At 65.9% G+C, this 56,582-nt stretch carries 50 protein-coding genes and 3 riboswitches (1 of these 53 running past the window's edge); of the genes, 13 read left to right on the top strand and 37 right to left on the bottom strand.

What is annotated here, in order from left to right; all coding sequences use genetic code 11:
- The 4 genes in view from AC0L3C_RS09275 to hydA are tightly spaced (at most 16 nt apart) and all read right to left on the bottom strand, a layout consistent with a single transcriptional unit that may run on beyond the window.
- A protein-coding gene (locus AC0L3C_RS09275) for an NAD(P)-binding domain-containing protein (protein WP_473407759.1) crosses the window boundary here: on the bottom strand, positions 1–743 show its 5' portion. The gene continues 694 nt to the left of window position 1, outside the view; only the first 743 of its 1,437 coding nucleotides appear in the window; its start codon is at positions 741–743; the stop codon falls past the left edge of the window.
- The gene (locus AC0L3C_RS09270; protein ID WP_473407758.1) at positions 740–1,489 is read right to left on the bottom strand and encodes an SDR family oxidoreductase; all 750 of its coding nucleotides are present in this window, start codon (positions 1,487–1,489) and stop codon (positions 740–742) included. Before AC0L3C_RS09270 ends, AC0L3C_RS09275 begins: the two co-directional genes overlap by 4 nt.
- Before the next feature lies 1 nt (position 1,490).
- Entirely contained in the window at positions 1,491–2,465 is a 975-nt protein-coding gene (locus tag AC0L3C_RS09265) for an NAD-dependent epimerase/dehydratase family protein (protein ID WP_473407757.1), read from the bottom strand.
- Positions 2,466–2,481: 16 nt separating this feature from the next.
- A complete protein-coding gene (hydA, locus tag AC0L3C_RS09260; protein WP_473407756.1) occupies positions 2,482–3,951 on the bottom strand; it encodes a dihydropyrimidinase in 1,470 nt (489 codons plus the stop codon).
- A gap of 56 nt (positions 3,952–4,007) precedes the next feature.
- Between hydA and AC0L3C_RS09255 the strand changes: the two genes are divergently transcribed.
- Positions 4,008–4,670, top strand: a complete 663-nt coding sequence (locus AC0L3C_RS09255) for an aspartate/glutamate racemase family protein (RefSeq protein ID WP_473407755.1) — start codon at positions 4,008–4,010, stop codon at positions 4,668–4,670.
- Here the strand turns inward: AC0L3C_RS09255 and AC0L3C_RS09250 are convergent.
- The 7 genes from AC0L3C_RS09250 to AC0L3C_RS09220 all read right to left on the bottom strand — a co-directional run bounded on the left by AC0L3C_RS09250 (position 4,667) and on the right by AC0L3C_RS09220 (position 15,565).
- Positions 4,667–5,335, bottom strand: a complete 669-nt coding sequence (locus AC0L3C_RS09250; RefSeq protein ID WP_473407754.1) for a flavin reductase family protein — start codon at positions 5,333–5,335, stop codon at positions 4,667–4,669. The two genes, AC0L3C_RS09255 and AC0L3C_RS09250, sit on opposite strands and share 4 nt — an antisense overlap.
- A gap of 5 nt (positions 5,336–5,340) precedes the next feature.
- Positions 5,341–6,273 carry an N-carbamoyl-D-amino-acid hydrolase gene (locus AC0L3C_RS09245; RefSeq protein ID WP_473407753.1) on the bottom strand — a complete coding sequence of 311 codons (933 nt, stop codon included), beginning with the start codon at positions 6,271–6,273 and terminating at the stop codon, positions 5,341–5,343.
- 135 nt (positions 6,274–6,408) lie between these two features.
- Positions 6,409–7,704, bottom strand: coding sequence for an aminotransferase class III-fold pyridoxal phosphate-dependent enzyme (locus tag AC0L3C_RS09240; RefSeq protein ID WP_473407752.1), 1,296 nt, complete (start codon positions 7,702–7,704; stop codon positions 6,409–6,411).
- Positions 7,705–7,714: 10 nt separating this feature from the next.
- Positions 7,715–9,295: a hydantoinase B/oxoprolinase family protein gene (locus AC0L3C_RS09235; RefSeq protein ID WP_473407751.1), complete on the bottom strand. Its 1,581-nt coding sequence runs from the start codon at positions 9,293–9,295 to the stop codon at positions 7,715–7,717.
- A complete protein-coding gene (locus AC0L3C_RS09230; RefSeq protein WP_473407750.1) occupies positions 9,292–11,301 on the bottom strand; it encodes a hydantoinase/oxoprolinase family protein in 2,010 nt (669 codons plus the stop codon). The genes AC0L3C_RS09235 and AC0L3C_RS09230 overlap by 4 nt, the downstream gene beginning before the upstream one ends.
- Before the next feature lie 470 nt (positions 11,302–11,771).
- Entirely contained in the window at positions 11,772–13,205 is a 1,434-nt protein-coding gene (locus tag AC0L3C_RS09225) for a PepSY domain-containing protein (protein ID WP_473407749.1), read from the bottom strand.
- 11 nt (positions 13,206–13,216) lie between these two features.
- A complete protein-coding gene (locus tag AC0L3C_RS09220) occupies positions 13,217–15,565 on the bottom strand; it encodes a TonB-dependent receptor (RefSeq protein ID WP_473407748.1) in 2,349 nt (782 codons plus the stop codon).
- Positions 15,566–15,682: 117 nt separating this feature from the next.
- Positions 15,683–15,884, bottom strand: a riboswitch (cobalamin riboswitch).
- 72 nt (positions 15,885–15,956) lie between these two features.
- Between AC0L3C_RS09220 and AC0L3C_RS09215 the strand changes: the two genes are divergently transcribed.
- Positions 15,957–16,529: a histidine phosphatase family protein gene (locus AC0L3C_RS09215; protein WP_473407747.1), complete on the top strand. Its 573-nt coding sequence runs from the start codon at positions 15,957–15,959 to the stop codon at positions 16,527–16,529.
- On the opposite strand, the gene cobT is transcribed toward AC0L3C_RS09215, so the two are convergent.
- From cobT to cbiE, 8 genes are all read right to left on the bottom strand, one after another.
- Positions 16,530–17,582, bottom strand: coding sequence for a nicotinate-nucleotide--dimethylbenzimidazole phosphoribosyltransferase (gene cobT, locus AC0L3C_RS09210; RefSeq protein WP_473407746.1), 1,053 nt, complete (start codon positions 17,580–17,582; stop codon positions 16,530–16,532). It abuts the gene before it with no gap.
- Between the two features lie 15 nt (positions 17,583–17,597).
- Positions 17,598–18,347 (bottom strand): precorrin-6A synthase (deacetylating), encoded by a 750-nt coding sequence (cobF, locus tag AC0L3C_RS09205; protein ID WP_473407745.1) that lies wholly within the window; start codon positions 18,345–18,347, stop codon positions 17,598–17,600.
- Between the two features lie 45 nt (positions 18,348–18,392).
- Positions 18,393–19,070, bottom strand: a complete 678-nt coding sequence (locus tag AC0L3C_RS09200) for an energy-coupling factor ABC transporter permease (protein WP_473407744.1) — start codon at positions 19,068–19,070, stop codon at positions 18,393–18,395.
- 37 nt (positions 19,071–19,107) lie between these two features.
- Positions 19,108–19,327: riboswitch (cobalamin riboswitch) on the bottom strand.
- A gap of 45 nt (positions 19,328–19,372) precedes the next feature.
- Entirely contained in the window at positions 19,373–20,104 is a 732-nt protein-coding gene (gene cobA, locus AC0L3C_RS09195) for a uroporphyrinogen-III C-methyltransferase (protein WP_473277837.1), read from the bottom strand.
- Positions 20,101–21,411, bottom strand: coding sequence for a cobyrinate a,c-diamide synthase (locus AC0L3C_RS09190; RefSeq protein ID WP_473407743.1), 1,311 nt, complete (start codon positions 21,409–21,411; stop codon positions 20,101–20,103). The genes cobA and AC0L3C_RS09190 overlap by 4 nt, the downstream gene beginning before the upstream one ends.
- A complete protein-coding gene (gene cobM, locus AC0L3C_RS09185) occupies positions 21,411–22,193 on the bottom strand; it encodes a precorrin-4 C(11)-methyltransferase (protein WP_473407742.1) in 783 nt (260 codons plus the stop codon). Before cobM ends, AC0L3C_RS09190 begins: the two co-directional genes overlap by 1 nt.
- Positions 22,190–22,558 (bottom strand): cobalamin biosynthesis protein, encoded by a 369-nt coding sequence (locus AC0L3C_RS09180; RefSeq protein WP_473258230.1) that lies wholly within the window; start codon positions 22,556–22,558, stop codon positions 22,190–22,192. Before AC0L3C_RS09180 ends, cobM begins: the two co-directional genes overlap by 4 nt.
- Positions 22,555–23,736 carry a precorrin-6y C5,15-methyltransferase (decarboxylating) subunit CbiE gene (gene cbiE, locus AC0L3C_RS09175; protein WP_473407741.1) on the bottom strand — a complete coding sequence of 394 codons (1,182 nt, stop codon included), beginning with the start codon at positions 23,734–23,736 and terminating at the stop codon, positions 22,555–22,557. Before cbiE ends, AC0L3C_RS09180 begins: the two co-directional genes overlap by 4 nt.
- Here cbiE and AC0L3C_RS09170 point away from each other — a divergent pair.
- On the top strand, positions 23,735–24,481 hold the full coding sequence (locus AC0L3C_RS09170; RefSeq protein WP_473407740.1) for a cobalt-precorrin-6A reductase: 747 nt from the start codon (positions 23,735–23,737) through the stop codon (positions 24,479–24,481). The two genes, cbiE and AC0L3C_RS09170, sit on opposite strands and share 2 nt — an antisense overlap.
- On the opposite strand, the gene cobJ is transcribed toward AC0L3C_RS09170, so the two are convergent.
- The 7 genes from cobJ to AC0L3C_RS09135 are packed head-to-tail and all read right to left on the bottom strand — an operon-like array spanning position 24,457 to position 32,376.
- Entirely contained in the window at positions 24,457–25,191 is a 735-nt protein-coding gene (gene cobJ, locus AC0L3C_RS09165) for a precorrin-3B C(17)-methyltransferase (RefSeq protein WP_473407739.1), read from the bottom strand. The two genes, AC0L3C_RS09170 and cobJ, sit on opposite strands and share 25 nt — an antisense overlap.
- On the bottom strand, positions 25,188–25,919 hold the full coding sequence (locus AC0L3C_RS09160) for a precorrin-2 C(20)-methyltransferase (protein ID WP_473277830.1): 732 nt from the start codon (positions 25,917–25,919) through the stop codon (positions 25,188–25,190). The genes cobJ and AC0L3C_RS09160 overlap by 4 nt, the downstream gene beginning before the upstream one ends.
- A 2-nt stretch (positions 25,920–25,921) precedes the next feature.
- A complete protein-coding gene (locus AC0L3C_RS09155) occupies positions 25,922–26,554 on the bottom strand; it encodes a precorrin-8X methylmutase (RefSeq protein ID WP_473407738.1) in 633 nt (210 codons plus the stop codon).
- Entirely contained in the window at positions 26,554–27,717 is a 1,164-nt protein-coding gene (gene cobG / locus AC0L3C_RS09150; protein ID WP_473407737.1) for a precorrin-3B synthase, read from the bottom strand. Before cobG ends, AC0L3C_RS09155 begins: the two co-directional genes overlap by 1 nt.
- Positions 27,714–30,962, bottom strand: a complete 3,249-nt coding sequence (cobN, locus tag AC0L3C_RS09145; protein ID WP_473407736.1) for a cobaltochelatase subunit CobN — start codon at positions 30,960–30,962, stop codon at positions 27,714–27,716. Before cobN ends, cobG begins: the two co-directional genes overlap by 4 nt.
- Entirely contained in the window at positions 30,962–31,996 is a 1,035-nt protein-coding gene (gene cobW, locus AC0L3C_RS09140) for a cobalamin biosynthesis protein CobW (RefSeq protein ID WP_473407735.1), read from the bottom strand. The genes cobN and cobW overlap by 1 nt, the downstream gene beginning before the upstream one ends.
- Positions 31,993–32,376, bottom strand: a complete 384-nt coding sequence (locus tag AC0L3C_RS09135; RefSeq protein ID WP_473277825.1) for a DUF1636 family protein — start codon at positions 32,374–32,376, stop codon at positions 31,993–31,995. The genes cobW and AC0L3C_RS09135 overlap by 4 nt, the downstream gene beginning before the upstream one ends.
- A gap of 95 nt (positions 32,377–32,471) precedes the next feature.
- A riboswitch (cobalamin riboswitch) is annotated at positions 32,472–32,689 on the bottom strand.
- Between the two features lie 40 nt (positions 32,690–32,729).
- Here AC0L3C_RS09135 and cobO point away from each other — a divergent pair.
- Positions 32,730–33,365, top strand: coding sequence for a cob(I)yrinic acid a,c-diamide adenosyltransferase (gene cobO, locus AC0L3C_RS09130; RefSeq protein ID WP_473407734.1), 636 nt, complete (start codon positions 32,730–32,732; stop codon positions 33,363–33,365).
- A gap of 9 nt (positions 33,366–33,374) precedes the next feature.
- Positions 33,375–34,823 carry a cobyric acid synthase gene (locus tag AC0L3C_RS09125; protein WP_473407733.1) on the top strand — a complete coding sequence of 483 codons (1,449 nt, stop codon included), beginning with the start codon at positions 33,375–33,377 and terminating at the stop codon, positions 34,821–34,823.
- Here the strand turns inward: AC0L3C_RS09125 and cobD are convergent.
- The gene (gene cobD / locus AC0L3C_RS09120) at positions 34,812–35,774 is read right to left on the bottom strand and encodes a threonine-phosphate decarboxylase CobD (RefSeq protein ID WP_473407732.1); all 963 of its coding nucleotides are present in this window, start codon (positions 35,772–35,774) and stop codon (positions 34,812–34,814) included. The two genes, AC0L3C_RS09125 and cobD, sit on opposite strands and share 12 nt — an antisense overlap.
- Before the next feature lie 11 nt (positions 35,775–35,785).
- On the bottom strand, positions 35,786–36,727 hold the full coding sequence (cbiB, locus tag AC0L3C_RS09115; protein ID WP_473407731.1) for an adenosylcobinamide-phosphate synthase CbiB: 942 nt from the start codon (positions 36,725–36,727) through the stop codon (positions 35,786–35,788).
- A gap of 121 nt (positions 36,728–36,848) precedes the next feature.
- On the opposite strand from cbiB, the gene cobU reads away from it, so the two are divergent.
- The 5 genes from cobU to AC0L3C_RS09090 all read left to right on the top strand — a co-directional run bounded on the left by cobU (position 36,849) and on the right by AC0L3C_RS09090 (position 42,664).
- Positions 36,849–37,352 (top strand): bifunctional adenosylcobinamide kinase/adenosylcobinamide-phosphate guanylyltransferase, encoded by a 504-nt coding sequence (cobU, locus tag AC0L3C_RS09110; protein WP_473258268.1) that lies wholly within the window; start codon positions 36,849–36,851, stop codon positions 37,350–37,352.
- The gene (gene cobS / locus AC0L3C_RS09105) at positions 37,349–38,131 is read left to right on the top strand and encodes an adenosylcobinamide-GDP ribazoletransferase (RefSeq protein ID WP_473407730.1); all 783 of its coding nucleotides are present in this window, start codon (positions 37,349–37,351) and stop codon (positions 38,129–38,131) included. Before cobU ends, cobS begins: the two co-directional genes overlap by 4 nt.
- 4 nt (positions 38,132–38,135) lie before the next feature.
- A complete protein-coding gene (gene bluB, locus AC0L3C_RS09100; RefSeq protein ID WP_473407729.1) occupies positions 38,136–38,768 on the top strand; it encodes a 5,6-dimethylbenzimidazole synthase in 633 nt (210 codons plus the stop codon).
- 174 nt (positions 38,769–38,942) lie between these two features.
- Complete coding sequence (locus AC0L3C_RS09095; RefSeq protein WP_473277818.1) at positions 38,943–39,974, top strand: ABC transporter substrate-binding protein; 1,032 nt, start codon at positions 38,943–38,945, stop codon at positions 39,972–39,974.
- Entirely contained in the window at positions 39,971–42,664 is a 2,694-nt protein-coding gene (locus AC0L3C_RS09090) for a hybrid sensor histidine kinase/response regulator (RefSeq protein WP_473258281.1), read from the top strand. Before AC0L3C_RS09095 ends, AC0L3C_RS09090 begins: the two co-directional genes overlap by 4 nt.
- 79 nt (positions 42,665–42,743) lie before the next feature.
- On the opposite strand, the gene AC0L3C_RS09085 is transcribed toward AC0L3C_RS09090, so the two are convergent.
- Together AC0L3C_RS09085 and AC0L3C_RS09080 are read right to left on the bottom strand one after the other, a co-directional pair.
- Positions 42,744–44,312, bottom strand: a complete 1,569-nt coding sequence (locus AC0L3C_RS09085) for a hypothetical protein (protein WP_473407728.1) — start codon at positions 44,310–44,312, stop codon at positions 42,744–42,746.
- A 174-nt stretch (positions 44,313–44,486) separates the two neighbouring features.
- On the bottom strand, positions 44,487–45,416 hold the full coding sequence (locus AC0L3C_RS09080) for a LysR family transcriptional regulator (RefSeq protein ID WP_473258288.1): 930 nt from the start codon (positions 45,414–45,416) through the stop codon (positions 44,487–44,489).
- 129 nt (positions 45,417–45,545) lie between these two features.
- Between AC0L3C_RS09080 and AC0L3C_RS09075 the strand changes: the two genes are divergently transcribed.
- Together AC0L3C_RS09075 and AC0L3C_RS09070 are read left to right on the top strand one after the other, a co-directional pair.
- Positions 45,546–46,484 (top strand): ring-cleaving dioxygenase, encoded by a 939-nt coding sequence (locus AC0L3C_RS09075; RefSeq protein WP_473277815.1) that lies wholly within the window; start codon positions 45,546–45,548, stop codon positions 46,482–46,484.
- Positions 46,481–47,107: an alpha/beta hydrolase gene (locus tag AC0L3C_RS09070; RefSeq protein WP_473407727.1), complete on the top strand. Its 627-nt coding sequence runs from the start codon at positions 46,481–46,483 to the stop codon at positions 47,105–47,107. Before AC0L3C_RS09075 ends, AC0L3C_RS09070 begins: the two co-directional genes overlap by 4 nt.
- A 39-nt stretch (positions 47,108–47,146) precedes the next feature.
- On the opposite strand, the gene AC0L3C_RS09065 is transcribed toward AC0L3C_RS09070, so the two are convergent.
- From AC0L3C_RS09065 to AC0L3C_RS09035, 7 genes are all read right to left on the bottom strand, one after another.
- Complete coding sequence (locus AC0L3C_RS09065) at positions 47,147–48,121, bottom strand: magnesium transporter CorA family protein (protein ID WP_473407726.1); 975 nt, start codon at positions 48,119–48,121, stop codon at positions 47,147–47,149.
- A 354-nt stretch (positions 48,122–48,475) separates the two neighbouring features.
- On the bottom strand, positions 48,476–49,972 hold the full coding sequence (locus tag AC0L3C_RS09060; RefSeq protein ID WP_473407725.1) for an ABC transporter substrate-binding protein: 1,497 nt from the start codon (positions 49,970–49,972) through the stop codon (positions 48,476–48,478).
- A 55-nt stretch (positions 49,973–50,027) separates the two neighbouring features.
- Entirely contained in the window at positions 50,028–51,032 is a 1,005-nt protein-coding gene (locus AC0L3C_RS09055) for an ABC transporter ATP-binding protein (protein ID WP_473407724.1), read from the bottom strand.
- Positions 51,029–52,042: an ABC transporter ATP-binding protein gene (locus AC0L3C_RS09050; protein WP_473407723.1), complete on the bottom strand. Its 1,014-nt coding sequence runs from the start codon at positions 52,040–52,042 to the stop codon at positions 51,029–51,031. The genes AC0L3C_RS09055 and AC0L3C_RS09050 overlap by 4 nt, the downstream gene beginning before the upstream one ends.
- Before the next feature lie 2 nt (positions 52,043–52,044).
- The gene (locus AC0L3C_RS09045; protein ID WP_473258305.1) at positions 52,045–52,938 is read right to left on the bottom strand and encodes an ABC transporter permease; all 894 of its coding nucleotides are present in this window, start codon (positions 52,936–52,938) and stop codon (positions 52,045–52,047) included.
- Positions 52,935–53,885 (bottom strand): ABC transporter permease, encoded by a 951-nt coding sequence (locus tag AC0L3C_RS09040; RefSeq protein ID WP_473258311.1) that lies wholly within the window; start codon positions 53,883–53,885, stop codon positions 52,935–52,937. The genes AC0L3C_RS09045 and AC0L3C_RS09040 overlap by 4 nt, the downstream gene beginning before the upstream one ends.
- Before the next feature lie 97 nt (positions 53,886–53,982).
- Positions 53,983–55,404 (bottom strand): amidase, encoded by a 1,422-nt coding sequence (locus AC0L3C_RS09035; RefSeq protein WP_473407722.1) that lies wholly within the window; start codon positions 55,402–55,404, stop codon positions 53,983–53,985.
- Between the two features lie 120 nt (positions 55,405–55,524).
- On the opposite strand from AC0L3C_RS09035, the gene AC0L3C_RS09030 reads away from it, so the two are divergent.
- On the top strand, positions 55,525–56,412 hold the full coding sequence (locus tag AC0L3C_RS09030; protein WP_473258316.1) for a LysR family transcriptional regulator: 888 nt from the start codon (positions 55,525–55,527) through the stop codon (positions 56,410–56,412).
- The last annotated feature ends 170 nt before the right edge of the window (positions 56,413–56,582 follow it).

Here is a 56,582-nt window from a genome sequence, read left to right as displayed (position 1 = left end):
TGCACTTCCGCTGCGCCCGCTTCCAGCGCGGTTGCCGCATTGTCGAAGGCAGATGCGCCGGCGCCGATCACGGCGACGCGCTTGCCGCGAAGATTTTCGAAATCGATGTCGTCGGCGACGGTTGCGACCGAGCTCACGGGCAGATGGCTCAGCGGCTCGGGGATCATCCAGTTCCCCATCCCCTCCTGTCCCGTCGCCAGCACGATCTTGCGGGCATGGAGCGTCTCGACTCCATCGCCACGTTTCACGCGTGCGGCGAGCAAACCATCTGCCGCGGGCCGGATTTCCAAGAGCTCGCAGCCGTTGCGCACGGGCAGGCCGATCGTGCGCCGCAGCCAAAGCAGATACTCGGCCCAGTGTCCGCGCGGGATCAGGTCGAGTGTCTGCCAGCTCTCCTTGCCGACACGGGCCTCATGCCAGGACTGATAGGTCAGGCTGGGGATGTCGAGGTCAGGTCCCGTATAGTCCTTCGGGCTGCGCAGCGTCGGCATGCGAGCATAGGTGAGCCACGGGCCTTCCCTCCCCGCCTCGGCCTTGTCCAGCAGCAGGATGTTGCTGACGCGGGAGCGCATCAGGCCGAAGCCGATGGCGACGCCGGATTGGCCGGCGCCGATCACGAGCACGTCCAGCGCCGGTTCGCCGTCCGGGCCCGCCTTCGGTTCGAGCCAGGCGGCACCGGGATGCGCGATCCGCGCGAGATCGGCACGAACGTTCACTTCGAGCTCTGTGAGCGTATTGCTCATGCCGCGAGCCAGCCGCCGTCGACCACCATCACGGTGCCGGTCGTGAACGAGGACGCATCGCTGGCGAGGTGCAGCGCGGCCTGCGCGATCTCCTCGGCCTGGCCGAACCGTTTCATGGCATGGCGGTTGCGGGAGGTTTCCCGCACCTCGTCCGCATTGGCATGTCGGGCAAAGCTGCGGCGAAGCATCGGCGTGTCGATCGCACCGGGCGCGATCGCGTTGACGCGAATGCCATCGGTTGCAAAATCCACCGCCATCGTCCGCGTCAGGCTGACGATCGCGCCCTTGGCCGCGATATAGGCGCTGTTGCCCTTGCCGCCGGCAATCGCAAGCTGCGATGCAAGCGCAATGATCGAACCGCTTTTCTGCCGTTGCATCTGCGGCACGGCGGCGCGCGCCCATAGCCAGGTGCCGCCGACATTGGTGCGGAACACCGCGTCCCAATCGGCAGGGTCCGTCGTCAACACGGTGCCGCCGCAGGAGAAGCCGGCCGCGGTCATGAGAATGTCGAGCCGGCCGTGCCGTGCCACGACGTCGTTTGCAACGGCCTCGGCGAAATCGGCATCGCCGACATCGCCAACATGCGTCATGGCATCGCCAACCAGGCTCAACGTTTCCTGAAGTCCCGCGGCATCGCGATCCACCAGAGCGAGATGCGCGCCCTCCTCCGCGAACAGCTTCGCGCTGGCACGGCCGATGCCGGAGCCGGCTCCAGTGATGATGGCCGTGCGCCCCTGCAGCCGCATCTCAGATCCACTCCTTATGCTGCGTCAACCAGGCGCTCATCGCGGCCGCCGACTCGGCGCAGCCGAACCGCGCCCGCCAGCCAAATTCATCCGCCATCCGCGTCACCGACAGCGGCGCGCGATAGGGTCCATGCAGCTTGATGACGGTTTTCTCCCCAGGCGCCGCGAGCCGGCATTGCAGGCCGGGATGCAACGCCGCAAAGGCCTCGCCCCATTGCAGCGCAGGCCGTAGCCCACCGCTGGAGATGTTGTAGAGCCGGTGGCGCGGCCGCTCGGATTCGATGAGCAGTGCGACGGCCTCGGCCGCATCCGGCGCGTAGATCCAGTCCCTCATGCCCGCTTCGGGCATGATCGCCGGCTCGCCGCGGGCGAACGCGGCCAAGATCTGGAACTGGAGGCTTGGCGTGTCGCGCACCGAGCTCGGTCGCTCCCACGGTCCGAACAGGGCGCTCAGCCGTACGCTCAGGAAATCGCCGCCGAAGAGCTCGGCATGACGCGCAACCGATCGCTCCGATGTGAACTTGCTGATGGCGTAGAACGAGACTGGATCGCAGGGCGTTTCCTCGTCGAGAATCTCGACCCGCGCGCCCGCGGCGCCGTAGGCCGATGCCGACGAGAGATTGACGACCCGGCGCACGCCATGACGGATCGCGGCGAGCAGGATCGGGATCTGCGCCATCACATTGATCTCGAGAACGCGCGCGGTCGATGCTCTCTCCAGTTCATCACCGGCTGTGATCGCCGCGCCGAGCACGATCGCATCAACGCCTTCGGCGATCAGGGCATCGATGGCATCTGCGTCGGTGATATCGCCCTGCACGGCTTTGAGCCGTGCGCCGTAGTCGGCAAGAGATCGCCGCCCGGATGGCGGCAACTCTGCACGGTCATACAGCGTCACGTCATGCCCGCGCGCGAGCAGCGCCTCCGCAACATTGAGGCCGACAAAGCCGGTGCCGCCGAAGATGACGATCTTCATCGCGCGCGATCCGCCGTCACAGTAGCTTCGCTCCGAAATTCCGCTCCGGATCCATGTCGGCGACTAGCCGCCCCGTCGGCCTGGCCGCCTCGCCGCCGCTGCGTGCCAGGAACTGGCCGCTGCCGGCGCTCGCGAGGCACTTGTTGCCGTCGATGATCACCCGGCCACGCGACAGCACCGACACCGGCCAGCCCTTCAGTTTGCGTCCCGCAAACGGCGTATAGCCGGCGAGGTCGTGCATCATCTCGTCGGCGATCACGGTCTCGCGATTGGGATCCCAGATCGCGATATCGGCATCGGCGCCGACCGCGATCGAACCCTTGCGCGGATGCAGATTGTAGATCTTGGCTGGCGCGGTCGAAGTCAGCTCGACGAATTTTTCCAGGCCCAGCCGACCCTTCGATACCATCGCATCGAACAGCAGCGGCAAGCGCAGCTCCAGTCCCGGCAGGCCATTGGCGACCTGCTTGAAGTTCGGATTTGGCCCGGCACGCAGCTTGCCGGTCTCGTCGTAACGATACGGCGCGTGATCCGACGAGATGGTCTGGAGATCGCCGAGCGACAGCGCCTGCCACAGCGCCTCCTGGTCGGCCTGCGTGCGCGGCGGCGGGCTGCACATCCACTTGGCGCCCTCGGCACCCGGCTTGTCGAGATCGGCTGCGGTCAGGAACAGATATTGCGGACAGGTCTCGGCAAACACCTTCAACCCCTGCCCCCGCGCGTCGCGGATGACCTTGGCGCCCTCGGCGGTCGAGACGTGGAAGATCATGATGGGCTGGTCGATCAGCGCCGCCATGCCGATCAGCCGGGTAAAGGCTTCCGCCTCCGACACGCGGGCGTGGCTGACGGCGTGGTATTTCGGCATGGTGTAGCCGCGCGCGAGCAGACGCTTCACCATCCAGGCGATGATGCCGTGGTTTTCGGCGTGGGCGCACAACATCGCGCCGGACTGGCGCGCGGCAAGAAGGATGTCCAGCAGCGGCTCGTCGTCGACCTTGAGCCGGTCGTAGGTCATGAAAATCTTGATCGACGCGTGCCCCTGCTTCACCAGCGCCGGAATGTGCTCCTCGACCGTCTCCTTGGTCGCATCCGCAATGATCATGTGAAAGGCGTAGTCGATCACGGCGCCCTTCTTGGCGAGCGCATGATAATCCTCCACCACCTGCGGCAGCTTCATGCCGACATGCTGGGCGGCAAACGGGATCACCGTGGTCGTACCGCCAAAAGCGGCCGAGACGGTCGCGCTCTCGAAGGTGTCGGCGTTCATGATGCCGGCAGCGGACAATTGCTCGATATGGGCGTGGCTGTCGACGCCGCCGGGCAGAATGAGCTTCCCGCGCGCGTCGATCTCGCGCTTCGCCGCCGGAAGCCCACGCCCGATCGCGGCGATGGTCTCGCCGGAGATGGCGACATCGGCTTCAAAGACGTCGGTCGTCGTCGCGACGCGCCCACCGCGAATGATCAGGTCGTAAGCGGGTTCAGTCATGAGGCACTCCATGATAGGCTCAAGCCAAGTGATCGCAATTTTGCAGGAAGACCAGCATGTCCCGACCGCGCATCCTCGTCATCAATCCAAATTCCAACCCTGCGGTCACGCAAGGGCTGGAGGACGCGCTGAAGCCGCTCGGTTTCGAGGGCGGGCCGGAGCTGGTCTGCCAATCGCTGGCCGAGGGTCCGTTCGGGATTGAAAGCCAGGCCGATGTCGATGGCGTCGCCATGCCGCTGCGCCGGCTGGTCGAGGGCGACAACAGCTCGGCTGCCTTTGTCATCGCCTGCTACAGCGATCCCGGGCTTCAGGTCTGCCGCGAAGGCACCGACCGGCCCGTGTTCGGCATTGCCGAGTGCGGGGTGCTGACCGCGCTGGCCCGTGCGGAAACGTTTGGCGTCATCGCGATCGCCCAGCGCTCGATCCCACGTCACATGCGCTATCTCAGGCAGATGGGACTGACCGAACGTCTCGCCGGCGAGCGGCCGCTCAACATGAGCGTCGCGGAAACTGCCTCGGGGGAAGGCACGCTCGCCAGGATGATTGAGGTCGGCCGCGCGCTGCGCGACGAGGACGGCGCCCGCGCCATCGTGATGGGCTGCGCCGGCATGGCGCGCCATCGCCATCCCCTCGAAGACGCGCTCGGCATTGCCGTGATTGACCCGACACAGGCGGCCGTCACGATGGCGCTGGGTACGGTGCAGTTCTCGAACCACTAGGCGTCCTTCAGCTCTTTGGCGTCCTGCCGCGCGAGCCATTGCGCGTGGCTCTCGCGGACAAGCGCAAACGTATCCCGCTGCGTCGTGTAGAGATTGCCGAACATGCGGCCGATCGGCCGGTAGGCGTCGAGATCGACATACATGTTGGCCTCGTCGACGAGGCCCTCGCGGGCGTGAATCCGGAGCACTTCGCCGACCAGCAGTTCGCGATCGGGCGAGAAGCTCAGCGCGACATGACGCCGGCATTCAAGCGCAAAGGGTGCCGCGGCCAGGCGCGGCACCTTCACGTCGATTGAGGGAAGGGTCGCGAGCCCTGCCGCAGCGACCTCGCTGTCACCGGACGGAAAATCGACCGCGCAGTCGTTCATCGCTACCGACAGCGCCTCGTCCACCATGTGAACGACGAACTCGCCGTCGCGATGGATGTTGCGAGTGGTGTCCTTTGGGCTGTGATCCGGCTTGTGCTGGAGACCGAGTACGATCAGCGCCGGACTCTCCGAGAACACGTTGAAGAAGCTGAATGGCGCGGCATTGACCGCCCCGTTGGCATCGAGCGTCGTCACCAGCGCAATCGGCCGCGGCACCACCACGCCGCAGAGCAGCTTGTAGCGGTCGCGTGGATCGAGCTCGCGCAGGGGAATACCTGATGTGCCCTTGTCCGCCATCGACGTCACTTCTCCGGCGGCGGCACTGCGCCCGTTCGGCTGGTGATCAGGCCGTAATGCTCGATGCGGCGATGCTGCGCGAAATTGAAGATCGTGGTCTTGCCGAAGGTGGTGGCATCGAGGTCGCAAGCGTGGACCAGCAGTTCGTCCTCCTCCGTCTTCGCCTCGGCGACGATCTCGCCATTGGGATCGACGATCAGGCTGCCGCCAAACAGCGGGTGTCCGTCCTCGTTGCCGGCCTTGGCCACCGCGACGACCCAGGTCGCGTTCTGATAGGCGCCGGCCTGCGCGGAGAGGCGGTTGTGGAACAGGCGTTTCTCGACGCCCTCATCGCTCCTCTCCGCATTCACCGACGGCGTGTTGTAGCCGATCAGCACCATCTCGACGCCCTGCAAGCCCATGACGCGATAGGTCTCCGGCCAGCGCCGGTCGTTGCAGATGGCCATGCCAATGATGCCGCCGAGCTCGCGCCAGACGTTGAAGCCGAGATCGCCCGGCTCGAAATACCGTTTCTCCAGATGCTGGTGCGAACGCTTGGTGTCGTATTCCACATGACCGGGCAAATGGATCTTGCGATATTTGCCGACGATCTTGCCGGATTTGTCGGTGAGAACAGCAGTGTTGAAATGATGCCCATCCGGCGTCAGCTCCGCATAGCCGAAATTCATCGCCATCTGGTGCTGCGTCGCGCGCTCGAACAACGGCCGGGTCGCCGCATTCGGCATCTCGCGCTCAAACCAATTGTCGAACTCGGCCCGGTCCTCCACGTACCAGCGCGGGAAGAAGGTCGTGAGCGCCAGTTCCGGATAGACGATCAGGTCGGCGCCCTTGCTCTTGGCCTCGTCCATCAGCGCAATCATGCGCTTGACCACGGCCTCGCGGCTGTCGGCTTTCTGAATCGGACCCATCTGGGCGGCGGCAACATTGACGATACGCATCGGCGATTTCCTGGTGATGTCTCGAGCTAAGCTACAGTTCAATCACGTGCCGGCGCGCGCAGCATAACGCAGCATCGCCCGGACTTTCCAGCCGGTGGCTGCCGATCGGCACAGTGTGCGTTGCGCGATGCACCATCATGTCTGCTCTTCATCCGCAACATCGAGACCGTGGTCCAGCGCGTCCAGAAGCAGCCCGGCCTCATGCTCGGAGATCACGAGCGGCGGTGCGAGGAACAGCGAGGTCTGCTCGCCGCTGGTGCCGATCACGGCGCCTGCCTCCAGGGCCCGCTCCGCGACGCGCGAGGCGATCGGCACCTCGGTAGTGTCAGCGTGCCAGGAGCGCCAGTCCGGCCCGTGCAGCTCCACGGTCCAGTGCAGCCCCTGCCCCGCCACGCGCTGCACGCTCGGATGTTTCTGCGCGATGGCGAGCAGGCGGCGGGTGAACAGCTTTTCGAGGCCCCTCACGTGCTCCAAAATCCTGTCTTCGCTGACGACCTTCAGATAGGCGCTAACGGCGGCCATGCTGATGGGATGCCCGCGCAGCGTGCCGTAATTCTGCCAGCTCGTGCCCTTGAGCCGTTCGAGGATGTCTTTCGACACCACGACCGCGGCAACCGCCGCCGCGCCGCCACCGAGAGATTTTCCGAGCGTCACGATCTCAGGACGACTTTCGGCACCCTGGAACGCGAACCAGCGCCCGGCGCGGCCCGCACCGGTCACCACTTCGTCGGCGATCCAGTAGGAGCCAGCCTGCCGCGCGCACCGCGCCACCTCGTCCTGGTAGGCGCCGTCGTAATAGATGCCGCCTTGCGTGTAGTCGATGATCGTCGCTGCGGTATCCGAAAGCAGGCGCGTGGCATCGGCCAGATATTCGCTGGGGGGAACATTGTTGGCCGGCGCGCCATAGATAGCGCCCTGTGGCGCCGGCAATATCCGCACCGGCGCCATCGGCGCCGGCAGCTTCGAGCCGCCTGAGTGCACAGCGAGGCCACCATGCCATTGCGGCTGCACCGTCATGCTGCGCGACAGGCCCGTAATGCCGTGATAGGCGCGTTCCCGCGTTGCCAGCGCAGACCGCTGCGTCAACGCCTGACACAGCGACAGCGCCATGTCGTTGGCCTCGCTGCCGCTGATGCAGAAGCGCACCGCACCGACCCAATCCTCTTCGCCCTTGAAGGCGGTGGCCATCAAATCGTCAGCCGCCTGCTCGCGGCCGACCCAGGTCCACCCCTCGTTCACGACGGGCGTATCCGCGGCGCGGCGGATCGCCTCCACCATTGCGGGATGACGATGTCCGAGGCCGCCGCCGGTGTTGCTGCCGTCGATGAGCTTGCGACCATCCGACAGATGAAAATAGACGCCCTCGCCCCCGACCACGGCCATGGGCGCGCTGTCGCCGGCATTCAGCCCGGTTCGCAACAATTTGCTCATTGCGATCCCTTCATTCCGCAGCCTCGGCGCCGTAGCCACCGCCGCCGCACGTCTCGATCGTGACGAGATCGCCTTGCTGCAGCACCAGGTTCGACTTGCCGTCGATCGCGACGTTCGCGCCCTGCCTGATCAGCGAGATCCGGCAGGCCTTGCCGGGTTCGCCGCCCTGCATGCCGAACGGCGCTATCACCATGCGCTCGATGCAGGTGGTCAGATGCATCGACGGCGCCAGGATACGATAGCTACGGATGACGCCGTCCCCGCCGCGATGGGCGCCCGGGCCGCCGGACTGCCGGCGAATGGCCTGCTGCTCGACTTGGATCGCGTAATTCGCCTCGATCACCTCGACCGGGGTGTTCGAGGTGTTGGACAGGTGCACCCGCGTCGCCGATATGCCGTCTCGATCGTGCCGCGCGCCCTCGCCACCGCCGTGGACCTCGTAGAGCATCTTCCACGAACCGTTCTGTCGCGGTTCGGCGAAGAAGAGGACGCCCGCCGTGGTCGCCCCGCCGGCCGACAGACGCTCCGGAATGGTGTGCTGCATGGCGCGGAAGATCGCATCGACGATGCGCATCGAGGTCTCGTGGTTGCCGGCCGCGACTGAGGCATTCCACCCCGGCTCCAGGATCGAGCCAGGGCGGGTGACGATGGTCAGCGGCCGCAGCGCGCCCGCGTTCTGGTTCATGTCGCGCCCGCTCATGATGCGCGCGGCATAGGCCACCGCGGAGCGTGCCATGAACGGGGTCGTGTTGCAGAAATTCGAGACGCGGTCGCAACTTTCCGAAAGATCGAAGGCCGCTTCGTCGCCGGCGATGGTGATCTTGACATGAATGCGCGCAGGCGCGTTGTTGACGCCGCCGTCGTCCAGATAATCCTCGCCCTCGTAGACGCCATCAGGCAGATCGCGCAACGCCTCGCGCATCTCGATTTCAGAGAGATCGTGCAGGCGCGACTGTGCCGCCGTGAAGACCGCCTTGCCGTGCTCGCGGCAAAGCTCGACGATGCGCTTCTCGCCGGCTTTTGTTGCGGCGATCTGGGCGAGAAGATCGCCCTCGCAGGAGTCGGGATCGCGAACATTGGCCTTGAGCAGCTGCACGATCGGCGTATTGACGCCCGCTGCCGTGGCGATCAGCACCGGCGGAATGCGCATCGCCTCCTGGAAGGTATCGATGGCTTTCGCAAAATAGCTTCCGGGCCAGGTGCCGCCGATATCGGGCCAGTGCGCAAGGCTGACCGCGAACGCCACGATCTCGCCGTCGACGAAGACGGGGCGCACGACCTTGACGTCGTTGAGATGATTGCCGCCGAGCGGGCCGACATTGTAGATCAGTGCGTCGCCGTCGTTCAGGCTGTCGCGCGGCACCACCTTCAGCAATTCGAGCACCGTATAGGCCATTGCGCCGAGATGGATCGGGATGTCGCGCCCCTGCCCGACCAGGTCGCCGCGGCCGTCCGTGATCGCCGACGAAAGATCGCCGGCCTCGCGCAGCAGCGGCGAGCGCGCCGAGCGCGTCATCACCAGGCTCATCTCCTCGGCCGCGGCCGAGAGCCCGTGCCTGATGACCTCGACGACGAACGGATCGAGCTTCATGCGGCCACCCGCGTCAGGAACAGATTGCCTGAAACATCCGGCCTCGCCTGCCAGCCGGGCGGGACCACCACGGTCGACCATGCGTCTTCAATGATGGCCGGGCCGCTGACGATTTCGTTCAGCGAGGCACGGTCGATGATGCGTGTGGCGACGTCGTGAAAGCCGTCGAACGAGCAGATGCGCTCGCCTTTGAAGACCGCTCTGACCACAACGGCCGGCCGGCTCACGACGGTCGTCGATGGACGGCGTGCCTGCACCCGCACGGATTCGATGACGCAGCTCTCGCCCGTCGCGTAGCCGAACAGCTCGTGGTGCCGTGCCAGAAAGTCCTTCTTCAGCGCGATGACGTCGAGCGGCCGCGCGAACGGCACCGGAATAGCGTCGTTCTGCGCCGCGTAGCGCATCAAGGCCACCAGCTCGACCCGAATCTCGGTCTCGGCAACGCCATTGGCGATGAGCGGCGCCGAAGCATCCTCAATCAGCACCCCGATCCGCTCGGATACACGGGTGATGTCGATGCGGTCGAGCGCAGCGCGCAGGGTTTGCTGCTGGAGAAAGCTGAAATCGGCGGTGAGACAGCCCAGCGCCGAAAACGCACTCGACGCGGTGGGAACGACGATCTCGGCAATCCCGTAGAGATCGGCAAGGCTCGCGGCATGCATCGGGCCACCACCGCCAAAGGCGAGCAGCGTGCAGTCGCGTCCGTCGATGCCGCGCTCGACGGTGACGCGGCGGAGCGCACGCGCCATTGTCGCATTCGCGACCTTGATGATGCCGAGCGCGGTTTCGGTCGGGCTCAGCCTCAGAGTGCGCGCGATCGGCGCGATGACATCGCTGGCTGCCTTGATGTCGATTCCGATCCGGTCACCAAGCCTGGTTTCGGGATTGAGATAACCGAGCACGGCGTTGGCGTCGGTGATGGTCGGCTCGGTACCGCCGCGGCCGTAGCAGGCCGGTCCCGGCTCGGAGCCGGCGCTTTCCGGCCCGACCGTCAGGCCGCCGGGGCCGTTGCGCACGATCGATCCACCGCCCGCCCCGATCGAGTGAACCGCGAGCATCGGCTGGCGCAGCGGCTTGTCGCCGAGCATGCGGCCGTCTGTCATCTCGGCCTGGCCGTCGACGATCAGGCACACGTCGGTCGTGGTGCCGCCCATGTCGAACGTCAGCATCCGCGACGTGCCGAGCTGACGCGCGATGCTGACGGATGCGGAGACGCCGGCCGCGGGGCCCGACATCGCCATCACCAGCGGCCGCCGCTTCACGGCCGCGATCGGGACCATGGCACCGGCCGAATGAAACACCTGCAGGCCCGGGCCGATCGGCAGCCGCTGCTCCAGCTCGCTGAGATATTCCACCGCGATCGGCATGGCGGCCGCGTTGAACACGGTCGCCGAAGTCCGCTCGTATTCGCGCGCCTCGGGATTGACCTCGTGGGACAGCGAGACGTGGGCAACGACGCCCTTGAGCCGCTCGCCGAGCATTTTCTCGTGGACCGGATTGGCATAGGCATGCAGCAGCGCGACGGCGACGCTCTGTACGCCCGTCATTTTCAGCCAGGCCACCAGACGCTCGATCTCCGATTCCTCCAGCACCTTCAGCACCCGGCCCTCATGATCGAGGCGCTCGGCGACGCCAAAACATCGTTCCGGCGGCACCAGCGGCGGCGATTTCGGCGGGATGTCGAGACGGTAGAGATCGCGGCGGCGATAGCGCGCGATCTCCAGCACGTCGGCAAAGCCTGCGGTCGCGACCAGCGCCACTTTCGGCAGCCGTCCTTCGACGATGGCGTTGGTCACGCGCGTGGTGCCGTGGACGAAGCGCCTGACCTCGCTCTTGCGCAGGCCCACCGCCTCGATCGCCTCCAGCATCGCCTGAACCGGAGCCTGCGGCCGCGATGGCACTTTCGCGATCCGTGCCTCCGCGGGGGAGTGTCGGATCGCGATGATGTCGGTGAAGGTGCCGCCGATATCGGTGCCGACTTCCCAGTGATTTTCGTCAGCGCTCATGTGTGGGTCAGCTGCGGACGACATTCGAACCGAACGCCGGGTGGTTCCGGTCCGTCGCGAAGTACAATCCCAAGCCGAGAGCGCTCATCGTCATCCCCTGTCATGCCACCGCTTGCGAGCGTGCGACAGAGCGATGGGCTCGGGATAGGGTCAGAGTTGTCGCAACGCACTGGAGCAGAACGCAACCGGCGCAGCCCGCCGAGGCACATTTTAGTGCAGCGCTGCCTGCATGGAGAGCAGGTCCGCGTGGATCGTTCCACGCGAGATAAGTGCAGCGCACCACGAGTTTTCCCGGACGAAACCCCACATCCGCTGCACCGCAATCCATGCGCCGCGCACGGACTGTCTAATTTGCAGGCGATCAACGGGTGCTACCGGCCATGCGATTGCTTATGAGCTATGCATGGCAGTCGGCTCAGCCTCTCTTTATTGTACGATCAGTAAGCGGCGGTTTGACCTCGCTCCGGCTCTCAGGCTGCGAAGGAAGGACGCAGGCGGCGCCAGCAGATGACGACGCCCGTAATAGAGAACAGAAAGCCGAGGGTGCAGAGCCCGACGACCAAGCCGTCGCGCAGCAGCGGACGCGCGACGAGGACCGGAAAATCCAGCGTGTGCAGCGCGCCGTAGAACCAGCGATAAGCCCGCCGCGACGAATCAAGCCTTTGCAGCAAATTGCCATCGGCACCGTCGATGTCGAACCAGACGTCGCCGCAGTAGGAGCGGTAGACCGGGGCCCCCGGGACGGTGGATTGCGCGGGATAGTCGTCGTTGGCGGCAAGTACGGACGGACCGCTGCAGCCGGCCGCGAGGCGCGCGGTCAGCCCCTGGACCTCGTGCACATCCAGAGATCCCGTTGGTCCATCGCGGGGCGCATCCCCTGCCTCGATCAATGTCTGACCGGCAAGGGCCGTGCGATCCCGCCGATAGAGATTGCCGTTGAAGGCAAACCATTCGATCTCGCGGGTCGACGGCGATACAGGCTGCCGATCGAGCGATGCAGCCGCCGCCCAGTTCGGTGAAGCGTTCATCACGCTGGATTCAGTGGAGTCCAATTGCCCACGTGAGAACAGCCGCCCATGATCCATGGAGAGCCAGCCACTGAAAATCCAGCTCAGCACGAACACCGCCGCCGCGAGGCCGATGAGATGATGCAGCGCATGCCAGCCGCGATAGGGTGAACCGATCAGGCCGCTTTGAGGTTTGATCCGCGCAAGTCCGAGCACAGCGCCTAGCAAAGCCGCGATCAGGGCCAGCAGCGACAAGGTCCAGACCACCCGATCCCACAACGACCAGTTGCTTCGCAGGACTGTTGGATAGATCCAGTGCAGCACACTTCCGGCGAGATTCCATCCGCGCTCGCTGCGCGTCGTATCCAGGACGATCTCGCCAGTGAGCAAGGAGACATAGACCTCCGTTCCCGCGGAGTCGCCCAGGGCAGCCCGAAACAAGGGCCGGTGGCGGTCAAAGCCGTTCGGCACGCTCCATTGATCGTAGTCCGAACGCGCAACGATCGCGGCCCGCGCGGCATCAAGCCCACGGCTGCGTGCGTGATCTCGCGCGATGGCTAGCGCGACGTCGAATGATTTGACCGACGCGTCGGCCCCATCGGAGGCGCGGACTGCGCCCGCGCGCGACGGCCCCGAGACGACATAGACCTGTCCGTCGCTGCGCTGGATCAGGCGAACGCGTGTCGCATCCGCGATCCCGCTCGCAGCCACCGCGTCGGCGACCGTGATCTTCATCTGCGCGCTAGCCAGCGGCACGAGCCCGGCAAAGCGTTCAGATTCCGTCAACGACGGAAACGGAACGAAGTGCATCACGATTCCCGTCGCGAACCACATCGCGAACAGCAGGCAGAACGCGACCCCGAGCCATCGATGCAGCAGGACGATCGCGCGCATCATCGATCAGCGTCCTACCATTTGAACGCGGCCGAGATTTCATAGGTGCGCGGCGCGCCCAGCAGGATCTGGTCGGGATAGAACGGATCGCCCCAGATCGCGTAACGCTTGTCGGCGATGTTGCGCACCCGGAAGGTCAGGCGGGCCTGATCGACCGCATTGAACACGGTCTTGGGGATGTCGACGAAAGCATAGACGTCCGCGACGGTGTAGGCCTTCAACGTCACGGTGTTGGCATCGGTGTTGTAGCGGTCGCCGACATGGCGGCCGGTGATGCCGAGCTCGACCGCCCAGGGCGTGAAGAACCGGTACGACGCGCCGGCGTTGGCGACGACGCGCGGCACGTTCGGCGGCGTGTTGCCGGAGAACGAGCCGCCGACAAAATCGTAGTCGGCGTAGCGCGCATCGACATAGGCGATGTTGCCCCAGAGACGCAGAGGCTCGATCGGACGCACGGACGCGGCAAGCTCGACGCCCTTCGATTCCTGCCGTCCGGCAAGATTGAGCTGCATGCCGCCGGCCGCGGCATAGACGTTCTTGCGCAGGATGTCGTAGGCCGAGAACGACCACTCCGCCCGGTTGTCCCAGAACAGATGCTTGACGCCGGTCTCATAGGTGCGCGCGGTGGTCAGGTTGAGCGGATCGGTCGGATTGAGCAGGAAGATGTTGTTGGCTGCGATGTCGGCGCCGGTCGCATATTGGCTGAAGAAGGTCAGGCCCGGAACGGCTTCCCACGTATAGCCGATACGGCCGGTGGTCGGGGCCCACGATTGCGAGAACGGGAAGTTCGCCTTCTCCAGACCGAACTTGTCGGTCGAATTGCGGTCGAGCCCGATATGCTCGACGCGCAGGCCGCCGACTAGCGAAAAGCTGCGCGTGAGCTTCAGCCGGTCCTCGAATGACAGCGCCTCATTATCGATGCGCGCAGTCTGCTGCTGAATGGTGAGCAGGCCGTAATAGCCGCGAGGCGGATCGACCAGTGGAACGGAATCGCCGGGGAAATTCGCGGCGCCCGGCCTCACGAAATCAAGATAGCTTGAGGACAGCGTCGTGACCAAGCGGTTGTCAAAGCCGGCGATATTCGCATCCCAGATCAAGTCGGTGATGTTGCCGACCAGGCGTTGGCTGTGCGCGACATAGAAGCGCTCACGGTCCACCAGGTTCGTACCGGAATTGAACGCCTCGATCTCATTGTTGAACCAGGTGCGCTCTGCGCCGTAACCATAGGCCTGGCTTTTCAGCGTCAGGTCGGGCGCCAGCTTCAGCTCGAAACCGCCGCGCAGCCAGACCTCCTTCGCTACGTTCTTGTTGTCGAGCACGTTGTAGTTGGTGTTGAAGGTGCGGTCGTCGATCGTGACGGCCCCAAGATCAGTCTTGTTGAAATAACTGCCGGACACGATGCCCGTCGTCGCATGCGAGCCGCTGAAGGCGATCGGCACCAGCGGCACGCCCCAATAGGCTTTCGAGCGATCCTCGCGGTACTCGATGGCGCCCCAGACCTTGAGGCTGTCGGAGATGCGGTAGTTGAGCTGGCCCGACACGTCGAGCGTCTTGGTGTTGGTGTCGTCGGCAAAGCCGTTGAGCGAGGAACGGCTGACGTCAAAGCGATAATCGAGCCCCTGCACATTGGTGCTGCCGCCCGAGCCGTAATGCGCCCGGAACGAGTTCAGTGAGTCCCAGGAGAAATCCGCCTCGTTCCGGATCGGACCGGTGTGCGGCTGCTTGGTGACGAAGTTGATCGCGCCGCCGGCGGCGCCCTCGCCTGACATCAGCGACGCCGGACCCTTCAGGAATTCGACGGCCTCCAGATTGGCCGTGTCGGTGATCCGCGAGGTCATGTTCTGCGGACCGATCTTGATGCCGTTGTAGAGCGTGTTGATCTGGCTGTTGGTGAAGCCGCGCATGGAGAAAGCCGAAGGCTCGGCCGGATTGTCGCCGGATGTGACGCCCACCGCGCCCTGCGCGACGTCGGACACGGTGCGGTAGCCCTGCTCGCGCATGGTTGCGGCCGAGATCACCTCCACGGTCGCGGGCGTTTCGCGCACGGTCAGGCCAAGGCGCGAGGCGCTTTCCGCAACGGCATTGGTGTTGAGCGGCGTCTGTGCTGCCGCGGTCGGCACGACAAGCTTAGGCGTTACAGATGCGACCGTTGGCCTGCGCGCAGCCGCGCGGCGCGGGCCCTGCGCCTCCCGCGCGGCGGGCTTGGCCGGCTTGCGGGATTGGGCGGGCGTTACCTCGACCGGCGGCAGAGGTTCGCGGGCCTGCTGCGCCAGCGCGGCGGGCGGATCAAGCACGGCAAAGGATGTCAGCACGGCGGATGCGAGCAGGAACGCGCGCGGTCGTACAATACGAACAGGAGACACGGTCTTGGACCTCGGTATGACGTCAGTGGCACGTCACAGCGAACCAAGGTCCCATCTTCGGGCTTATAAGCCTTCCGATGAAGCCGAATGTCTGTACTCCCCGACCGACATCTTCGCGTGTGACCACGGCTGACGGCAGGTCTCCTGGCTCGCGGGTCAGTACCTTGCGTCGCCTTCCCGGGACCGAGACACCCAGTGGCACGTGACGCAAGATTCGCCGCTTACAGTTGCGGGGGCAGCCACGGCATTGGGGACAATGTCCCCGCACCGCATTCCCTTTTCATCCCCTCTCGGGGAAACCGTCGCGAGCATCTAGGATTACGATCCAGACAGAGTCAATGTATCAGTTGCCGCGTTAGTGCCACGGCGACCAATTTCCCTGGAGATAAGCATGGAAGGCGAGACCTTCCTCTGGCTGATACGACACGCGCCCGTCGATGGCGTCACGGGGACGATCCATGCGGCGGACGCGCCGGCCGATCTCGGCGATCGCGCGCAGCTGGAGGCGCTGCGGCAGCGCCTGCCGCGGGACGCCGCGAGCTATGCGAGCCCGTCGCGGCGCACGATCGAGACGACCCGCGCGCTGGGGCTCGAGCCGCTGCAGCTGGACGAATTCAGCGAGCAGAACTTTGGCGACTGGACCGGCCGTCGGCATGACGAACTCGCCGCGACCGGTGGCGAGGCCTATGCACGGTTCTGGAACGATCCGGCGCGCGGACGGCCCCCGGGCGGCGAAAGCTTTGAGGATCAGGTCGCGCGGGTCCGGCTGGGTCTGTCGAAGATCGGCGCCGGGGCTGCAACGCTCGTCGTGCATTCCGGCACGATCCGCGCGGCGCTGTGCATCGCGCTGGATCTGACGCCTCAAGCGGCGCTCCGCTTCGTGATCGATCCGCTGTCGCTGACCCGGATCGACCGGCTCGCGACCGGCTGGCGCGTCGTCTGTGTCAATCAGCAGACGACTTGATCAGGCCGGTCGGTCAGGCACATTGGCCTGCGCAAAGGTCGCCATGCCGTTGTGGAGCGCACAGGCCGACCGCACCAGCGGCAGCGCGATGGCCGCGCCCGATCCTTCGCCGAGCCTGAGATCGAGGCTGATCAGCGGTTGCACGTTGAGCGCGCGAAGCACCAGCCGATGCCCCTGCTCGGCGGACTGATGCGAGGCCAGCAGGAACGGCTGGCACGACGGGTTGAGCCGCGCCGCCGCCAGCGCCGCGACCGACACGATAAAGCCGTCGATCAACACGGGGATGCGGCGCTGTGCAGCCGCGATAATAGCACCGCAGATAGCCGCGATCTCGAGACCGCCGACGGCGCACAGGATCTTTTCGGGCGAAGCGCCTGCAATGCCATGGCGCGCGATCGCAGCGTCGATCACCCGCGCCTTGTGCGCACGGCCAGCCGCGTCGATGCCGGTGCCGCTGCCCGCGATCTCCTCCGCGCTCACGCCGAGCAAGCCGGCCGCGATCGCCGCCGAAGTCGTGGTGTTGCCGATGCCCATTTCGCCGAAGATCAAAAGATCGGGCTGGCCGGCCTGCGCGCGGGTCACTGCACGTCGGCCGGCTTCGAACGCAAATGCCAGCTCCGTGGGGGTGAGCGCAGCTTCGACGCTGAAATCGCGCGTGCCGTTGCGCGGCTTGTCGGTCACGATTCCAGCCATCTCCTCCTGCGCCAGCGTGCCGGCGTCGATAACCTGAAGGCTGGAGCCTAGCTCACGCGCGAGCACCGAGATCGCGGCACCGCCGGAGGCGAAATTCGCCAGCATCGCGATGGTCACTTCTTTCGGATAGGCCGAGACGCCCTGCGCGACGACGCCGTGATCGCCGGCGAAGATGATGATCGGCACCCGCGCCGCGCGCGGTTGCTCGGTCGCTTGCAGGCCTGCAAGCTCGATCGCGAGCTGCTCGAGCCGGCCGAGCGCGCCGGCCGGTTTGGTCAGTTGCGCCTGCCGCGCCACCGCCGCCTCGCGATGCACTGCGGAGATATCGGGGCATCGTTGGGAGAGCCATTCGGGGAGCATGCTGCCTCGCTTGCCTCACGGCCTGCGCTTGAGGATGTAACTGTCCATGATCCAGCCGTGCCGCTCGCGCGCCTCTTGCCGGACGGCGACGATCCGCGCACCGATCTCGGCCAGCGCGCCGGACATGATAATCTGATCGGGCATGCCGAGATAGGCGCCCCACCAGATGTGCAGGCCTTCCGGATCGAGCGACTGGAACGCCGTGCCGCCGTCGAGCATCACCACCACGGTGTGGACACCCGCCGGCCAGCCGCCATCGCGAAAGCGGCGTCCCGTCGTGACCAGAAACGGCTCGCCGATGTCGTTGAGCGGCAGCGCATGCGCCGCGCACAGCGCCTGGATCGAGGTGATGCCGGGCACGACCTCGATCTCGGGCAACGGATTGAGCCGCCGCGCAATGCGCAGCGAGGAGTCGTAAAGCGAGGGATCGCCCCAGATCAGCAGCGCGACCTTGCCCTCGCCTTCGAGATGATCTGCGATCGTCTGCGACCAGGCAGCGGCGACGGCATCGTGCCAATCGTCCACGCCCTTGCGATAGTCCGCTTCAGCGGCGTCGCGGACGGGCAGATCGAACTCGGCAATATGGGTCGTGTCGCTGGTGAGCACATCCGCGCAGATCGCCTGCCTGAGATCGGCGAGGTCGGATTTGGCAGTCCCCTTGCGCGGGATCAGGACGAGATCGGCCGCGTTGATGGCGGTAATCGCGGCACGCGTGAGCTGCTCGGGATCGCCGCAACCGATGCCTATCAGGGAGAGCGTGAGCATCGTAGCTGCGAAGGGCGGCCATAACGGCCGCCCATTCGCGTGTCTCTAGGCCGCGTTGTGCAAACGCGGAGTGACGAGGCCGGCTGCGGTGACGCCGCGCAGCGACTTCGCCAGCGCCAGCACGCCAAGATCGGCGAGCGGCTCGATCACGATGACGAGCGCATAGGACGCCGCGAAGGTGGCGATGTTGGCGAGGTTAGTCGCGCCGAAGCCCGATCCATAAATCGCCCAGAACGCCACCCAGGCGATGACACCCGCCTGATAGGTCGTCGAAAGCGCCAGCGCCTGGCGGTACTTCAGATCGACATAGGCCGTGTTGCGCGAAATAATTCCCGTGGCGATCGCCTGGATCCCGAACAGCGGCACCAGCAGCGTGGTGACGTTCATGCCATATTGCGGCAAGTCGGGCGGCTCGAAGAAGATGCCCTGGAACAGCAGGCCGAACGCGAGGCCGAAGGCCGCAGGCGCAGCTCCAAACAGCAGGAACAAGGTCGAGCCGAGGATGAAGTGCACTTCGGAGACGCCGACCGGGAAGTGCGGCAGGATCTCAAAGAAGATAAACACGAGTCCCGTGGCGGCGAGCGTGCGCGCCGCGAACGAAATGATGCCCTGCTCGCGCACGGTCTCGACCGCGAGCTTCAAGGCAACACCGCCCACGGCGATGCCGGTTGCGTAACTCAGCACGAGCTTGGCGTCCGAGACTAGTCCGGGTTCGATATGCATGGCTCAGATCCTTCTTGCCGTCACACCCGACGGCCTTGGCCTCAAAACGTGCACGGCCGGTCTCCTGGCTCGCGGTTCACTGGGAGTCTCCGGCCTTCCCGCGCCTTGCGGCCCAGTGGCTGATCGAAGTCCCTCACCGCTTACAGTCGCGGGGGCGGCTGGGGTTTTGGGCGCCGCAACTGGGTCCGCCCATCCCCATTCCCGATTATGCTCCGGCGCTTTGCGCCGCGTCGAGCACCATGCGTCTCCTGTGTGCCCCTTTCGCCAGCCGGGCGTCAAGGGGCGAAGGGCTGCCGAGAGCGTCATGACGGATAATCCCCGGCCAGCGCGCCGAACAGGATGACGGCCGCCGTGGAGGCCGCCCCGCCCCGCGCAAGCTGCTCGGCAAGTTCAGAAATGGTGGTGCGGACCAGCCGCTCATCGGGACGGCCGAGCGATTCGGCAAACAACGCCGGCGTGGTTGGGGCGAGGCCATGCTCGATCAATTTCGCGACAAGCGCCGGAAACGTCCGGCGGCCCATATAGACTACGGTCGTCGCCTCCGGATCGGCCAGCGCCGCCCAATTGAGGTCTGGCGGCAGCTCGCCGGTGACGTCCGCGCCGGTAATGAACTGCACCCGGCGCGAGGTATGGCGCCGGGTCAGGGGAATCCCCGCCTGAGCCGCAGCGACGCAGGCCGTGGTGACACCGGGAATGATCTCGTAGCGGATGCCCGCTTCCCGCAGCGTCTCGAGCTCCTCCTCGAGTCGGCCGAAGATGCCGGCATCGCCCGACTTCAATCGCACCACGCGCGCGCCTGTCACGGCATAGTCGACCAGCAGCCGGTTGACATGGTGCTGCTTGGTCGAGGGGCGTCCCGCCCGCTTTCCCACCGCGACGAGATTGGCACCGGGCCGGGCCAGATCGAGGATCGCGCCTGAAGCAAGATCGTCATAGAGCACGACGTCGGCCTCGCGCAGGCGCGCGGCACCCTTGAGCGTGAGGAGCTCGGGATCGCCGGGGCCGGCGGAGACGAAGGAAACAAAACCGCTCACCGATCCTCCGCGATCAGATGGAAGAACGTGCCGGTGGCTTGTCCCCGCCGCGAGCCGGTCTCGGCGATGACCGCGCCTGTCGCGTCGTGCACGACCGCCAGCGGCGTGTCGGGTTGCGCCAGGATCGTCGAATAGTGGAATTCGTGGCCACGCAGGCGTGCGCCGGCCTGATGACCCGGCATCGGCGTGGCAAGCTCGGCCAGACGATAGCCCAGATGCATGCGGCGTTTGGCAAAGCTCGTCTCCAGGCCGAGCAGCCCGGTCATCTCGTGGCTGATGCCCTCGGCGTCGGTCAAAGCGGTGCCCAGCACCATATAGCCTCCGCACTCACCGTGCACCGGGCGCGTTTCGGCGAAGGCGCGCAATCCGCTGCGGAAGCGCGCATTGGCCGCGATCTTGCCGGCGTGCAGCTCGGGATAGCCGCCAGGCAGCCAGCACACATCCGCGCCCGCATCGGGGCCTTCGTCAGCCAGCGGCGAGAATGTCGAGATCTCTGCGCCCGCCGCGCGCCACGCTTCCAGCATATGCGGATAGACGAAGGAGAATGCAGCGTCACGGGCGAGCGCAATGCGCTGGCCGGGCGGCGTCACGTTGACGCCGCTTGCGGCAGGTTGCGGCGACCAGGTGGCAGCCGAACGCAGCACTGCGTCGAGATCGACATGCTCGGCGACGAAGCGCGCGGCCTCGTCGATCAGCTTGCCGATTTCCGCCTGCTCCTCAGCCTGGACCAGCCCGAGATGCCGCTTCGGCAGACTGATCTCGGCATGGCGCGGCAGCGCGCCAAACACGGTGATGCCGGCGTCCAGCAGCGCACGTCGCACGAGGGCTTCGTGGCGCGGGCTGGCAACGCGATTGAGCACGACGCCTGCAAGGCGCACACCGGGACGGTAGTCACGAAGGCCAGCGGCGATCGCCGCCGCCGTTTGCGCCTGTCCCGAGGGATCGATCACCAGCAGCACCGGCCACTCCAGCATCTCCGCGATGTCGGCGGTCGCCCCGGTGCCGCAGACGCCACGCGGGGCGACGCCGTCGAACAGGCCCATCGAGCCTTCGGTCAGCACGACATCTGCGTCAATGCCGCGACTGACGAGATGCGAGATCGTCCCGCGATCCATCGCCCAGCTGTCGACGTTGACCGAGGCGCGTCCGGTCGCGGCTGCATGAAACGCGGGATCGATGTAATCGGGGCCGCTCTTGAAGCACTGCACCCGCAATCCGCTGTTGCGCCAGGCGCGGGCAAGGGCCAGCGTCAGCGTGGTTTTGCCGACACCGGAGGCCGGCGCGGAGATGACGAGCCCTGCCGCCATCACGACACCTCCGGAAAGCGCGGCTCGGCGCCGACCGGCCGATAGCGGCGGTCATAGTCGGCAGCATAGAGACGGCTCTCGGGAAAATCCGCCGAGCCCAGTCTCCTGCCGACCAGGATGAGCGCGGTGCGCTCCATCTCGCCGCCGACAACCGCGTCGAGTGTTGCGAGCGTGGCGCGGACGATGCGCTGGTCGGGCCAGCTCGCGCGCCAGACGATCGCGACCGGGCAGTCCCTGCCGTAATGCGGCGTCAGCTCGGCGACGACCTTGTCGAGCAGATGGATCGACAAATGAATCGCGAGCACCGCGCCGGTGGCGGCGAAGGCGGCGAGCTTCTCGCCTTCGGGCATCGCGCTGGCGCGGCCCGGCGTGCGCGTCAGCACCACCGTCTGGGCAAGGCCGGGCAGCGTCAGCTCGGCCTCCAGCGCAGCCGCGGCGGCCGAGAAAGAGGGAACGCCAGGCGTGACCGTGTAGGGAATGCCGAGCGCGCGCAGGCGGCGGAGCTGTTCGCCCATCGCCGACCAGATCGAGAGATCGCCGGAATGCAGCCGCGCGACGTCCTTGCCGCCGGCATGTGCGGCGGCGATCTCCGCGACGATCTCGTCGAGCGAGAGTGGCGCGGTGTTGACGATCCGCGCACCGGGCGGGCAATGCGCCAGCACGCCTTCGGGCACCAGCGAGCCGGCATAGAGACAGACCGGACAGGCGGCGATGAGGTCGCGGCCGCGCAATGTCAGCAAGTCAGGGGCACCCGGCCCGGCGCCGATGAAATGCACCGTCATGCGCCGTCTCCTTCCGCGATTGCCGCGGTCGCGGTGCGGTCCTGAGAGACCACCCGCGTCGCGATCAATCGCGCACGAGGTCCGACTGCCGCGAGAGCCGCCGCTTCGGCGACTGATCCCGTCCCGAACTTTTCCGCGATGAGCTTTGACTGCGTCGGCGTCTCGATGCTGGCCAGCATTTCGGCGGCAATCCCCTTGATCGGCACGCCGCATTCGCGCGCAAGCTGCTTCAGTGCCTCCGCGTCGGCCTTGTCGCTCACCGTCGCGATAGCGGCGAGGCCTTCGGAACCGCCGGCCGCCAGCAGGGCCTCACGCAGCGACGCCAGCGTGACGTCCCGCTTGAATCCGAGCCCGGCGACCTTCATCGGACCGCACTCCATTGCACTACCGGCCGCGCCGCCTCCCATGACCGGTAGCGGCCGAGCGGAGCGGCGTGCGCAATCTCGACCCGCATCAAGTCGCCGCCGTGGCGCTGGTGCAGCTCACCCAGCAGCGCTTCCGTCTCCAACGTTACTGAATGCGCGACCAGCCGCGTACCGGGCGAGAGCCGCGACCAGATGGCGTCGAACATCGTAATGTCGAGCCCGCCGCCGATGAAAACGGCGTCAGGTGCGTCCAGCGCGGCAAGAGCTTCAGGCGCTTTTCCCGCGATGACTGTGATCCGATGTGCCAACCCGAACGCCGCTGCATTGTTACGAATGTTCCCGGCGCGATCCTCGCGCGGCTCGACGGCGGTCGCCATCCCGCCGCACAGTGTCCACTCCACCGAAATCGAACCCGAACCCGCGCCAATGTCCCACAGCCGTTCACCGGGACGCGGCGCCAGCGCCGAGAGCGCGAGCGCACGGACCGGACGCTTGGTGATTTGGCCGTCATGGACGAAGAGATCGTCCGACAGTCCCGAGCTGCGGGGAAGGCCCTGCGCTCCCCTCGCCTGCACTGCCACCGCGACAAGGCTTCCCGCAAGATCGCCTGTGAAGCTGTCGGCGCGATGCGCGTCGATCCTTTCGTGCGGCCCGCCAAGCGCGGTGAGCGTCCAGAATGCCGAGGCACCCCATCCGCGCGCCGTCAGCCATTTCGCAAGATCACCCGCCGCCTTCGCGTCGCGCACGAGGCAAATGATGCGTGCACCTCGCGCCAGATGCGGCACCAGACGCTCGAATGGCGCGGCGTGGAGACCAAGGCACGCCACGGATTCAAGGCGCCAGCCCAAGCGCGCGGCGGCGAGCGAGAAGGTCGACGGCGCGGAATGCGCAATCCACTCGCCCGCGTCCAGCTCTTCGGCGAGGCTCGCGCCAGCGCCAAACCAGAACGGGTCGCCGGAGGCGAGCACGACCGTTGGCACGCCGCGGCGGCTCAGCACGATCTCTGCATCGAACGGCACCGGCCATGGACGGCCGCGCCCGGTCACGCCGGCTAGTGCAAGATGCCGTTCACCGCCAAAGACAGTTTCGGCATCATCAAGCGCCTTTCGGCTTGCTTCCGACAGGCCGGCGAGGCCATCTTCGCCGATACCGATGATGGTCAGCCAGGGATCAGCCATGACGCGCGCCCTCATTCTGGGCGGAACGGCCGACGCGAGCCTGCTCGCGGCTGAGATCGCGCGTGCCGGCATTAACGCCGTGTATTCTTATGGCGGCCGCACCCGCGCGCCCGCCGGTCAGCCGTTGCCGACGCGGATCGGCGGTTTTGGCGGCGTGAGCGGTCTTGTCGATTACATTGGTCGGGAAGGCATCACGCATGCGATCGACGCGACGCATCCCTTTGCCGCCGAGATGAGCCGCAATGCGGTCGCGGCATGCGCGGAAACCGGCACGCCGCTGATCGCGCTGGAGCGCGCGCCCTGGACCAAAGCGCCCGGCGACAATTGGGTCGAAATACCTGATGTCAACGCCGCGGTCGCCGCACTGCCCGAGGCGCCGGCGAATGTGTTCCTCGCCATCGGCCGTCAGCACATCGCACCGTTCGCGACCAGGCCGCAGCACGCCTACACGCTGAGATTCGTCGATCCGCCCGATGCGCCCCTGCCCTTCGCCGCGGACGTCATCGTGTCGCGTGGGCCGTTCACGCTCGAGGGCGAGCTGGAGATGCTGCGCGCGCGAGGCATCATCCGGATCGTCGCCCGCAATTCGGGTGGCGACGGCGCGCGCGCCAAGATCGACGCTGCGCGGGTACTCGGCCTGCCGGTGATCATGATCGCACGACCGCAACTGCCGGAACGATTGCGGGTCGAGAGCGTGGCCGAGATCATGCAGTGGCTCGGTCATCGCACCTGCCTCGGCGCATAGACCCAACGGCCGACGCGGCGTGTCTGCGAGTTGCCGACGATCACCAGCGTGCGCATGTCGGCCATTTCAGGCGTCGCTTCCTTCAGCCTGACGGTCTCGATCTTTTCATCGGCGGCGCTGATCGCGCGCGCAAAAATCACAAGACGCTCGCCACAGCCGGCCTCGTTCAGCACCGCAAGCGCACGGCCAAATCCTTCCGGCCGGCTCGCCGAGCGCGGGTTGTACATCGCAATCGCAAAGTCGGCTTCCGCGGCGAGCCGCAGGCGCTTCTCGATCACCGCCCACGGCTTGAGATTGTCGGAGAGATTGATCGCACAGAAATCATGGCCGAGCGGTGCGCCGGCGCGCGCGGCCGCCGCCAGCATGGCGGTGACGCCGGGCAGCACACGGATCGGCAACTCCTGCCATTGCGGCGCCTGTTCGAGCGCCTCGAACACGGCGGAGGCCATCGCGAAGACGCCGGGATCGCCGGAGGACACGATGACGACTTGTCCGCCTTCGGCCGCGAGCCGCAAGGCCTCGCTCGCGCGCTGCAGCTCTTCGCGATTGTCCGAGGGATGCAGCTTGAGTCCCGGTCGCGGCGGCACGCGCGCGACATAGGGCGCGTAGCCCAGAATGTCGGTCGCGGCGGCAAGCGCGGCGGAGACTTCGGGCGTCACCAGCGCATCGCTGCCCGGTCCGAGGCCTGCGATGGTCAGCGTGCCCGTCATTCGGGGGCGTCCGGATGCCGGCCCTTGCCGTGCACGAGCACGATCGCGAAGTAGGGGCAATCGGCGGCATCGATCTCGGCGAGCCGCACCACGCGCTCGCCCGGCATGGTGCCGCGCTCGACCAACCAGGCGTCGTCCAGCCGTCCGGCGGACGCGAGCGCGCGGCGCACCTTTGCGAGATTGCGCCCGGTCTTCATGATCACGAGCGCATCGGAATCGCGCATGCGGCGTTCGAGCTCGTCCTCGGCGAGCGTGCCCATGAGCACCGTCGTCACGTCATCACCGAGCGCGATCGGCTGTCCCACGCCATTCCAGCAGCCGACCATGCCGGGAATGCCGGCGATCACCTCGATCTCGACACGGCCCTGCAGGCGCGTGTGCAGATGCATGAAGGAGCCGTAGAAGTAAGGATCGCCCTCGCAGAGCACGACGACGTCGACCGCGCGCGCCAGCCGCGCCAGACGTTCCGCCCATTCGTCGTAGAAGCCGGCAAGCAGCTGGACATATTCAGACGTGTCGAAGGCGATCTCTATGGTGACCGGATACTCCATGGGATATTCGGTCACGTCGGCCGCCAACATGCCCTCGACGATGCGACGCGCCTGGCCGGGCCGGCCCTTCTTGCGGAAATACGCGACATGCCTTGCACCGCGCACCGTGCGATCGGCGCGCACGCTCATCATATCGGGGTCACCGGGGCCGAGACCGCAGCAGATGATGCGTCCCATCGCTATTCGCTCCGGCTCGCCAGCGCGTTCACGGCCGCGACCGTAATCGCGGAACCGCCGAGGCGGCCCTCGACCGTCAGCGCAGGGACCTTCGGATCGGCCATCAGCGCAGCCTTGGATTCGGCCGCGCCGACAAAGCCGACGGGACAGCCGATGATCGCCGCGGGCCGCGGGCAATTCCGGTCCTCCAGCATGTTGAGGAGATGAAACAACGCGGTCGGCGCATTGCCGATCGCCACGATCGCGCCGTCGAGATGCGGGCGCCATAGCTCCAGGGCCGCAGCCGAACGGGTGTTGCGCATGGACTGCGCGGCGAGCGCGGGGACGGTCTCGTCGCCCAATGTGCAGATGACTTCGTTGGCCGCGGGAAGCCGCGCGCGCGTAATTCCTTCGGAGACCATGCGCGCGTCGCACAGGATCGGTGCGCCCTTCTGCAAGGCCGCGCGCGCAGCAACCGCCATGCCTGATGTGAAGCGGATATGCGCTTCGAGGCCGACCATGCCGGCGGCATGGATCATCCGCACCACCACCTGCTCCTCGTCCGGCGTGAAGCGCGCAAGATCGGCTTCGGCCCGGATGGTCGCAAAGGACTGCCGGTAGATCGCCGCGCCGTCGGTCTCGTAAATGTGCGGCATCAGTGCCCTCCCATCAGGATGGAGGGATCTCTGACGATGTCGTCGCGGTTCAACCCCCGCAGGATGGGCTCATCGCGCGTCGACCCCGCACGCACGAGGTCGAAGCCGGCGCTGGTCGCAACCAGAGTGATGGCGGCGGGACCGGAATGGGCGCAGCCCTTGGCACAGCCGGAGACGTGGAGCCGTGCGGCCGCGCCGATGTTCGGCGCCAGGGCCGCGGCAAGGCCGCGGGTATCGGCATGCGCCTCGCGACAGCGTGGCGCACCGCTGCAGGCGATGACGCGCAGCGCAGGGTCGTAGGCCTCGGTGATAAGACCGGTCGCGCTCGGCATCGCGCGCTTGCCCTCGCTCAAAACCATCCGCCACGGCGTCATGCGCAGCGCATGTCCGCAACCGGCGAACTGGTTGAACGTTGCATGCGCCATCTGTCCGAAGGCGACGCCAACCATCGCACCTTGCGCATAGAGGCCGGGACGCGCCGCGGCCATAATCGGCGCCGGCTCGGCCTCGCTGCGCAATTCCGCGGGCAAAATTGCACCAGTGGCAAGATGCGCCGCCATCCGCCCTCGCCCCCCTCTGGCGCCTCCCGAGGTCACGAACCAGTCGGCGAATGCGAGCGCGGTGGTCACGGCCTCGCCGCGCGCGACGGAGCGGCCGAGTTTGCCGCCATCCGCCCGCACCAGCAGTCCGCCGGACTGATCGCGCTCGATCCGCACGTCGGCGGAATCGCCCGCAAGCACGCGTGAGGTGCCGTCGTCGATGGCGAAGCCGAACTTGGTTGGAAGTTCGAGCTGGCTGTCGGCGAGCGCCTCCTCGAGCTCGGCGGCGAGCAATTGAGTCTCGTCCCCGCTACGCCAGAACGGCGTCACAAGGATGTTGCGACGGGATTCGGTGTCAGCGTCAGGGTCGAGCAGCGCCAGTTGCGCAAGGCCGTCGAGCAGCAGTCTGTGGCTGGTCTCGTTGACGCCCCTGATCTGGAGGTTGGCCCGGCTGGTCACGTCGATCAGGCCGTTGCCATGGCGTTCGGCGAGATGAGCCAGTCCGGAGATCTGTGCCGCGTCCAGCCGTCCGCCGAACGGACGCACGCGGACCACGAGCCCGTCGCCCGATTGCATCGGGCGCAGCGCGCCGGGACACCAGCCCTTGACCACGGAAGCGCTCATGACGCCTCCCGCAGCGCAGCCGCGATCGAATTGCGGCGCGTTCGCCAGAGCGAGGCCTCATGCAGGCGCGTGAAACACGTCTCCATCGCGCCGAGCGCCGCCGGGTTTTCGCGCGCCATGAAGGCGCGGACGTCCTCACTGCCGAGCGTCGCGTCGTAATAGAGGTCGAACAGATGCGGCGGCACAGCGGCGGCCAGATGCGCAAAGGCGGCCATATGCTCGAGTGTCGCGGTGATCTCGGCCGCTCCGCGAAAACCGTGGCGCATCATGCCGGCGATCCAGGCCGGATTGGCCGCGCGCGCGCGTACCACCCGCGAGATTTCCTCGGTCAGCGTACGCGCATGCGGCTGCTCGGGGCGCGTCACGTCGAGATGATAAAGCGATGGTCCCGCCGCACCGAGATGGGCTGCGGCGGCCGCAATGCCGGCCTCATGCGCGGCATAGTCAGCCGCGAGCAGAAGGTCGGTTTCCGGCAGATCCTGCACGTGAACAAAAGCATCGGCGGATGCGAGCCGCTTCTCGATACCGGCCCGATCGAGCTTGATCTCGCCATCGGCCGAGAACGCCCATGACGATGCCGAGAGCCACGCTTCGCCGGCGGCTTCGCGCGTCTCGGGCGTGAAGGCGTCCGGGATTGCCGAGAGGCCGACGCCGTATTGTCCGGGGCGCGGCGCAAACACGCGCGATGTGCGATGGCGATATGGATTTTCGTCGCCCTCGTCCTCGCGGCCCGACAGCGCCTCGGCTGCCGCCTCGAACAATTGCGCAAGGCCTGAGAAGACGTCGCGAAACAGGCCCGAGACCCGCAGCGTGACGTCGATGCGGGGCCGGCCAAGCTCGGCAGGCGCGATGATGTCGTAGCCGGTGACACGGCCGGAAGCATGATCCCAGCGCGGTGCGAGGCCGGCCAGATGCAGCGCCATGGCAAACTCTTCGCCCGCGGTGCGCATCGTCGCCGAGCCCCAGAGATCGACGACAAGGCCCTTTGGCCAGTCGCCGTGATCCTGCAGATGGCGGCGCAGCAGCTCTTCCGCGAGCTTGATGCCTTGGGCATGCGCCGACGGCGTCGGCACCGCGCGCGGATCGACGGCAAAGAGATTGCGTCCCGTGGGCAGCACGTCCTGGCGGCCGCGATAGGGTGAGCCCGACGGCCCCGGCGCGACGCGCTGTCCAGCAAGCGCGGCCCGCAAAGCGTCGCGTTCCGCGTCACCGCAGGCGCCGCGGCCGAACACGTGCAGGCCGTCGCCGAACTGGCTTTCCTTGAGATCGCAGACGAAGCGGTCGATCTGCGGGATCGCTTCGGCGGGCGCGGCCGTTGCGTCGAGGCCAAGATCATCTTCGAGGCCGGCCGCGCGGGCCTCGTCACGGATCGCGGCGATCAGACGCTGGCGGCGGGCGGGATCGAGGCCATCAGCCGTCGAGTACTCGTCGAGGAGCTGTTCAAGCCTGCGCAATCCGTCCGGCACCGCTGATGCCGCGAGCTGCGGCGGCAGATGGCTGATGGTGACAGCACCCAGGCGCCGCTTGGCCTGCGCGGCCTCGCCGGGATCGTTGACGATGAAGGGATAGATCACGGGCAAATCCCCAATCAGGGCTTCCGGCCAGCACGCCTGCGACAGCGCCACGGATTTTCCGGGCAGCCATTCCAGCGTGCCGTGCGCGCCCATGTGCACGACGGCATCACAGCCCTGCGCTCGGAGCCAGAGATAGAACGCGACATAGGCATGGCGCGGCGTGCGGGCGAGATCGTGATAGTCGGCATCGCGCGTGGTCGCATCGCCACGCTCCGGCTGAACCGCGATGATCGACCGGCCGCATTGAATCGCGGCGAAATGGAACGCGCCGTCGCGACAACCCGGATCCTTCTCCGGCGCGCCCCAGGCTTGCGCGAGATCATCCTGCAAGACTTGCGGAAGGCGCGACAGCGCCGCACGGTAATCGGCAACGCTCCAGCTCAGGGTCTGCTTGAGCAGCGTCTCGCCAAGTCCATGGACAGGCGCAATATCGAAGCCGGTCTCCGCGAGGTCGGACACCAGGGCCTCGACCGAGGCTAGCGCATCGAGACCCACCGCGTGCGCGATCTGATGCGGGCGGCCCGGATAGTTGGAGAGCACGAGTGCCATGCGCTTGTCGGCGGCCGGCTTCTCGGCAAGGCGACGCCAGGCCGCAACGCGCGCGGCGACGGCCTTCACGCGCTCCCCGTCGGGCCTGTGTGCCAGATGCGAAAATTGCAAATCGGGATCGCGCATCGCTGCCGATTTGAAGCTCACCACGCCCGCAAACAGGCGGCCGTCGACCTCGGGCAGCACCACATGCATCGCGAGGTCGCCGGGCGAGAGGCCGCGGAGAGAACTCGCCCAGTCCTCGCGGCGTGCCGTGGAGAGCGCGACCTGGAATACCGGGCAGGATGCGGCGTCGAACGGCGTCGTGCCGTCGTCGCCCATCGCCGAGAATGCCGTCGCATTGACGATCGCGGCCGGAGGATTTTGCGCCAGATACTCGCGCAACCAATCCGCAACCCCCGCGGCTTTCAGCGAGGTGACGAACACACCATGCGCGTCGAACCCCTTCTCGCGCAATGCGGCGATCAGGGCATCGACCGGGCCAGTGTCGGCCGCGGTGAGATAGGAGCGATAGAAGGCCACGAGCGCTCGCGGCCTGCCCTCACCCAACGCCGGCGCGGCAATGACACCGCGCGCCGGATCGTAAAAGCCCATCTCAGGAACGGTCGTCTCCCCGATCACGGGGCCGGCATAGAGGCCCGAGGCCAGTGCAAGCTGCGCGATCGCGGCTTGCGATGCGACGGGGCCGCCGGTGTCGCAGAGCACCTTGAGCCGTCGCAGGGTCGAGACCGGCAGGGTCGAATATTCATCCAGCCGCGCGTCGTCGCGGCCGTCGGCCGGCAACACGGCCAGCACGATGCCGCGCTCCTTCGCCAGTTGCTGCAGGGCCGCGAGCCCATACGACCAATAGGATTCCCCGCCGATCAGACGCACGAGGATGCCGCGCGCCTGCGCCAGAGTGCGCTCGATATAGGTGTCGACCGAGAGCGGGTGACGGAGTTCGGCGAGATTGACCAGCCGTAGCGATGGCAGGCTGTCGCGGCCACGGCGCCAGCCGGCCGCGAACGCGGCAAGATCGGAATCCGAATACGAGAGCACCACGAGATCGGCCGGGTCCTGGCCGATGTCCCTTGGTATCGCGGTCTCCTCGAGACCGCGGCTCTCGCGGAAGACGACGTGCATCAGATGCTGAGTCCTGCCCTGATCGCGGCCTCGTCGATATCGCCGTGCTCGCCGATCACGACGAGCTTTGATCGCCTCGCACCCACGCCCCAAGGCTTGTCGAACTGGTGGCGCACGCGCTCGCCGACCGCTTGCAGCAAGAGGCGCATCGGCTTGCCTTCCATCGCGATGTAACCCTTGACGCGCAGCACATTCTGCTCGCGCGCCAGACGCTGAACGGATGCAACCAGCGCGTCGATATCGGCGACTTCAGGAAGATCAATCACGACGGACGCAAAATCGTCGTGCTCGTGATCCTTCTCGCCGTCGTGATGCGAGGGACGCGCGGCGAGATCGTTCTCGGCGGCAGCACCGAGACCGAGGATGAGACGCGCGTCGATCGCGCCGTCGGTGATCGCCAGCATCGGGACGCGACGCGGCATCTCGGCGGTGATCGCCGCCTTGGCCGCTTCGAGACCTGCCGCGCCCGCAAGGTCCGCCTTGGTCAACAGCACGATGTCGGCGCAGGCGATCTGGTCCTCGAACACTTCCGACAGCGGGGTCTCGTGATCGAGATTTTCATCGGCCGCACGCTGCGCCTCGACGGCCGCAGGGTCGGGCGCGAAACGGCCGGCGGCGACAGCTTCGGCATCGGCCAGCGCGATCACGCCGTCGACCGTGATGCGCGAACGGATCTCCGGCCAGTCGAACGCCTTCAGCAAAGGCTTGGGCAGCGCCAGGCCCGAGGTCTCGATCAGGATATGATCGGGCCGGACCGGCCGCGACAGCAGCTTCTCCATGGTCGGAATGAAATCGTCCGCGACGGTGCAGCAGATGCAGCCATTGGCGAGCTCGATGATGTTCTCTTCCGGGCAATTCGCATCGGCGCAGGATTTCAGAATCTCGCCATCGACGCCCTCACTGCCGAACTCGTTGACGAGCACCGCGAGCTTCCTGCCGTTGGCGTTGGCAAGCAGATGCTGGATCAGCGTGGTCTTGCCGGAGCCGAGAAAGCCCGTGACGACCGTGACCGGGACTTTTGCGAGCGAATTCATTCGGCGGCCTCCGGCACGACGGCCATGGGGAAAATGGGGGGAATGCGGGCAAGCGATTGCTTGCGGAAGATCTCCGGGCGGCTGCGCCAGGACACAAGGCCGTCGGGCGCGGCCGCATAGGCCGCGGCGCCTGCGACGACGTCGATCGCATTCGCATCCGACAGACGGCCATAGACATAGGACCAGCGGCCAGGCGCGCTGAGCGCGACCGAGCAACCCTGGTTGCAAGCCGACAGGCATTCGACGGGAACCACGCTGACGCCGTCGGGCACGCCGGCCTCGAGGATCGCACCATGCAGACGTTTGCCGGGCGTCGTCTCGCCCTCGCCAAGCGTCTGGCCGGCGCGGCAGGTGATGCAGACATGAAGTGTGACGGTCATCGCTTCTTCCAGAATAAACAGCGGGAAGCGAAGAGGCCCACGAACCGTTCTTGCGAAGGCCCGTTTCCCCGTCGCGGAACACCCCGTCCGCCGGTCCAAAATCGTCCGCGCTGGCAGGTCTCCCGGCTTGCGGAGCAGGGTTTCCCCTTCGATCCCCGCCTTCCCGATCCCCAGGGGATCAGTGGCTTCGGGCATCTCTCCGGTCACGGTCGCGGGGGCGGCTGCATTTTGGAACCAAATCTTGCCGATTCGGACCCTATCGCATTCCCTCTTCGCCTGTCGTAGGACAGGAACCAACGCCGGGCCACCATTTGCCCCCGACCGCCTCTTGTCAAGCCGAAGGACCCCGTCCGATGACGTCAGAACCGGATACCCAGACGGCCGACCAAACCGACGTCCGCCACGCCTCGAAAATGGCGAAGAAGAAGGCCGCCCGCGACAAGATCATGGCGACCAAGAGCGGCGAAAAGGGCCTCATCATCGTCCACACCGGCGCCGGCAAGGGCAAGTCCTCCTCCGCGTTCGGCATGATCGTCCGCTGCGTCGCCCATGGCTTCCCCTGCGCGGTCGTACAGTTCATCAAGGGAGCCTGGGACACGGGCGAGCGTCGCATGCTCACCGGCCATTTCGGTGACCTCTGCCAGTTCCACGCCATGGGCGAAGGTTTTACCTGGGAGACGCAGGACCGCGCCCGCGACATCGCGGCCGCGCGCGCCGGCTGGGAGAAAGCCAAGGAGCTGATCCTCGACCAGAATCTCCGCATGGTCGTGCTCGACGAGATCAACATCGCGCTACGCTACGACTATCTCGACATCGCCGAGGTTGTCGAATTCCTCACGACGCAGAAGCCGCCGATGACGCATGTCGTGCTCACCGGGCGCAACGCCAAGGACGAGCTGATCGAGATCGCCGATCTCGTCACCGAGATGACGCTGATCAAGCATCCCTTCCGCTCCGGCATCAAGGCGCAAGCCGGCGTCGAGTTCTAAGAACTCGCGATGGCGCGCGCATTGATGATCCAGGGGGCCGGCTCGGACGTGGGCAAGTCGCTCATCGTTGCCGGCCTCGCGCGCGCCTTTGTGCGACGCGGCCTGCGCGTGCTCCCGTTCAAGCCGCAGAACATGTCGAACAATGCGGCCGTCACCATCGACGGCGGCGAGATCGGCCGGGCCCAGGCGCTCCAGGCGCTCGCCGCCGGCGCCGAGCCGCATACCGACATGAATCCGGTGCTGCTCAAGCCCGAGACCGATGTCGGCGCGCAGGTGATCGTGCAAGGAAAACGCATCGCGACCGCGCGTGCGCGTGAATATGCGGCGATGAAACCGTCATTGATGGGCGCCGTGCTGGAGAGCTTCGAGCGGCTGAAGGCGCGCGCAGATCTCGTGCTGGTGGAGGGCGCCGGCAGCCCGGCCGAGGTGAACCTGCGCAAGGCCGACATCGCCAATATGGGCTTTGCGCGCAAGGCCGATGTGCCGGTCGTGCTGGTCGGCGACATCGACCGCGGCGGGGTCATCGCGCAACTCGTCGGCATCAAGACGGTGATCGACCCGGATGACGCCGCGATGATCCAGGGATTTGTCATCAACAAGTTCCGCGGCGATCCCACGCTGTTCGACGACGGCTACAGGCTGATCGAACAAAAGACCGCATGGCGCGGCTTCGGCGTGCTGCCCTGGTTCGCGCGCGCCGGCGAGCTGCCGGCCGAGGATGCGCTGGGCCTGAGCGATGCGCGCAAGCCGGGCCAATGCAAGATCGCCTGTCTCGCGCTGTCGCGGATCGCCAATTTCGACGATCTCGATCCGCTCAAGCTCGAGCCTGGCGTCGATCTCGTGATGGTGCGGCCGGGCGAAGCAATTCCCGGCGACGTGCGCCTCGTCATCATTCCCGGTTCGAAATCCACCCGCGGCGACCTCGCCTTCCTGCGCGCCCAGGGCTGGGACATCGATCTCCTGGCGCATCACCGCAGAGGCGGCCATGTGCTCGGCCTCTGCGGCGGATATCAGATGCTCGGACGCAGCGTCACGGATCCCGATGGGATCGAGGGCCCCGCGGGCGACACAGCGGGTCTCGGGCTTCTGGATGTCGCGACGGTGATGAGCCCGGAGAAGACGCTGACGCGTGTCGCGGCCGTGCATGCCGCGACGGATCAGCCGATCGAGGCTTATGAAATCCACATCGGGCGCACCGATGGGCCGGATCGCGCGCGGCCATTCGCAAGGCTGAATGGCGAACCGGAAGGCGCGATCTCGCGCGACGGACGCGTGCAAGGCAGCTATCTGCACGGCCTGTTCACGTCGGATGATTTCCGCAAGGCGTTTTTGGCGAAGCTCGACATTCCTGCCGGCGACGTGCCCTATCACGCCAGGGTCGAAAGCGCGCTCGATGTCCTCGCCGATCACATCGAAGCTCATCTCGACGTCGACGGCCTGCTCGCGCTAGCGCGCTAGAGCCTCGGCCAGGCGCGACCATTCGGATTCGCCGCCCGGAAGCCCGAGGCGCAACCAATTCGGCTCTCGCGCGAACACGCGCGACCAGATATGACGACGCGCCAGCTTCTCCTGCGCGGCAAGCGCGCCAAGCGTCCCGTAGAGACGAAACAGCTGCGTCCCGCCAACGAGCGTCCAGCCTTGCGACCGCACCATGCCATCGAGACGAACGCAGTCCCGCGCGAGCCGCGCGGACGTGGCCTCGGCCCAGGTATCATCACGCAGCGCGCGGCAACCGATCGCGATCGCCGCTCCCGAGACCGGCCAAGGCCCCAACATCGCCGCGGTCCTGCTGATGTCGGACGAATTGCCGAGCGCGAAGCCGAGCCGCAGGCCGGCAAGGCCGTAAAACTTTCCGAAGGAGCGCAGAATCAACAGCCCCGGCCGATCCTCGGATGCAAGCGATAGCTGCGGGGCCACATCGGCAAAACTCTCGTCGACGACGAGACGGCCGACGCGCGGCAGCACCGCCAGCAAATCCTTTGGCGTATGACATCGGCCGTCGGGATTGTTGGGATTGACAACAATGGCGAGGTCGGCGCCCACCAGCGCGTCGAGTTCCCCGACCTCCTGGACCTCCCAGCCCGCAGCCGAGAGGACCCCGGCATATTCGTTGTAGGTCGGCGCGAGGATGCGCGCGCGGCCGGGCAGCGCGAGTTGCGGCAGCAGTTGAATCGCGGCCTGTGCGCCGCCGAGCGCGACAACCGCCGCGCTCGTGCGATAAGCGTGCCGCGCCGCCTGATGCAGCGCCTCGATCTCGCCGAGGGACGGCAACGCGCTCCACGCGCGCGCGCTCACCTCGCCCACGGGATAAGGCAGGCGGTTGATCCCGGTCGACAGATCGATCCAATCCTCCGCGCGACCGCCGAAACGCTGCTGGGCCTGATCGAGATTTCCACCGTGCTCGCGCATGCGCTGTTCTTTCACGCGAAGGCCAGGATCGCAAGGACACCGGCGAGCAGCAGCATGGCGCAGCGGTAAACCGTCAATCCCCGATCGATATCGGCAGCAAGCGGATCGCGCGCACCCTCATTCAGCCATGGCTCGTTTGTGGTGCTGCCGTGATAAATCCGTGGACCGCTGAGCCGCACACCAAGCGCACCCGCCATCGCTGCTTCCGGCCAGCCGGCATTGGGCGATCGATGTCGGCGTGCATCGCGCATCATGCACGACAGCGCCTCCGATCGCCGTGGCGCCAGCAGCACGAACAGACATCCGGTCAGCCGCGCCGGAATGACATTGGCGACATCGTCGATGCGCGCCGCTGCCCAACCGAAGGCTTCGTGGCGTTCGCTGCGATGGCCGATCATGGAGTCCAGCGTGTTGATCGCCTTGTAGCCCAAAATGCCGGGCAAGCCGAACAGCGCGCCCCAGAACACCGGTGCGACGATGCCGTCGGAGGCATTCTCGGCCAAGCTCTCGATCGCCGCGCGCGCGATCCCGGCCTCGTCGAGCGCTGCGGGATCGCGGCCAACGATGCGCGAGACCGCCTTGCGTGCGGCGGCGATGTCACCGGCCCGCATCGGGTTTGCGACGGCAGCAACGTGGTCGTGCAACGAGCGCAGCGCAACCAACGGCCAGCCGAGGACGCCGACCAGCACGATCTGGATCCAGCCTAAGGGAAGCAAGGATTGAACTGCCCAGCCGAGCGCGACGGAGAGCGCGATCACCGCGAGCGCTCCGGCAAGACCAGCGGCGCGGCGAAATGCCGGCGGATCGGACGGTCGATTCCAGGCGTTATCGATGGCAGAGATCAGCCGGCCCAGCCACGTGACGGGATGGCCGATGTGCGCGAACAACCACGACGGCCAGCCCAACAGGGCATCCACCGCCATCGCCACCGCCATCGCACCCGCAAAACCCACAGCCGCCTCCTGTCCCGCCCCTGTTGCGCAAACCACGACCAGAGCGCAAGTCCCCGATTGGCGGATTTCGGCTTTGTTTTTGGTCGCGTTTGGTGATTAGTCAGGCCCACAGGAGACCTTTATGACCGTCATCTTGATCACGGGCGGAGCGCGATCGGGCAAGAGCAAGCGCGCGGAAATGCGCACGCGCGCCTTTCCCGGGCAGCCGGTCTATGTCGCGACGGCCGAGGCTCTCGATGCCGAAATGGAGGCGCGCATCGCGAGGCATCGCGCGCGCCGCGGAACCGACTGGATCGAACGCGAAGTGCCGCTCGATCTCGTCCCCGCGCTGGTCGCAACCGACGGCGGCGGCGCGCGGCTCGTCGATTGCCTGACGTTGTGGCTCTCCAACCTCATGCATGCGGAGCGCGATTGGGAACGAGAGGTGAGCGAGTTTGCCGGCGCCCTGCCCCGCTTGAAAAGCCCCGTCGTTCTCGTTACCAATGAAGTCGGCCTCGGCATCGTGCCCGACAACGCGCTGGCGCGCAGCTTTCGCGACGCCGCCGGGATCATGAACCAGATCATCGCTGATGTCGCCGACGAGGTCGAATTCATCGTCGCCGGCCTACCGATGAAACTGAAATGATGCCGCGCGACCAATTCTTGCCCGACGTCATCGCCGATCTCAGGATGGCGGCATCGTTCATGACGATCCTCCCGGTCGCTCCTTCGAAGCCCGCAGCTGACGGCACCGTCGCGCGCGCGACCTGGGCGCTGCCCGTCGCGGGACTGCTGGTCGGCCTTGCCGGCGCCTTGGTCTACAAGCTCGCGAGCCGGTTCGGTCTGACACCGAGCCTCGCCGCCCTGCTCGCGTTGGCCGCGACCGCCCTCGTCACCGGCGCGCTGCACGAGGACGGCCTTGCCGATACCGCCGACGGGCTCGGCGGCGGCCGCACCCGCGAGCGCAAGCTCGAGATCATGCGCGACAGCCGGATCGGCACCTATGGCGTCTGCGCGCTGATCCTGTCGTTCGGCCTACGCTGGAGCGCGCTTGCGGCAATCGCCAATCCGTGGGCGGTCGCGCTCGCGCTGTGCGCTGCGCATACTGCGGCCCGCGCCGGCTTGCCGGCATTCATGTCGCAGGTCGCGCCTGCGCGACCTGACGGCCTGTCGGCGAGCGCCGGATCACCGCCGGGCCGCAGCGTTGCGATCGCCTTCGCCGTTGGAACCCTCGCGCTCACGCTCGCGCTTGGGCCGGGCAAGGCGCTGGTGAGCCTGATCCTGCTCTCCCTCGCCGGCCTGATGCTGGCGCGACTTGCCATCCGCCAGATTGGCGGGCAGACCGGCGACATCCTCGGCGCGTTCGAGCAGACCGGCGAGATTCTGATCCTGCTGGTTGCCGCAGCTTTCCAGATCGGAGGGTGACGCGATGGTCCAATTCGACGACACTTTCCGCCAGCACTTGCGCGAGCTGTTCGTGTGGCGTCGCGACGTGCGCCGCTTTCGCGCCGATCCGCTGCCGGACGGCGCCATCGATCGCCTGATCGAGACGGCCTGTCTCTCGCCTTCGGTCGGCCTCAGCCAGCCCTGGCGCTTCGTCATCGTCGACGACGTCGCGCGGCGTCGCGCCGTAATCGACGACTTCAAAGCGTGCAACGCCGACGCATTGAATGCCTATGCCGGTGAGCGCGCAGCGCGCTATGCTACGCTGAAACTCTCGGGTCTCGAACAGGCCCCGGGTCACCTCGCCGTGTTCGCGGACAAGGCCAGCGACACCGGTCACGGCCTCGGCCGCGCGACGATGCCGGAGACGACGGAATATTCCGTGGTCGCGGCGATCACCGCGATGTGGCTCGCCGCGCGCGCCGAGGGCATCGGGCTTGGCTGGGTCTCGATCCTCCATCCGGATCGCATCCACGCCATTCTCGACGTGCCCGATACCTGGAAATTCATCGCCTATCTCTGCATCGGCTATCCGGAAATCGAATGCGACCGGCCCGAGCTGGAACAGGCGAAGTGGGAACAGCGGCGCGGCGCAGCGGAATTCACCCTGCGGCGTTAATCAGGCCACGTCGGAAATCCGTCGTCATTGCGTGCGGCTGCCGGCGTAGGGAATACGGTATCGGGCTGCCAAACGTGCGAATGAACAGTCACAAACGCATTTTTTCATCAATTGTGGACGCCGGCTGTTCGCGCTAAGCATCGGGTTGGGGCAAACCATCATGCAAAGACATCCATGACCGAACGGCCTTCCGCTCTCGCGGTGGATCGCCGCGGGTTCATTCGGCTTGCGGGCACGACCGCTGCGGGCTGGCTGGCGCTCGGCGCAACATCTGATCGCATGCGCATCGTCGCATCGCTGACCGCATTGCGGCTCGACGACGAATTGACCAGAAGAAGCATGATCGACAGCCCTACCTCTCGCCTGGGCGGCCTCATCGTGGGCTTGAGGCAGCGAGGCTGGGTCGAAGGCGTCAATTTCCGCTTCGAGCTCCGTTCGACCTTCGGCGCACCGGATAGGCTGAAGACCGCGGTGCAGGAATTGCTGGCGCTCAATCCGGATGTGATCCTGACCGGCTCGACGGTCGAAACCGCGGCCGTCCTGGAAGCCACCAAAACCATCCCGATCGTGTTCGCGACCGCGAACGATCCCGTCGGCAACGGCTTCGTCGAAAGCCTGGCCCATCCGGGCGGCAACGTGACCGGCTTCACCAACAGCACGGCCGAGATGGGCGGCAAATGGCTTCAGCTCATCCGGGAGGCCGTGCCGGATCTTGCGCGTGTCGGCATCCTGTTCAACCCGGCGACCACACCTCGCGGCGGCCGCTTCTTCCTCGATTCCATCGAGCAAGAGGCAGCCCTGTCCGGCGTGTCCGTGGTCCCCGCCCCCGTGAGCGCGCCGACGGAGATCGACGAAGCCGTCAGGCGCTTTACCGAACCGCCCAAGGCGGCGATGATCGCGCTCGTCGACAGCTTTCTGGTGGTCAACCGGCAGGCGATCATCGCGGCAACCGCGAAATATCGCGTGCCCACGATTTACCCGTTCCATTATTTCATGGATGCGGGCGGCCTGATGAGCTACGGGCCGACGCTCGAAGTGCGCTCGGCTGACTATGTCGATCTCATCCTGCGCGGCACCAAGGCCGGCGATCTGCCGGTGCAATCGCCGCGAAAATACGAACTCCTGATCAACCGCACGGTCGCCCGCACGCTGGATCTGACGATACCATTCACGCTGCTCGCGCGCGCCGACGAGATCCGCGAGTGAACGAGACGATCGACCAGGGAGATTTGCGGCCACCTCCCGGCCGGTTGTTCCGCAAATACCTCTACTCGATCGTCGCGCTCGCTTTTGCCGCGCTCGCCATCAACACCGGCTTCGACGTCTGGTTCTCCTATCGCGAGCAGAAGCAGCTCCTGGCGGCGACCCAGCGCGAGCAGGCCGCAAGCGCCGCCATCCAGATCGGCCAGTTCATCGGCCAGATCGAAAACCAGATCAGATGGCTCTCGCGCCTGCCCCCGGAACTGTCCACGAACGAGGACCAGCGCCTGAACGCCATCCGCCTCCTGCGCCTCTCGCCTGCGATTGCGGAAATCGCCGAGCTCGACGCCCAAGGCCGCGAGCAGGTGCGCGTGTCGCGCCGTGTCGCGGACAGGATCGGCAGCAAGGCCGACCTCTCCGCTTCGCAGGCCTTCCGCGGCGCGAATGAAAGCCGCGCCTATTACGGGCCGGTCTACTTCCTCGGCGACACCGAGCCGTTCATGACGCTCGCCACGCGCGGGACCGGCCTCACGCCCGATGTGATTGTCGCCGAAGTCAATCTTCGCTTCATCTGGGACCTCGTCGCCGGGATCAGGGTCGGCAACACCGGCAAGGCCTATGTGGTCGATCGGATGGGGCTGTTGATCGCGCATCCCGATCTGTGGCCGGCATTGCGCCGCAGCGATCTCTCCGGCCATGCCGACGTCCGCGCCGCGCTCGATGGCGTCGGGCCGCCCTCGGGCGGCCTGGTCAAGGAGGATCTGTCCGGTCAACGCGTGCTGTCGACCTACGCGACGGTCCCCTCGCTGGGCTGGCTGGTGTTCGTCGAGCTCCCGCTCACCGAAGCCTATGCACCGATCTATGCGTCGATCGGACGCTCGACTTTTCTCCTGGTCATCCTGCTGGCATGTGCGGTGTTGGTCTCCCTCTTTCTGAGCCGGCGCATGACCGTGCCGATCCAGATCCTGACGCAGGGTGCGCGGCGGATCGGCAGCGGCGACCTCGGCCTGCGGCTCGCGATCAAGACCGGTGACGAGCTGGAGGCGCTCGGCGATCAATTCAACCGGATGGCCGCTCACTTGCGCGAATCCTATGCGACGCTCGAGCGCAAGGTGATTGAGCGCACCTCCGAACTGGAAAAGACCCGCGACCAGGCCCTTGCCGAGCACGATGCCGCCGAGCGCGCGCGTAGCGCGGCGGTGGCGGCCAACGAGACCAAATCGCGCTTTCTCGCGGTCGTCAGCCACGAGCTGCGCACGCCGCTGAACGGCGTCATGGGCGTGCTGCAACTGCTCGACGATGGCAGCCTCGGCGAGGCGCAGCGGCGTCACCTCACGACCGCGGCCGCGTCGGGCGAAACGCTGATCGCGCTGGTCGACGGCATCCTCGAATATGCGCGCCTGGAGGCCAGCGCCGAGACTCTGGAGACCCGCGATTTCCGCCTCGACCAGCTCATCGAGACGGCGGCCGATCTGATGCGTCCGCAGGCCTCTCGCAAGGGCCTCTCCTTCGATCTCGCCTGCGATGCGACGGTCAACACCTCCGTGCACGGCGATCCGGTGCGGCTCAATCGCATTCTGCTCAATCTGATCGGCAACGCGATCAAGTTCACCCCGCGCGGCGGCATCGGCTTGAGTGCAGCCGCCGAGGGACATGACGATCATGTGCTGCTGCGCATCACCGTTCGCGATACCGGCATCGGCATCGCGCCCGACATGCACGAGCGGATTTTCGAGGATTTCGTCCAGGCCGACGACAGCATCGCGCGGCGGTTCGGCGGCACCGGCCTTGGACTGGCGATCGCGCGGCGCCTCACCCGCCTGATGCGCGGCGAGCTGACGGTGGCGAGCACGCCGGGCACGGGCAGCTCGTTCATGCTTGAGGTACCGCTTGGTCTCGCCACGACCGACATCGCGCAAGGCGCGGTTCAGCCGCCATCGCGGCAGCTTCGCGTGCTGCTGGTCGACGACGACCCCGTCAATTGCGAGGTCGGCGAAGCGATGTTGAAGAGGCTCGGCCACCACGCGACCATCGCCACGAACGGCGCGTTGGCCATCGCGCTCGCCCGCGATCAGGCGTTCGACATCATCCTGATGGATCTGCACATGCCCGACATGGACGGAGTCGAGGCGGCATCGCGAATCGGCAAGCTCGGTCTGCCGACCATGCCGCGCATCATCGCGGTAACCGCCGACATGTCGCGCCGCGCCCGCGAGCGGCTCGCGGGCGCGGGCATTGCCAGGATCGTCAGCAAGCCGATCCTGATCAATGCGCTGCGCGAGGCGATCGAGGACGATGCCCAGAACCAGCCAGCCGTGCCGCAACTCGCCGCAGGCGCATTGATCGACCGGCATTTCCTTGACGACCAGAAGGAGCTGCTGGGCGCGGCGCAGATCGCAAAACTCCACCACCTGCTGGAACAGACCAGTGCAAAGCTGGTCGAGGACATCGCCAAGGCAGCAGTGATTGGCGATCCCACGCAGCTCGCGCGATCCGCACACCAGCTCGGCAGCGGCGCGAGCGCGCTCGGCCTGGTCCGCCTGTTTGAATTTTGCCGTGAGGTCGAGCTGGCGGCACTCACGATGACCTCGCCCGAATGCCAGGGCGCCGCCCGTGAGCTCGCTGCGCTTCGAGAGGCCTCGATGAGCGCGCTGGACGATCTGCTTCGTCCGGCGGAGCAGCGTACGATCAGCTAGATGCGCTCGAGTTCTTATTTTGGGCCCGAAGAAAAATCTGGTGAGCCTTATCAGTCCAGATCAAGGCAGGCGCCTTACATCAGACTGCCGGGGCGACCTTTTCCGCACTCGACTGCACCGGCTTTGTCGCCTCCAACTCTCCTCCTCTCATGGTTTTTCGATACCAGTACGGAATCGTGACCCCAAAGAGCGCACCGATTGAGGCGCTGAGCAGGCACGGTATCAACAGCAGGTGCTGTACTGTCGGCTGGTTCACGCTCAACCAGCGCATCACGAGAAAGCCCGAAAAGCCCATGAGTACAGCCAGCCCGGCGCTCTCCGCCCACCTGAGCCACCACGGTTCGTGATCCGCTTCGATTGTATCGTCACACGCAAAAGCCAATGCTATTGAAAGCACGGTGGGGAGCAGCAGCCATTTGGCCTGGGCCACGAACGGCAGGATCGGATGAACGGCATCTACTGGAAAATGCGCCCGAAGCAGATAGAAGCAAAACGAAATCGGCAGCGTTATCGTGAGGGTACATGCGCCAGAGATCAGATAAGACAGAGTAGGCCTTTCCCTGACGCAACGATAATCTGCAAAATTCCACAACTGCTTCGGTGCGAGGGCACACACCGCCGCGATTGACTGATTGACCGCCACAAGCATCCCGATGCCTAATGCCCTGCCCAAATCGCCGCCGGCCAGGGAAATCGTCACTATGACGAACAGCGCGACAACCCCGGCGAAGTCCAAGCTCAGCAGATTTAACGGCAGGCGGATCAGAGACGGCCGTTGAATGGAAAAGCCAATCCTTGCAAACTGGTGAGCGACTTCGCTGTCGCTATTGCAACTGTACAGGAGCACTCTGGCAAGCATCAACCGAATGTCCTCGTAGGCTTCGAGTGCATAAGAACGAAACTGGTCAACCGGCTCCGCCGCCGGCTCAAGCTGACGCTCAGCGATCTGACTTGTGAGAGTGAAAAACGCCACGGACTGAGCGAAGAAGCTGCTCATCTTCTTCTCGAAAGTGGCTCGCTCTTCGGGAAAGTCGGCGGAATAAGCAGTCCAACCGGGCAGATTGCTCAAGGCAACGTAGAGCGCCAGACATCGCGTGAACCGAAAGCGCACGCTGTCCAAGGTGAAATCGGGCTGCAGCTGCGCGGCTAGAGAGTCAGGCAGAAGCGTGCTGTTGGCGATATAAAACTTAGTGTCTGCGACCAATCTTTCAGAAATCGTAAGCTGCGTCATGTTGATCCGCTGCGCCCAACGAACAGCTCCAAGCGGGATCGCGCCCATACGGTGAAAAAAACGCAGCATGGCACCGTCAACGTCCCGCAGAACAGGAACCGATGGCAGCAACGTCGTTAGGATAAGCGCGGCCACAAGTGGCGCATCAAGGCTCTTCAATCCTTCAGGAATGGGGCTTGGCGAGTACAGGAGACCAAGCAATTCGGGCTTGTGGGCAAGGGTCCAGCTCAAGAACATCAGAAGCCCGATGCACGAAATGATATACGTCACGTAACTGCTGTAATACTGAAAGCGGGTTGTCTCTGACCTGAGCGTCCTAGGCGTGGCAAAACGATGTCCGGCGTAAAAGGCCGTCAACACTCCCGCCACAAGGTGCGCGGCGTCGAGGTGGATTGCTGTGAAAAATTGATCGATCATAGCGTGCCTCCAAAACAATAAGGCATCTGCAATCGGCTGAATCCATTCGCACAGCCGCACTACGCGTTACATTGCCAGAAACACTGACGAGCGGTTGTGAACCAGCTCACAATGCTCGCGACGTTTGGTCTCGGACGGACTCTTGCAAGCCCTCCTGCCGGCAGATCCATGGATCTATAGCTTGGCCTCTGTATGTCTGCTCCCGCCGGCTTCGTCGCCCTCACAGCCAAAACGCTCAACCAGGAAATCAATGAACAGCCGCACCTTCACCGAGAGATGTCGGGTCGGCGGATAGACCGCATAGAGCGCAAGCGGCGGCGCGGAATAATCGTCCAGCACAGTTCGCAGCTCGCCCTTCCTCAAGGCATCGGCGGCGATGAACTCCGGGAGCAGCGCAAGCCCCCTGCCCTTGACCGCGACATCGCGCAGCACTTCGGCATTGTTGACGCAGAGCGACCAGGCCGGCTGGATCCAGTGATCGCCGTCGGTGCCAGTGAGCTTCCACTGATTGCCCGTAAGCAGGAAGCCGTAGGTCAACGAGGCATGTTCGCGCAGATCCTGCGGATGTTTCGGTGTGCCGTGACGTGCAAGATAATCGGGCGAAGCGCAGATCATGCGCGCCACCGGCATGATTTTTCGCGCGATCAAACTCGACGATTCCAATTCCGCGATGCGCAAGGTCACGTCAAAGCCGTCCTGGACGGGATCGAGCAGGTCGTCGCTGAGCACGAGTTGGAGCTGCAGCTCCGGATATCGCGCCATGAAATCGGCAAGCACCGGCCCGAGCCGCAGGGTGCCGAACGACATCGGCGCGTTGACGCGCAACAGGCCGCGCGGCGCCGACTGGGCTTGCGCTACGGCCTGGTCGGCCGCCTCGATCTCCGACAGGATGACGACCGCGCGCTCGAAATAGCGCTGGCCGTTCTCGGTCGGGCTCGCATGGCGCGTGGTCCGGTTCAGGAGCTGCACGCCGAGGCTCTCTTCGAGGTCGGCGATGTATTTGCTGATCGCCGAGCGTGACAGCCGCAACTGCCGGCCCGCCTCGGCAAAACTGCCGCTTTCGACCACCTTTACGAAGGCCCGGAGGCTGGCGATCTTATCCAAGCGCCGGCTCCCTCGATTGTTTCCAAATCGTAGACATAGACGTCATATTTGCATGGATTGTCTCCAATCCAAAGCGGCACGATATTTCCTGTCAGAGCAAGACCGCTCCCCGAATTCAGGAGGACGACAATGTCTGGACTGCACCACGTGACCGCGATCGCGGGCGACCCCATCAGGAATTTCGGCTTTTACACCCGGGATCTCGGCCTGCGCTTCGTCAAGAAGACGGTCAATTTCGACGATCCCGGCACCTACCACTTCTACTATGGCGACGAGACCGGCCGCCCCGGCACCATCCTGACCTTCTTTCCCTGGGCCGGCGTGCCGGCCGGGCGCCGCGGCGTCGGCGAAACGCACCAGACCGCCTTCCGCGTGCCGCAAGGCTCGCTCGGCTATTGGACGCAGCGCTTCGTCGAAAAGGGCATCGCCTACGAGGCGCTGGAGAAGCGCTTTGGCGAGTCCGTGCTGCCGTTCACAGACCCTGATGGCATGGCGCTCGCGCTCGTCGGTGTCCCCGGCGCCGACAGCGAGCCCGGCTGGAGCAATGGCGACGTTCCCGCCGAACATGCGATCCGCGGCTTCCACGGCGTGACCTTGCTGCTCGACAGCGCGGCGAAGACGGCTGCCGTCCTCACCGACGTGTTCGGCTTCAAGGAGACGGCGCGCGAAGGCTCCGTGATCCGCTTCAAGGCGTCCGGCGATGTCGAAGGCAGCGTGGTCGACATCTACGAAGCCAAGGGCTTTTTGCGCGGGCACCAAGGTGGCGGCTCCGTGCATCACATCGCCTTCCGCGCGGTCGACGACGCCGAGCAGGGCAAGATGGCGCAAAAGCTCGTGAGCAATCACGGCCTGCACCCGACCGAGCAGAGGGACCGCAACTACTTCCGCTCGATCTACTTCCGCGAGCCCGGCGGTGTGCTGTTCGAGATCGCGACCGATATCCCCGGCTTCGCCGTCGACGAGCCCGTTGCGACGCTGGGACGCGACCTCAAGCTGCCTGGCTTCCTCGAAGCGCAGCGCAAGCAGATCGAGGCTGTGTTGCCGAATTTGGCAGAGAGCGTGTCATGACCGAGAGTTCATTCGTCCATCGTTTCGAGCCCGCGACCGGCGCGGGCTCCCCTCCTCTCCTGCTACTGCACGGCACCGGCGGCGACGAGAACGACCTGCTCGGACTTGGCAGGATGATCTCGCCTGGCTCGGCTATGCTCTCGCCGCGCGGCCGCGTGCTCGAGCACGGCATGCCGCGTTTCTTCCGCCGCTTGGCCGAGGGCGTGTTCGACGAGGACGACGTGCGCCGCCGTGCGCACGAGCTCGGCGATTTCGTCGCGGAGGCGCGGCAGCGATACGGCCTCGCCGCGCCGGTCGCGGTCGGCTTCTCCAACGGCGCCAACATCGCAGCCGCGCTGTTGTTGCTGAAGCCGGACGTGCTGGCAGGCGCGATCCTGCTCCGCGCGATGGTGCCGCTGTCGGATCCGCCGAAGGCCGAGCTTGGCGGCAAGCCCGTCCTGCTTCTGTCAGGGCAGGCTGATCCGATCGTTCCGGCAAACAATTCGGCGAAGCTTGCCTCGCTGTTGTCGGAAGCCGGAGCGCGGGTCGAACACAAAGTGTTGCCGGCAGGCCATCAATTGTCGCAAGCCGATTTGACGCTCGCCCGCGACTGGATCGGCACATTCGCCGCCGAAGTCGTCTGATCCCGAAGAGCGGCGCATCGTTGTCGGTGCGCCGCGGCTTCACTCGAACCAGCCGCGGCGCTTGAACCAGATCAGCGGCAGCACGCCGCTTGCAATGATGGCGAGCCACGCCAGCGGATAGCCGAACGTCCAGTCCAGCTCCGGCATGTGCTTGAAGTTCATGCCCCAGATGCCGACCATGATCGTGGGCGGCACGCCGACGACCGAGACGATCGTCAGGATCTTGAAAAGCTCGTTCTGCTGAATGTTGATGAAGCCGAGCACGGCATCGAGCAGAAGCTGGATCTTGTCCGACAATCGCGTCTCGTAATCGCCGAGCGAAGCGACATCCTTCGAGACGGCTTCGAGGCGCTTCTTCGAGGCGGCGGCGATCCATTCACCCCCGACATCGCCGGCGAATGAAGCGATACGGCCAACGCCAAGCAGGACATCGCGCGCCTTCGCGAGCCGATCCGCCAACTCGCCGATGTTTTCCAGCGCCTCGCGCATCCTGCGGCTGGAGCGGACCGGCCGCTTGGTGCGAACGAGCCCGCCCTTGAAGACGTCCCGCGAGAGCCTGTCGACCTTCGCGCCGAGATGCTCAAGGACATCGGCGCCTCGATCGACCATGGCCTCGACCAGGCTGGTGAACACGCACATACCGTTCTCCAGACTGTCATCGGAGCCAATGCGCTTGCCGATGTCCTCGAAGATCGGCAGCTGCGCAAAGCGCACCGTCACCAGCACGCGCGGGCCGATGACGAATCCCACCGGCGTGATCTCCGCCTCGTTGTCCTCGTTGAGCCGAACCGCCGGCGAGCTGAGATAGAGCGTGCCGTTGTCGAGGATCAGGCGGCTCGACGCCTCGATCTCGCTGAGCGAATCCTCAGACGGAACGCGTATTCCGAGCAATCGTTCGACGAAGTGCTTTTCGTCCGCGGTCGCGTCCACGAGATCAGCCCAGATGATCTCGGACGGCATCTGCGCGCCGATCTTCTGCCAGTCGTCGGATGGCCACCTGTACAGTTTGAGCAAGAACCGAACTCCGCATACCCTCGCGCCGGATCGCACGGCGTGCGGCCATCCTGCGCCGAGCTAACGCATGAGGGTTCCGAACGTTCAAGGTCGGGGAGCATCGAACCGGCGGAATCAAACCAAGCGGGCGCAGCCTTCTTCGATGACGCCATCATGCCAGTGTTTTGCCCGACGCGTCAACGGCATCGCGCAACGCGAAGCCATTCGATCGCGTGACGCGCAAGTCATTGAAATAACTACCCCCGGCTACTGTGCATGGGGTTGTTTTTCAGGTTTTTGTTTGGACCGGCCTCGTGACTATCGCTTCGGTTGGGAGAGATCGTCACCGAAACCGCGCAATCGACCTGTGCGTCCCTACTCCCACGCCCATGTCGAGAAGTCGTTCTCGTACTGGGGCACGTCCTTCCAGACGCCCTTCAGCTTCTTGTTGGTGATGGTGATCAGCTGCGGCTGGTACAAATAGCCGGAGACCGCGTCGGTCGCCAGCATGCGCTGGGCGTCGCCGAGAAGCTTGGCACGGGCAGCTTCATCCGGCGTCGACACGATCTGCTTGTAGAGCGCGTTGAAGGCGTCGTTGTTGTAGCCGAGATAGTAGTCCTGTTCGGTGATCTTGACGAGATCGAACGGCTCGACATGACTGACGATCGTGAGGTCGAAATTGTGCGGACCATTGCCGGCGAACACCTGCGACAGCCATTGCGCCCATTCGACGTTCTCGATCTTGGCGACGATGCCGACCTTGGCGAGCTGGGCCGCGAGGATCTCGCCGCCCTGCCGCGCATAAGGCGGCGGCGGCAGCTTCAGCGACAGTTCGAGCGGCGTGGTGACACCGGCTTCCGCCAGCAGCTTCTTGGCTTTCTCGGGGTCGTAGGGGTTGATGCCTGTCGTGTCGACATAGCCGAGTGCAGTCGGGACGTAGAAGCTGCCGATCGGCGTGCCGAAACCGTCGACCGCGCCGTCGATCATCGCCTTGCGATCGATCGCGGCAAGGATCGCACGGCGGACGCGGACATCGTCGAGCGGCTTCTTGCGGTGGTTGATGGCGACGATGGTCTTGGCGCGGGAGCCGCCGACCAGGACGTTGAAGCGCGGATCGGCCTTGAACTGCGCGATGCTGCGCTGGGCCGATACGCGGGGAAACGCGTCGACGTCGCCCGACAGCAGCGCGGCCGTCTGCGCCGACGGATCGGAGATGAAGCGGATCGTCACCTTCGACAGCTTGATCGCTGCGGCGTTGCGATAGTCGGCCCATTTGGTCAGGGTCATCGAGGAGCCCTTGGCCCAGGCGCCCAACTGATAGGGCCCGGTCCCAACCGGCTGCGTGATATTGGTGGCAGCGCTCTTCGGCTCGACGATCGAGCCGCTCGCCTGCCCCAGCAGGAACGGCAGGTTCGGCTCGGAATTCTTCAGGGTGATCACGACCGTGTCGGCATCGGGCGCATCGACCTTCGCGAAGCCCTGGAACAGGCTTTTGTCCTTGTTGGTGCTGGTGGCGACAGCATTGCGCTCGAACGAGAACTTCACGGCGGCCGAGTCGAACGGCTCGCCATTGTGGAATTTGACTCCCTTGCGCAGCTTGAACGTATAGGTCTTCAGATCGGGCGAGGCCGTCCAGCTCTCCGCCAGCAATGGCGAGGTCGAGCCGTCCTCGTTGATCTTGGTCAGCGTCTCGTAGATGTTGTAGAGCGTGACCTCGGCGATCGCGGCGGCGGCCGCGTTGGTGGGATCGAGCCCCGGCGGCTCCAGCGTCATCGCCATGACGACGCTGTCCTTCTTGCTCTGCGCCAGCACCGGCAACGGCGCCACGGCAAACGTGGCGGCGAATGCGACGATCGATAGTTTCCTGAACATGCGTAACTCCCCGGCCTTCATCTCGTCCCAGCCTACGCCAATTCCGCCCCGGACACTAACCTTCCGCGGGCAATTGCGGCAACGCCATCACGGCTTCCGCCTTGTGGCAGGCGGCCAGATGCGTGTCGCCCACCTTGCGTAGCTCAGGCAGAACCTCGCGGCAATGCCGGTCGGCGAGCGCGCATCGCGAGACATAGGGACACCCGGTCGCGACCGCCGATTGCGAGGCGATCGCCTGGGCCCCGCGCCGGCGCCGGCCGCCGCCGGCGCGCACCCGCGGCACGGCATCCAGTAGCGCTCGCGTATAGGGATGGGCGCAGCTCTCGAACAGATCCTCGGGACGGCCCTGCTCGACGATGCGGCCGAGATACATCACCGCGACCTCGTCGCAGAGATAGTCGACGACGGCCAGATCGTGGCTGATCAGGACGTAACTCAGGCCGAACTGCTCCTGGAGGTCCTGCATCAGGTTCAAGACTTGCGCCTGCACGGAGACGTCGAGCGCGGAGACCGGCTCGTCGGCGACGATCAACTTCGGCTGGGTTATCAGCGCGCGCGCGATGGCGATGCGCTGGCGCTGGCCGCCGGAGAACTCATGCGGATATTTCTCCATGTCGGCGTCACGCAGGCCCACCTGCCGCAGCACTGCGGAGACACGGGCACGGAACGTATTCCGGTCGGCGTCTTCCAGCACGGTGAGCGGCTCGGCGACGATACGCGCGATGGTCTGGCGTGGGTCGAGCGATCCGTAGGGATCCTGGAACACCATCTGGAAATCGCGGCGGGCGCGACGCAGCTCGTCCGCCGAGATGCGATTGAGGTCGCGGCCGAGCAGCGCGACCTGCCCCGATGTCGGTCGCTCCAGCGCCATCACCACCCGCGCGAAGGTCGACTTGCCCGAACCGGACTCGCCGACGATGCCGAGGCTCTTGCCGGCGTCGACCCGCACGCTGACACCGTTGAGCGCGCGCACCTGCCCCGGCGGGCGAAACACGCTTTCGCGCGGCAGCGTGTATCGCTGCTCGAGATCCTTCACGTCGAGAAGAGGTGCCGTGCTCATACGGTCAGCGCTCCGACGCGTTCGGCCATGGACACGTCGGTCCGAATGCAGCGCACGAAATGGCCGGGTCCGACGTCCACCATCGCTGGAAGTGCGGCCCGGCACCGCTCGATCACGAGCGGACACCGATCGGCGAAGGTGCAACCGGAAGGCAGATCGGCGAGTTCCGGCACCGTGCCCGATATCGTCGTCAGCCGCGTCCCCTTGCGTGCGCCGAGTTTCGGTCGGGCGCGGAACAGGCCCTGCGTGTAGGGATGGCCCATCCGGCGGAACACCTCGTCGGTCGGTCCGCTCTCGATGATCGTGCCGCCGTACATCACCATCATGCGTTGCACGTTCTCGGCGATGACGCCGAGATCGTGCGAGATCAGGATCATGGACATCCCGCGCTCTTCGACGAGATCGGCGATGAGGTCGAGGATCTGGCCCTGAATGGTGACGTCGAGCGCAGTGGTTGGCTCGTCCGCGATCAGAAGGTCGGGCTCGCAGGCGAGTGCCATCGCGATGGTGACGCGCTGACGCTGGCCGCCGGAGAACTGGTGCGGATAGGCATCAACGCGCCTCGCCGGATCGGGCAGCCCGACGCGGTCGAGCAAGGCGATCGTTTCTCGCCGCGCCTGCGATGCCGAAAATTTCCTGTGGCGCCGCAGCGGCTCGGCGACCTGGTGGCCGATCGTGTGCATCGGGTTGAGCGCGGTCATCGGCTCCTGGAAGATCATGCTGATGCGATTGCCGCGCAGCCGACAATAATCCGTGTCCGACAAACCAGCGAGTTCGCCGCCATCCAGCTTGATGCTGCCGGTGACGGCCGCGCTGTCCGGCAGCAGCCCCATCAGCGACAACGCCGTCACCGACTTGCCGCAGCCGGATTCGCCGACGAGCCCGAGCGTCTCGCCGCGCTTCTGGGCAAAGCTGACGCCGCGCACGGCCTGTGCCGGCCCGCGGCTGGTATTGAGGCGCACGCCCAGGTTAGCAACCTCGATCAACGGCATGGTCGAGCGCTCGCCCATCGTCATCGCTCCCGCGCCAGTCGTGGATCGAGCAGATCCCGCAGCCCGTCGCCGAGCAGATTGAGGCCGAGCACCGCGATTGCAATCGCAGCGCCCGGATAGACCGCGAGCATCGGCGACTGGAACAGCAGCGTCTGCGCGTCGTTCAGCATCCGTCCCCAGGACGGCTGCGGCGGCTGCGTGCCGAGACCGAGATAGGACAACGCGGCCTCGGCAAGAATCGCAAGCGCAAACTGGATCGTCGCCTGCACGATCAGGATCGACATGATGTTGGGCAGCACGTGCTCGATGGTGATGCGAAACTTGCCCTTGCCCGCCGCACGCGCGGCCAGCACGAATTCGCGCGCCCAGATCGCGTTGGCCGAGCCGCGCGTCAGCCGGATCAGCGTCGGGATCTGGAAGATGCCGATGGCAACGATCGAGGTCACCATGCCCGGCCCCACGACCGCGGCGAGCATGATGGCGGAGAGCACGGCCGGAAAGGCGAAGGTGAAATCGGAGAAGCGCATGATGATCTCTTCGGTCCAGCCGCGCCTGGCCGACGCGATCAGGCCGAGACAGACGCCGAAGGTGAGGCCGATGCTGACCGCGATGACGCCGACCATGATGGTGGAGCGGGCACCGGCAAGCAGCAGCGAGACGATGTCGCGGCCGAAGACGTCGGTGCCGAGCCAGTGCGCGGCCGAGGGCGGCCGGAGCTTTGAAGCGATGTCGATCTCATAGGGCGACCAGGGCGTCCACAGCAGCGACAGCAGCGCCGAGGCGAGCACCAGCAGGCTCAGCGCGGCGCCGAGCACGAAACTGCGATGACGTAGCGCGCGGCGCCAGAAGGTCCGGGCCGGCAGAGGGCGCGCGATGGCCGGCGCGTCGACGAGGGTGGTCAGCGGCGCGCTCACAGATCGTGGACCTTGATGCGGGGATCGACGAAGGCATAGAGCACGTCGACCACGAAATTGACGATGACGACCATGGCGGCCAGCAGCATCACGCAGTTGCGCACCACGATGAGGTCGCGGTTTGCGATCGACTGAAAAATCAGGCGGCCGAGGCCGGGCAGATAGAACACGTTCTCGATCACGATGGTGCCGGCGAGCAGATTGGCGAATTGCAGGCCCATCACGGTCATCACGGGGATCATGGCGTTGCGCAGCACGTGTTTCCACAGCACCTCGCGCTTGCCGAGGCCCTTCGCGCGCGCCGTGCGGACGAAGTCTTCACGCAGCACTTCCAGCACGGCCGAGCGCGTGACGCGCGCGAGGATCGCGGCCTGCACCACCGCGAGCGACACCGCCGGCAGTAGCAGCGACTTGATGCCGGGCCAGATGCCGTCCTCCCAACCGGGAAAGCCGCCCGCGGACAGCCATTGCAGCCGCACCGAGAACAACAGCACCAGCAGGATCGCGAACCAGAAATTCGGCAGCGCGATGCCCACCTGCGTCAGCGACATCACGCCGACGTCGCCGAGCTTGTTGTGGTTGGCGGCGGTGTAGATGCCGGCCGAGAGCGCCAGCGTCACCGTGATCAGCATGGACATCATCGCGAGCGGAATGGTCAGCACCAGCCGCTCCGCAATCAGGCTTGCGACCGGCGTGCCGTAGACATAGCTGTTGCCGAGATCGCCGACCAGCAGACCCTTGACCCATTGCAAATAGCGAACCGCCAGCGGCTGATCGAGCCCGAGCTTGACCGTGAGCGCGCGGACCGCGTCTGGCGAGGCGTCGGCGCCCATCAGCATCTGCGCAGCGTTGCCCGGGAGAGCATCCAGCACCAGGAAAATGATCACGGATGCGCCGACCAGCGTCGCCAGCAGGGTCAGCAGACGTCGAAGGACAAATACGCTCATGTGCGCTCGGATTCAGGGCTCATCCGTTGCACGATCAACATGTCCGGGCACCGGAGGCAAGTGCTTTGCAAACAAGTCCCTTGCATGCCCCTCACCCTTAACCGGGCCAACGGGACAGAAGCCCTTGCGACGCCTCAAACAGCGCGCTCGCGCGCAGCAAGTCCGCGTCAGCGCGGAAGCGCCCGACGAGTTGAAAGCCGATCGGGAGGCCGTCGCGGCCGAAGCCGCAGGGCAGGCTGATCGCGGGGTGTCCGGTCATGTTGAACGGCATGGTCCAGGGGAACCAGTGCGGCCGGACGCTGTCAAAGTGCTTGCCGTCGATCTCGATGGTGCCGAACAGATCCTGATCGATCGGCAGGGCGGTCCGGGTGATGGTCGGCGTCGCCAGCAAATGCCCACGCGCAAGCAGAGACTGGACCCGGCGGAACAGCGCCGTGCGCGCGAACATCGCCTCCTGATAAGCGACGCCGCTAACGTCGGTGGCAAGCGCTAGCTGCTTCCGGAAGGCCTCGCTCAGCGCGTCCCCATGCTCGGCCGCGAGTTTTGCAAAGCGCGTCCGCCAGACCGTATGGTTGATGGCGCGCCAGATCGGCTCGATGTCGAACCCCTCGCCGGAGAATTCCTCGAGCTCGGCGCCCAGGCCCGCGAGTCGATCCAGGCTCGCCTTGAAGCTGGCTGCAACATCGGTAGACACAGGGCGTCCGGGCGGCGACAGGCAGTACAGGATCTTCTGCCCACGCAGATCCCCGCGCGGGGCGGCCGTGCCGATGAGGTCGGGCACGGGAACGCCGATCGACCAGGGATCGCAAGAATCCTCGCCGGCCATCGCCTGCATCATCAGCGCGGTGTCGGCGACGGTTCGCGTCATCGGCGTGACATAGGTCTGGTTGCCGAATACGTCCAGCGCCTGGCTGTGCGGGATGACGCCGTTGCTCTGCTTCAGCCCGACCACGCCGTTGCAGGCGGCGGGAATCCGCGTCGAGCCGCCGCCATCGGTCGCGATCGCCAGCGGCGCGATGCCGCTCGCCACCGCCACCGCCGCGCCGCCGCTCGAGCCGCCGGACGAACGCTCGGCGCTCCACGCATTGCGGGTGCGGCCGAACAGCGGCGAGTCGGTCAGGCATTTACTGCCGAATTCGGGCGTCGTGGTCTTGCCGATCAGGATGGCGCCTTGCGCGCGGAGCCGCGCGACCGCGACGGCATCCTCGTCCGGAACATTGTCCTTGTAAGGAATGGCGCCGAAACTGGTCTTCACGCCCCTGGTGTTGACGATGTCCTTGACGGTGACGGGGATGCCATGCAGCAGGCCGAGCGGCTCGCCGGCCATCAGCCTGCGCTCGGCCTCACGCGCGGCGGCAAGCGCTTCGTCGCCGCAGATCGTGATGAAGCAGTTCAGCTCGGGCTGGAGCGCTTCGGCGCGGGCGAGCACCGCGCGGGTGAGCTCGACGGGGGAGATCTGCTTTGTCGCGATGAGGCCGCGCAGCACGGTTGCGGACAGCAGGCAGGGATCACCGTTCATCGTCACATCGCTCCGAAGCCGGCCGCCGGTGGCCGATAGCATTGACAGCCAGGATGACAGTTTTGTTAACTCGCCGCCAATACGATTTTGAACATCAACCCATACGTTTTCGGTATGCCAATGGATCTTCGCCGGCTCCGCTATTTCGTCGCCGTCGCCGAGGCGCGCAGCGTCGGCAAGGCTGCCGAGCGGCTGCGGATGGCGCAGCCGCCGCTGTCGGTCCAGATCCGCAAGCTGGAGGCCGAGGTCGGTGCGCGGCTGTTCCGCCGCGGCACAAGCGGCATGGCTTTGACCGACGCGGGCCAGGCACTGCTGGCGCGCGCCGGCGAGGCGCTGGCGCTGGCGGCCGACGGCATCGAAGCCGCGCGCGCGGTCGCGGCCGGCACCCGTGGCCGGCTGTCCGTCGGCTACATGTTCGTGCTGGCGAACGCGATGCTGCCGCGTCTCATCCCCGAACTGCGGCGATCCATTCCCGGCGTCGATCTCGATTTCGCCGAGCTCAGTGCCTCGACGCGCGAGGCGCGGCTGCTCGATCGCAGCGTCACGGTCGCGCTGTGCATGCCGGCGATCCACCATCCCGAGATCCAGGTGGCCCGGATCGGCGCGCAGCCGTTCATGCTGGCGGTGCCAAACCGTTCGCCGCTTGCGCGCCTGAGCGCGGTGCCAATGATACGACTCCAGGGCCGTCCACTGATCGCGCTGCCGCCGCCGGAGCGAGACCCCTCCTCCTCCGCGGTCGCGGCCCTGCTGCGGCGGCATCAGATCGTGATGCCGATTGCGAGCCGGGTGGAGACGGTGCATTCGGCGATGAGCCTGGTTCTCGCCGGTGAGGGTCTTGCAATCCTGCCCGCCTGCGCGCAGCTCGGCGCGCCGCGCGGGGTCGTGTTCCGGCCGTTGCGGGATGCGACCGATTCCATCGATATCGCGGTCTGCTGGCGGCGGGACTCCCAGAGTCCGCTGATCCGCACTTTCCTGAAATGCGCCGAGAAGGCTGTTGCTCGGCTGTGAGACGTGCTTCCCCTCTCCCCTTGTGGGAGAGGGTGGCTCGCCGCGTAGCGGCGAGACGGGTGAGCGACTATCTCTGTTGTCAAGTTGCATTGGCGTAGGCGGTGCGCGCATCGCGTGCCTTGGCGTTGAGGCGGACCAGGAGTTTGCGGGCGAGCGCGATGCGAATGACC

Source organism: Bradyrhizobium sp. WSM4872, assembly GCF_055811715.1.
The sequence above is the reverse complement of the archived record's forward strand: the minus strand, read 5'-3'. Positions and strand labels throughout refer to the sequence as shown.

Excerpts from the sequence above, each read along its gene's own strand:
- AC0L3C_RS09270 (WP_473407758.1), bottom strand. The coding sequence starts at position 1,489 with ATGCGGCTGCAGGGGCGCACGGCCATCATCACTGGAGCCGGCTCCGGC.
- AC0L3C_RS09265 (WP_473407757.1), bottom strand. The coding sequence starts at position 2,465 with ATGAAGATCGTCATCTTCGGCGGCACCGGCTTTGTCGGCCTCAATGTT.
- hydA (WP_473407756.1), bottom strand. The coding sequence starts at position 3,951 with ATGACTGAACCCGCTTACGACCTGATCATTCGCGGTGGGCGCGTCGCG.
- AC0L3C_RS09255 (WP_473407755.1), top strand. The coding sequence starts at position 4,008 with ATGTCCCGACCGCGCATCCTCGTCATCAATCCAAATTCCAACCCTGCG.
- AC0L3C_RS09250 (WP_473407754.1), bottom strand. The coding sequence starts at position 5,335 with ATGGCGGACAAGGGCACATCAGGTATTCCCCTGCGCGAGCTCGATCCA.
- AC0L3C_RS09245 (WP_473407753.1), bottom strand. The coding sequence starts at position 6,273 with ATGCGTATCGTCAATGTTGCCGCCGCCCAGATGGGTCCGATTCAGAAA.
- AC0L3C_RS09240 (WP_473407752.1), bottom strand. The coding sequence starts at position 7,704 with ATGAGCAAATTGTTGCGAACCGGGCTGAATGCCGGCGACAGCGCGCCC.
- AC0L3C_RS09235 (WP_473407751.1), bottom strand. The coding sequence starts at position 9,295 with ATGAAGCTCGATCCGTTCGTCGTCGAGGTCATCAGGCACGGGCTCTCG.
- AC0L3C_RS09230 (WP_473407750.1), bottom strand. The coding sequence starts at position 11,301 with ATGAGCGCTGACGAAAATCACTGGGAAGTCGGCACCGATATCGGCGGC.
- AC0L3C_RS09225 (WP_473407749.1), bottom strand. The coding sequence starts at position 13,205 with ATGATGCGCGCGATCGTCCTGCTGCATCGATGGCTCGGGGTCGCGTTC.
- AC0L3C_RS09215 (WP_473407747.1), top strand. The coding sequence starts at position 15,957 with ATGGAAGGCGAGACCTTCCTCTGGCTGATACGACACGCGCCCGTCGAT.
- cobT (WP_473407746.1), bottom strand. The coding sequence starts at position 17,582 with ATGCTCCCCGAATGGCTCTCCCAACGATGCCCCGATATCTCCGCAGTG.
- cobF (WP_473407745.1), bottom strand. The coding sequence starts at position 18,347 with ATGCTCACGCTCTCCCTGATAGGCATCGGTTGCGGCGATCCCGAGCAG.
- AC0L3C_RS09200 (WP_473407744.1), bottom strand. The coding sequence starts at position 19,070 with ATGCATATCGAACCCGGACTAGTCTCGGACGCCAAGCTCGTGCTGAGT.
- AC0L3C_RS09190 (WP_473407743.1), bottom strand. The coding sequence starts at position 21,411 with ATGGCGGCAGGGCTCGTCATCTCCGCGCCGGCCTCCGGTGTCGGCAAA.
- cobM (WP_473407742.1), bottom strand. The coding sequence starts at position 22,193 with ATGACGGTGCATTTCATCGGCGCCGGGCCGGGTGCCCCTGACTTGCTG.
- AC0L3C_RS09180 (WP_473258230.1), bottom strand. The coding sequence starts at position 22,558 with ATGAAGGTCGCCGGGCTCGGATTCAAGCGGGACGTCACGCTGGCGTCG.
- AC0L3C_RS09170 (WP_473407740.1), top strand. The coding sequence starts at position 23,735 with ATGACGCGCGCCCTCATTCTGGGCGGAACGGCCGACGCGAGCCTGCTC.
- cbiE (WP_473407741.1), bottom strand. The coding sequence starts at position 23,736 with ATGGCTGATCCCTGGCTGACCATCATCGGTATCGGCGAAGATGGCCTC.
- cobJ (WP_473407739.1), bottom strand. The coding sequence starts at position 25,191 with ATGACGGGCACGCTGACCATCGCAGGCCTCGGACCGGGCAGCGATGCG.
- AC0L3C_RS09160 (WP_473277830.1), bottom strand. The coding sequence starts at position 25,919 with ATGGGACGCATCATCTGCTGCGGTCTCGGCCCCGGTGACCCCGATATG.
- AC0L3C_RS09155 (WP_473407738.1), bottom strand. The coding sequence starts at position 26,554 with ATGCCGCACATTTACGAGACCGACGGCGCGGCGATCTACCGGCAGTCC.
- cobG (WP_473407737.1), bottom strand. The coding sequence starts at position 27,717 with ATGAGCGCTTCCGTGGTCAAGGGCTGGTGTCCCGGCGCGCTGCGCCCG.
- cobN (WP_473407736.1), bottom strand. The coding sequence starts at position 30,962 with ATGCACGTCGTCTTCCGCGAGAGCCGCGGTCTCGAGGAGACCGCGATA.
- cobW (WP_473407735.1), bottom strand. The coding sequence starts at position 31,996 with ATGAATTCGCTCGCAAAAGTCCCGGTCACGGTCGTCACGGGCTTTCTC.
- AC0L3C_RS09135 (WP_473277825.1), bottom strand. The coding sequence starts at position 32,376 with ATGACCGTCACACTTCATGTCTGCATCACCTGCCGCGCCGGCCAGACG.
- cobO (WP_473407734.1), top strand. The coding sequence starts at position 32,730 with ATGACGTCAGAACCGGATACCCAGACGGCCGACCAAACCGACGTCCGC.
- AC0L3C_RS09125 (WP_473407733.1), top strand. The coding sequence starts at position 33,375 with ATGGCGCGCGCATTGATGATCCAGGGGGCCGGCTCGGACGTGGGCAAG.
- cobD (WP_473407732.1), bottom strand. The coding sequence starts at position 35,774 with ATGCGCGAGCACGGTGGAAATCTCGATCAGGCCCAGCAGCGTTTCGGC.
- cobU (WP_473258268.1), top strand. The coding sequence starts at position 36,849 with ATGACCGTCATCTTGATCACGGGCGGAGCGCGATCGGGCAAGAGCAAG.
- cobS (WP_473407730.1), top strand. The coding sequence starts at position 37,349 with ATGATGCCGCGCGACCAATTCTTGCCCGACGTCATCGCCGATCTCAGG.
- bluB (WP_473407729.1), top strand. The coding sequence starts at position 38,136 with ATGGTCCAATTCGACGACACTTTCCGCCAGCACTTGCGCGAGCTGTTC.
- AC0L3C_RS09095 (WP_473277818.1), top strand. The coding sequence starts at position 38,943 with ATGACCGAACGGCCTTCCGCTCTCGCGGTGGATCGCCGCGGGTTCATT.
- AC0L3C_RS09085 (WP_473407728.1), bottom strand. The coding sequence starts at position 44,312 with ATGATCGATCAATTTTTCACAGCAATCCACCTCGACGCCGCGCACCTT.
- AC0L3C_RS09075 (WP_473277815.1), top strand. The coding sequence starts at position 45,546 with ATGTCTGGACTGCACCACGTGACCGCGATCGCGGGCGACCCCATCAGG.
- AC0L3C_RS09070 (WP_473407727.1), top strand. The coding sequence starts at position 46,481 with ATGACCGAGAGTTCATTCGTCCATCGTTTCGAGCCCGCGACCGGCGCG.
- AC0L3C_RS09060 (WP_473407725.1), bottom strand. The coding sequence starts at position 49,972 with ATGTTCAGGAAACTATCGATCGTCGCATTCGCCGCCACGTTTGCCGTG.
- AC0L3C_RS09055 (WP_473407724.1), bottom strand. The coding sequence starts at position 51,032 with ATGAGCACGGCACCTCTTCTCGACGTGAAGGATCTCGAGCAGCGATAC.
- AC0L3C_RS09050 (WP_473407723.1), bottom strand. The coding sequence starts at position 52,042 with ATGGGCGAGCGCTCGACCATGCCGTTGATCGAGGTTGCTAACCTGGGC.
- AC0L3C_RS09040 (WP_473258311.1), bottom strand. The coding sequence starts at position 53,885 with ATGAGCGTATTTGTCCTTCGACGTCTGCTGACCCTGCTGGCGACGCTG.
- AC0L3C_RS09035 (WP_473407722.1), bottom strand. The coding sequence starts at position 55,404 with ATGAACGGTGATCCCTGCCTGCTGTCCGCAACCGTGCTGCGCGGCCTC.
- AC0L3C_RS09030 (WP_473258316.1), top strand. The coding sequence starts at position 55,525 with ATGGATCTTCGCCGGCTCCGCTATTTCGTCGCCGTCGCCGAGGCGCGC.